General features: G+C 49.7%; 46 protein-coding genes, 1 tRNA gene and 1 pseudogene (1 of these 48 only partly in view). 22 read left to right on the forward strand and 26 right to left on the reverse strand.

Annotated features, from left to right (window positions below; translation table 11 throughout):
- Positions 1 to 30: the 3' end of a hypothetical protein gene (locus tag VN23_RS14705; RefSeq protein ID WP_046351445.1), read on the forward strand. 489 nt of this gene lie to the left of the window's left edge; 30 of the gene's 519 nt are visible here — the last part of the coding sequence; its start codon lies off the left edge, out of view; it ends in the stop codon at positions 28 to 30.
- 434 nt (positions 31 to 464) lie between these two features.
- A complete protein-coding gene (eco, locus tag VN23_RS14710) occupies positions 465 to 932 on the forward strand; it encodes a serine protease inhibitor ecotin (protein ID WP_046351444.1) in 468 nt (155 codons plus the stop codon).
- 84 nt (positions 933 to 1,016) lie between these two features.
- Here eco and VN23_RS14715 read toward each other — a convergent pair whose 3' ends face one another.
- Positions 1,017 to 1,448, reverse strand: a complete 432-nt coding sequence (locus VN23_RS14715) for an SRPBCC family protein (protein WP_046351443.1) — start codon at positions 1,446 to 1,448, stop codon at positions 1,017 to 1,019.
- 93 nt (positions 1,449 to 1,541) lie between these two features.
- Between VN23_RS14715 and VN23_RS14720 the strand changes: the two genes are divergently transcribed.
- On the forward strand, positions 1,542 to 1,871 hold the full coding sequence (locus VN23_RS14720) for a hypothetical protein (RefSeq protein WP_046351442.1): 330 nt from the start codon (positions 1,542 to 1,544) through the stop codon (positions 1,869 to 1,871).
- A gap of 146 nt (positions 1,872 to 2,017) precedes the next feature.
- On the opposite strand, the gene VN23_RS14725 is transcribed toward VN23_RS14720, so the two are convergent.
- Positions 2,018 to 2,593, reverse strand: coding sequence for a hypothetical protein (locus tag VN23_RS14725; protein WP_046351441.1), 576 nt, complete (start codon positions 2,591 to 2,593; stop codon positions 2,018 to 2,020).
- A gap of 213 nt (positions 2,594 to 2,806) precedes the next feature.
- A complete protein-coding gene (cobA, locus tag VN23_RS14730; RefSeq protein WP_231743437.1) occupies positions 2,807 to 3,613 on the reverse strand; it encodes a uroporphyrinogen-III C-methyltransferase in 807 nt (268 codons plus the stop codon).
- Here cobA and VN23_RS14735 point away from each other — a divergent pair.
- Positions 3,609 to 3,860 (forward strand): hypothetical protein, encoded by a 252-nt coding sequence (locus VN23_RS14735; RefSeq protein WP_046351439.1) that lies wholly within the window; start codon positions 3,609 to 3,611, stop codon positions 3,858 to 3,860. The genes cobA and VN23_RS14735 overlap by 5 nt on opposite strands.
- A 136-nt stretch (positions 3,861 to 3,996) precedes the next feature.
- Here VN23_RS14735 and VN23_RS14740 read toward each other — a convergent pair whose 3' ends face one another.
- The 5 genes from VN23_RS14740 to VN23_RS14760 form a co-directional block, all read right to left on the reverse strand.
- Positions 3,997 to 6,687 carry a nitrate reductase gene (locus VN23_RS14740; protein WP_046351438.1) on the reverse strand — a complete coding sequence of 897 codons (2,691 nt, stop codon included), beginning with the start codon at positions 6,685 to 6,687 and terminating at the stop codon, positions 3,997 to 3,999.
- Positions 6,688 to 6,901: 214 nt separating this feature from the next.
- Positions 6,902 to 7,225 (reverse strand): nitrite reductase small subunit NirD, encoded by a 324-nt coding sequence (gene nirD, locus VN23_RS14745; RefSeq protein ID WP_082752796.1) that lies wholly within the window; start codon positions 7,223 to 7,225, stop codon positions 6,902 to 6,904.
- A gap of 356 nt (positions 7,226 to 7,581) precedes the next feature.
- Positions 7,582 to 10,014, reverse strand: a complete 2,433-nt coding sequence (gene nirB / locus VN23_RS14750) for a nitrite reductase large subunit NirB (protein WP_046351437.1) — start codon at positions 10,012 to 10,014, stop codon at positions 7,582 to 7,584.
- 243 nt (positions 10,015 to 10,257) lie between these two features.
- Positions 10,258 to 11,466 (reverse strand): nitrate/nitrite transporter, encoded by a 1,209-nt coding sequence (locus tag VN23_RS14755; protein ID WP_046351436.1) that lies wholly within the window; start codon positions 11,464 to 11,466, stop codon positions 10,258 to 10,260.
- Between the two features lie 380 nt (positions 11,467 to 11,846).
- Positions 11,847 to 12,413 (reverse strand): ANTAR domain-containing response regulator, encoded by a 567-nt coding sequence (locus VN23_RS14760; protein WP_046351491.1) that lies wholly within the window; start codon positions 12,411 to 12,413, stop codon positions 11,847 to 11,849.
- 806 nt (positions 12,414 to 13,219) lie between these two features.
- On the opposite strand from VN23_RS14760, the gene dsbD reads away from it, so the two are divergent.
- Positions 13,220 to 15,181 carry a protein-disulfide reductase DsbD gene (gene dsbD / locus VN23_RS14770; protein ID WP_231743267.1) on the forward strand — a complete coding sequence of 654 codons (1,962 nt, stop codon included), beginning with the start codon at positions 13,220 to 13,222 and terminating at the stop codon, positions 15,179 to 15,181.
- Positions 15,182 to 15,234: 53 nt separating this feature from the next.
- On the opposite strand, the gene VN23_RS14775 is transcribed toward dsbD, so the two are convergent.
- On the reverse strand, positions 15,235 to 16,086 hold the full coding sequence (locus tag VN23_RS14775) for a FecR domain-containing protein (RefSeq protein ID WP_046351433.1): 852 nt from the start codon (positions 16,084 to 16,086) through the stop codon (positions 15,235 to 15,237).
- Between the two features lie 82 nt (positions 16,087 to 16,168).
- Here VN23_RS14775 and leuS point away from each other — a divergent pair, with 82 nt between their 5' ends.
- The 10 genes from leuS (at position 16,169) to VN23_RS14825 (ending at position 30,919) form a co-directional block, all read left to right on the forward strand.
- Entirely contained in the window at positions 16,169 to 18,778 is a 2,610-nt protein-coding gene (gene leuS / locus VN23_RS14780) for a leucine--tRNA ligase (protein ID WP_046351432.1), read from the forward strand.
- A gap of 217 nt (positions 18,779 to 18,995) precedes the next feature.
- Positions 18,996 to 19,484: an LPS-assembly lipoprotein LptE gene (locus VN23_RS14785; RefSeq protein WP_046351431.1), complete on the forward strand. Its 489-nt coding sequence runs from the start codon at positions 18,996 to 18,998 to the stop codon at positions 19,482 to 19,484.
- A gap of 33 nt (positions 19,485 to 19,517) precedes the next feature.
- Positions 19,518 to 20,519, forward strand: coding sequence for a DNA polymerase III subunit delta (holA, locus tag VN23_RS14790; RefSeq protein WP_046351430.1), 1,002 nt, complete (start codon positions 19,518 to 19,520; stop codon positions 20,517 to 20,519).
- 302 nt (positions 20,520 to 20,821) lie between these two features.
- A complete protein-coding gene (gene rng, locus VN23_RS14795) occupies positions 20,822 to 22,276 on the forward strand; it encodes a ribonuclease G (RefSeq protein WP_046351429.1) in 1,455 nt (484 codons plus the stop codon).
- Between the two features lie 593 nt (positions 22,277 to 22,869).
- Positions 22,870 to 23,478, forward strand: coding sequence for a hypothetical protein (locus tag VN23_RS14800; RefSeq protein ID WP_046351490.1), 609 nt, complete (start codon positions 22,870 to 22,872; stop codon positions 23,476 to 23,478).
- A 24-nt stretch (positions 23,479 to 23,502) separates the two neighbouring features.
- Complete coding sequence (locus VN23_RS14805) at positions 23,503 to 25,221, forward strand: type I secretion system permease/ATPase (protein WP_046351428.1); 1,719 nt, start codon at positions 23,503 to 23,505, stop codon at positions 25,219 to 25,221.
- Positions 25,222 to 25,357: 136 nt separating this feature from the next.
- Positions 25,358 to 26,701, forward strand: coding sequence for an HlyD family type I secretion periplasmic adaptor subunit (locus VN23_RS14810; RefSeq protein WP_046351427.1), 1,344 nt, complete (start codon positions 25,358 to 25,360; stop codon positions 26,699 to 26,701).
- A gap of 10 nt (positions 26,702 to 26,711) precedes the next feature.
- Entirely contained in the window at positions 26,712 to 28,040 is a 1,329-nt protein-coding gene (locus tag VN23_RS14815; protein WP_046351426.1) for a TolC family outer membrane protein, read from the forward strand.
- Between the two features lie 231 nt (positions 28,041 to 28,271).
- Positions 28,272 to 29,333 (forward strand): acyltransferase family protein, encoded by a 1,062-nt coding sequence (locus tag VN23_RS14820; RefSeq protein WP_046351425.1) that lies wholly within the window; start codon positions 28,272 to 28,274, stop codon positions 29,331 to 29,333.
- A gap of 56 nt (positions 29,334 to 29,389) precedes the next feature.
- Positions 29,390 to 30,919 (forward strand): class I SAM-dependent methyltransferase, encoded by a 1,530-nt coding sequence (locus tag VN23_RS14825; RefSeq protein ID WP_046351424.1) that lies wholly within the window; start codon positions 29,390 to 29,392, stop codon positions 30,917 to 30,919.
- Between the two features lie 199 nt (positions 30,920 to 31,118).
- Here VN23_RS14825 and VN23_RS14830 read toward each other — a convergent pair whose 3' ends face one another.
- Positions 31,119 to 32,456: a Fic family protein gene (locus VN23_RS14830; RefSeq protein ID WP_046351423.1), complete on the reverse strand. Its 1,338-nt coding sequence runs from the start codon at positions 32,454 to 32,456 to the stop codon at positions 31,119 to 31,121.
- Between the two features lie 362 nt (positions 32,457 to 32,818).
- Between VN23_RS14830 and VN23_RS14835 the strand changes: the two genes are divergently transcribed.
- A complete protein-coding gene (locus VN23_RS14835) occupies positions 32,819 to 33,532 on the forward strand; it encodes a lysozyme (RefSeq protein WP_046351422.1) in 714 nt (237 codons plus the stop codon).
- 167 nt (positions 33,533 to 33,699) lie between these two features.
- On the opposite strand, the gene VN23_RS14840 is transcribed toward VN23_RS14835, so the two are convergent.
- Positions 33,700 to 36,663, reverse strand: a complete 2,964-nt coding sequence (locus VN23_RS14840) for a DUF4214 domain-containing protein (RefSeq protein ID WP_046351421.1) — start codon at positions 36,661 to 36,663, stop codon at positions 33,700 to 33,702.
- A 618-nt stretch (positions 36,664 to 37,281) separates the two neighbouring features.
- On the opposite strand from VN23_RS14840, the gene VN23_RS14845 reads away from it, so the two are divergent.
- Entirely contained in the window at positions 37,282 to 38,412 is a 1,131-nt protein-coding gene (locus tag VN23_RS14845; protein ID WP_046351420.1) for a hypothetical protein, read from the forward strand.
- Positions 38,413 to 38,737: 325 nt separating this feature from the next.
- Here the strand turns inward: VN23_RS14845 and VN23_RS14850 are convergent, their stop codons facing one another.
- Complete coding sequence (locus tag VN23_RS14850) at positions 38,738 to 39,295, reverse strand: DUF5610 domain-containing protein (RefSeq protein WP_046351419.1); 558 nt, start codon at positions 39,293 to 39,295, stop codon at positions 38,738 to 38,740.
- A gap of 205 nt (positions 39,296 to 39,500) precedes the next feature.
- Here VN23_RS14850 and VN23_RS14855 point away from each other — a divergent pair, with 205 nt between their 5' ends.
- Positions 39,501 to 40,106 (forward strand): YitT family protein, encoded by a 606-nt coding sequence (locus VN23_RS14855; RefSeq protein ID WP_197432927.1) that lies wholly within the window; start codon positions 39,501 to 39,503, stop codon positions 40,104 to 40,106.
- A gap of 50 nt (positions 40,107 to 40,156) precedes the next feature.
- On the opposite strand, the gene VN23_RS21855 is transcribed toward VN23_RS14855, so the two are convergent.
- The 4 genes from VN23_RS21855 to mltF form a co-directional block, all read right to left on the reverse strand.
- The gene (locus tag VN23_RS21855; RefSeq protein WP_046351418.1) at positions 40,157 to 40,792 is read right to left on the reverse strand and encodes a PEP-CTERM sorting domain-containing protein; all 636 of its coding nucleotides are present in this window, start codon (positions 40,790 to 40,792) and stop codon (positions 40,157 to 40,159) included.
- A gap of 560 nt (positions 40,793 to 41,352) precedes the next feature.
- Complete coding sequence (nagZ, locus tag VN23_RS14865) at positions 41,353 to 42,900, reverse strand: beta-N-acetylhexosaminidase (protein ID WP_046351417.1); 1,548 nt, start codon at positions 42,898 to 42,900, stop codon at positions 41,353 to 41,355.
- A 224-nt stretch (positions 42,901 to 43,124) separates the two neighbouring features.
- Positions 43,125 to 44,510, reverse strand: a complete 1,386-nt coding sequence (gene gltX / locus VN23_RS14870) for a glutamate--tRNA ligase (protein ID WP_046351488.1) — start codon at positions 44,508 to 44,510, stop codon at positions 43,125 to 43,127.
- 203 nt (positions 44,511 to 44,713) lie between these two features.
- The gene (mltF, locus tag VN23_RS14875; RefSeq protein WP_062654914.1) at positions 44,714 to 46,171 is read right to left on the reverse strand and encodes a membrane-bound lytic murein transglycosylase MltF; all 1,458 of its coding nucleotides are present in this window, start codon (positions 46,169 to 46,171) and stop codon (positions 44,714 to 44,716) included.
- Positions 46,172 to 46,278: 107 nt separating this feature from the next.
- Between mltF and VN23_RS14880 the strand changes: the two genes are divergently transcribed.
- Positions 46,279 to 46,368 (forward strand) — tRNA-Ser (locus tag VN23_RS14880).
- A 91-nt stretch (positions 46,369 to 46,459) separates the two neighbouring features.
- On the opposite strand, the gene pabC is transcribed toward VN23_RS14880, so the two are convergent.
- Positions 46,460 to 47,311, reverse strand: a complete 852-nt coding sequence (pabC, locus tag VN23_RS14885; RefSeq protein ID WP_052746530.1) for an aminodeoxychorismate lyase — start codon at positions 47,309 to 47,311, stop codon at positions 46,460 to 46,462.
- 100 nt (positions 47,312 to 47,411) lie between these two features.
- Complete coding sequence (locus VN23_RS14890; protein WP_046351416.1) at positions 47,412 to 48,725, reverse strand: aminodeoxychorismate synthase component I; 1,314 nt, start codon at positions 48,723 to 48,725, stop codon at positions 47,412 to 47,414.
- A 381-nt stretch (positions 48,726 to 49,106) separates the two neighbouring features.
- Between VN23_RS14890 and VN23_RS22180 the strand changes: the two are divergent.
- A pseudogene (locus VN23_RS22180) lies at positions 49,107 to 49,486 on the forward strand (lipocalin family protein).
- Between the two features lie 61 nt (positions 49,487 to 49,547).
- On the opposite strand, the gene fabF reads toward VN23_RS22180, so the two are convergent.
- From fabF to VN23_RS14940, 8 genes are all read right to left on the reverse strand, one after another.
- Entirely contained in the window at positions 49,548 to 50,789 is a 1,242-nt protein-coding gene (gene fabF, locus VN23_RS14905; RefSeq protein ID WP_046351415.1) for a beta-ketoacyl-ACP synthase II, read from the reverse strand.
- Between the two features lie 96 nt (positions 50,790 to 50,885).
- Entirely contained in the window at positions 50,886 to 51,125 is a 240-nt protein-coding gene (gene acpP / locus VN23_RS14910; RefSeq protein WP_046351414.1) for an acyl carrier protein, read from the reverse strand.
- Between the two features lie 161 nt (positions 51,126 to 51,286).
- Positions 51,287 to 52,030, reverse strand: coding sequence for a 3-oxoacyl-ACP reductase FabG (gene fabG / locus VN23_RS14915; protein ID WP_046351413.1), 744 nt, complete (start codon positions 52,028 to 52,030; stop codon positions 51,287 to 51,289).
- A gap of 110 nt (positions 52,031 to 52,140) precedes the next feature.
- On the reverse strand, positions 52,141 to 53,067 hold the full coding sequence (gene fabD, locus VN23_RS14920) for an ACP S-malonyltransferase (protein WP_046351412.1): 927 nt from the start codon (positions 53,065 to 53,067) through the stop codon (positions 52,141 to 52,143).
- 102 nt (positions 53,068 to 53,169) lie between these two features.
- Entirely contained in the window at positions 53,170 to 54,126 is a 957-nt protein-coding gene (locus VN23_RS14925) for a beta-ketoacyl-ACP synthase III (RefSeq protein WP_046351411.1), read from the reverse strand.
- 163 nt (positions 54,127 to 54,289) lie between these two features.
- Positions 54,290 to 55,318 carry a phosphate acyltransferase PlsX gene (gene plsX / locus VN23_RS14930; protein ID WP_046351410.1) on the reverse strand — a complete coding sequence of 343 codons (1,029 nt, stop codon included), beginning with the start codon at positions 55,316 to 55,318 and terminating at the stop codon, positions 54,290 to 54,292.
- A 182-nt stretch (positions 55,319 to 55,500) separates the two neighbouring features.
- On the reverse strand, positions 55,501 to 55,680 hold the full coding sequence (gene rpmF, locus VN23_RS14935) for a 50S ribosomal protein L32 (RefSeq protein ID WP_046351409.1): 180 nt from the start codon (positions 55,678 to 55,680) through the stop codon (positions 55,501 to 55,503).
- A 36-nt stretch (positions 55,681 to 55,716) separates the two neighbouring features.
- On the reverse strand, positions 55,717 to 56,238 hold the full coding sequence (locus VN23_RS14940) for a YceD family protein (RefSeq protein WP_052746527.1): 522 nt from the start codon (positions 56,236 to 56,238) through the stop codon (positions 55,717 to 55,719).
- 57 nt (positions 56,239 to 56,295) lie between these two features.
- Between VN23_RS14940 and VN23_RS14945 the strand changes: the two genes are divergently transcribed.
- Both VN23_RS14945 and VN23_RS14950 read left to right on the forward strand, forming a co-directional pair.
- Entirely contained in the window at positions 56,296 to 56,880 is a 585-nt protein-coding gene (locus VN23_RS14945) for a Maf family protein (RefSeq protein ID WP_046351408.1), read from the forward strand.
- The gene (locus tag VN23_RS14950; RefSeq protein ID WP_046351407.1) at positions 56,877 to 57,587 is read left to right on the forward strand and encodes an SAM-dependent methyltransferase; all 711 of its coding nucleotides are present in this window, start codon (positions 56,877 to 56,879) and stop codon (positions 57,585 to 57,587) included. The genes VN23_RS14945 and VN23_RS14950 overlap by 4 nt, the downstream gene beginning before the upstream one ends.
- Positions 57,588 to 57,671 lie beyond the last annotated feature (84 nt).

The following is a 57,671-nucleotide window of genomic DNA, read 5'->3' on the forward strand; positions in this document are numbered from 1 at the left end:
GTGGCGATTCAACTCATCAAGAAAAACTAATAAGGATGAATCAGCTTTTCGTAGGGTGTACAACGACGTAGTCATTGCGCACCGAAAGTGGTGCGCAAGAAAAACGATTTGCACACCCTAAGCAAAATCAGACTTGCTCCTGTTTTTTGCCTTAAGTTGATAGGATTGGGGTGCAACCCGCGTATTTTATTGCTCGCGGCTTGCACCCGCCCTAGGAATAATATTTCGCTTAAGTCAATAGAATTAAATTTCATCCGCACTATATATTAATAATAAAATTTAGCCAAAATAATAATCACAAAAAAATTAATTGTTAATTTTTATTAAAATAAAAAACGTGATAAATATCATTAACTTTCTGTAAATAGTTGCTACTCTTTAAAGCTGAACACCAATATTATGCCTTATCAATTAGGCAATATCTTGCAATAAAGATTATCCAATAAACGTTTAAGGAAGATTAAATGAAAATTAAACTTGCCATCCTTACCGCCATCACCTGCGCCAGCACCTTTGCCGCAAGCCCAGATCCAATGAAAGCCTTTCCTGCGCCAGAAGCGGGCTTTGTTCGCAAAGTGATTCAGCTACCTAAAGTAAAAAATCCAGCGCTTTATCGGGTGCAATTATTGCCGGGCAAGATGATGGAAGTGGATTGCAATACCAGAAATCTAGGCGGTCAATTAAAAAAAGAAACGGCTCAGGGCTGGGGATATGATTATTGGGTATTGCCACAAATTCAGCCAGGTATCAGCACCATGATGGCCTGCGATCCTAATGCGCCTAAAAAACAAGCTTTTGTTAGCGTTTATTCAGAAGAGCTGCACCGCTATAACTATCAATTACCAATGGTTGTTTATTTACCTGAAGGCATTGAATTACGCTATCGTATTTGGTCTGCCAAAGATAGAACCCAAACTGCAGTAAATGGTTAATTAAAATATTTAAAAAGGCGATGCTGCTCAATGCTGGCATCGCCTTTTTAAATCTCCAGCATTTTTATCTTTGCGAGTAGCCAATTAAATATTCGCAGCCTGAGCGCCTTCTGCCTGTGCTTTAAGTCTTTGCAGGGTAATGGGTAGGCCCTTATCCACCAGCGGGGCAAGCATTCTGATTAACAGCGGTTTCAGCAGCCCGGCAAACGTCACCCGGTGCACAACTCGGGTACCGCCCTCAACGGCCTCCAGCTCATGATCAAAATCCATGCGAAACAGGAAGGTTTTACTGGTTACCGTAAAGTTACGGTTTAACTGAATAGCAGTCACCTCCATAGGCACGGTATTGCCTTTGGTAGGCGTCAAACTGCCCTTAGAGCCAAGCGTTAAACCCTCTTTTAATGAAGAGGACTTAGTATCCGGATCCCAGCCCTTCCAATTATCAACATCTTGGTAAATACGAAAAATCGTTTCAGGTGCAGCGGCAACCACAACTTGCTTCTCTACGATATTCATAGCTTTTTCCAAGTGACAACAGAGACACACGCCCACAGATTGCAAAGGGCAACCCAATTCATGACAACATACTACACCCAAGTATTGAGGTAAATGCCAGAAATTTGTCAGTTTAATGTATTAATTTATTGGTTATTCTATTGCGAAGAAGTTACGCCAGATTATTTATTCGCTCATCGCATGAGGCTTAAAAATCCCCTTGAAGCCGCGACACGAGGAACAAGCGGGCGGGATTTCGGCGAGGACTATTTGAGCGAAGCGAGTTCCGCAGCCACCGCCGTCCGCAGAGAGGGGTTTCGTGCTGGTCGGGGCGACCTTCTTTGCGTACTAGGATTTCTGGCCGTTCAAGAAAGTGAGTCCCACGCGGGGGATTCCCGCACCAAAATCAACGTGCCGAAGGCACTGAAAATAAATCATTTGTGATTAGCAGCATGGCTCAGCGCGGGTTGATAGGAATAAATCGACCCTAGCCCCTTTAACAAACAAAAAAGCCACGAGCAGAAGTCATGGCTTTTTAATGGCTTAATATTTTAAAAATTAACCGTGGCCTGTCCCCGGTTAATTAATATTCACTCAGCGCGGGTTGGTAAAACTAACTTATATGACGCTTCATGAGGAGCGAGAACATCGGATCGTGTGATAGAGCAAAACACCCGATCAAACTCCGACAAAAGCCAACGTGCAGAGATGCTAGCGTCTTCGTCTGGATCGTTTACCAACAAATCACGTCCCACCATGTCCCAGCCACTTGGACTTCGATTTGATGTTACAGGTACCTTTTTGCCAGACTTTTCCATTTTAGCGGCTGGCATTCTTGCAATTGCAAGCACCTGCTTTAAACCTTGCAAATCTAGAACAAGCCGCTGGCTGAAGCAAAGTTTTGCTTGGTGCATTGTTCTGACCACCTCGTATGCACCCAAAAGCCACAACCACATAAGTGACTCCGCCCTCTCAACAGTTTTGCCATCTATGCACTTCGAGGCAAAGCCCTTGTCTAGGTTCTCGATGATCTCCTCAGCAAATGAGCAGAGGACGTTCACTCGGCCTGAAAGGAAATATGAGAATGCTGTCAAGGGATCGCGCTCAACAGACTGCTCTTCTGTGGGATCGGTAAGGCATTCCTGAAATCGCTCGCAATACTTCATAAAGGACCTCACAAGCTATAGGCATACTAAAATGGTGACCCCCTCTTGAGATATTAAAAAACCACTTCAGCAAAAACGCTGAATACAGCAAGGGGCACCTAACAACTCTATATTACACCCTAAACACTGGAGCTTTCGCACTTGCCAACAAAGCATGTCAGTTTCATCGAACAAGAATGCGATATGTTTTTTGATTCCAACTCATTCAACACATCACGCCGCAACAGCCTCCCCCACCCCCCTCTCCCTCGCCTCCCCAATCGCCTCCCCAATCGCCTCCCCAATCGCCTCCCCAATCGCCTCCCCAATCGCCTCCCCAATCGCCTCTCCCACCAAAATAATCGCCGGGCTCCCCATTTGAGCAGCCTGTGCATCCAATGCCAAATGCCCCAAGCTGCTGATTAAGCGGCGCTCGGCTGGGGTGCTGGCCCATTGGACTACGGCGGCGGGGGTGTTGGGGCTTAGGGTTTTGAGCAGGCCGGTGGTGACTTGGGCGATACGGCTCATTCCCATATAGATCACTAGCGTGGTGCCGGTTTGGGCGAGTGCTTGCCAGTTTGGCTCGCTATGGTCTTGGGCGTGGGCAGTGACAAAGGTGACGCCTTGGCAGTGTTCGCGGTGGGTGAGCGAGATGCCGAGCGATGCGGCGGCGGCAAGGCCGGAGCTGATGCCGTTGATGATTTCAACGGTGACCCCAGCGGCTTGCAGAAAGCTGATTTCCTCCCCTGCGCGGCCAAACAGCAGCACTTCTCCGCCTTTTACCCTGACTACGACCTTGCCTTGTAAGGCATAGCGGCGCATCAGCCTTTGGATAAAATCCTGCGGGGTCGATTTACAGCCACCTCGTTTCCCTACCCGAATCAGCTGAGCTTGCGGAGCAAGGCTGGCGATTTCTGGATTGGCTAAATCATCAAGCAGCACCACATCGGCCAGCATCAGCGCTTTCATGGCTTTGATGGTAAGCAAGTCCAAATCCCCCGGCCCCGCCCCTAATAAAATCACTTTGCCTTGTTTCATGATTGGTTTTCCAGTGGGTTTGATTAGTTTTAGTGCCTTCGGCACGTTGATTTTGCTGCGGGATCCCCGCGGGGACTCACTTTCTTGCTTCGCCAAGAAAGTAAGCAAAGAAGGCGACCCCGACCAGCACGAAGGCCCCTCATCTGCGGACAATCGAGCGGCGGCTGCGGAACTCGCTTCGCTCAAACAGGCATCAAAGAAACCCCGCCCGCTTGTTCCTCGCTTCGGCGTGCTTCAAGGGGAGATTTAAGCCCCGTGCTATGAGCAGCGATATAACCGTTGATATTGGTTGACCTTGAAAAGGCTTTCTTTCAAAACACGACCTAACTAAAAAGCTGTTTTTCTCTGTGGAACTCTGTGGTTCAAGGCTTAACTCACTCCCCACATCACGCCTTAATCGCCTGATTACACATCCTGCTTAGCTCCGGTACGCAGGAGCCGCAGATGCTGCCGCAGCCTAGTTTGGCTTTTAGGCTGGCGATATCGGCCCCCAGCGCTACTTCCGCTCGGATGGCGGATTCGCGTACGTTGATGCAGTTGCAGATCACTGGGTCGCGCGGGGTGTTGCCGAGTTTTTTTGGTGAGGGTGAGAAGGCATTAATGCGCGGGCCTTGCCATGGGTTGCCTGCGATTAACTGCTCCAGCAGCGCTTCGCCGCCTTGGGTGTCGCCCGCCAGTACAAAGCCGGTGAGTTGATCGTCTTGCCAGCCGACGCGTTTAAGCAGGCCACGGCGGGCGTCGTGGTATTCGAGTACGTCGTGATTGGGGTAAAGATCGAGCGCGGTAAAGAGCTTTTCTAAGAGGCCTTCGGGTAGCATTTTGGCGGCAGCGCGTAGCACCAAGACTGGCTCGTCCCGGCCTTGCAGGCTGATGCTGGCGTAGCTGCAGGATTTTAAAAGCGGCTGTACGGCGGCGTGCAGCGCTAATACATCGCCTTTGCGAGCGGCTAATAATGCCCATGGCAGCTCTACTTTTTCGATACGCACGGCGGCGTGTTTTAGCTCGGGCTGAAACGATTTATCGTCGGTGGCGCTGCTGGCGATTTCATTACTGCCACTGCTATTTAAAAACTGCCCGCTCCAGTGCATGGCAGTAAAAACGCAGCCAGAGACCAGATCGGCAGAGAGCGCCAGCGGCAAAACCAGGCTGCCGCGCTTGCTACTCACGCGCAGCAAATCGCCCACTTTTAGATTGCGCCGCTCGGCATCCACCGGGTTCATTTCTAAACTTGGCTCGGGGCTATGCGCAAAGAGCGGCGGCAGGCGGCCAGTGCGGCTCATGCCGTGCCATTGATCGCGCAAACGGCCAGTCAGCAGATGAAAAGGAAATCGTGAATTGGTCGGCTCGGCCACCGGCAAATAATCCACAGCTATAAATTTGGCACGGCCCGTATCGGTAGCAAACACGCCATTTTGATAGCGCCGCGCCTGCCCAGTGCTTGCGCCCTGAGGGTAAGGCCATTGCTGCGGGGATGCTTCCAGCAGCGCGTAGCTTAGGCCGCCAATATCCAGATCGCGGCCTACCGTTAGCGCGCGGTGCTCGTTAAAAATGGCTTCGGGGCTGTCAAAAAAGAACAGGCCGGGGTGCGCTGGTTTTAAGCGCGCGCCCATTCTTTGCGCCACTTGCAGGGCAATCCAGCTATCCGATTTGGCCTCGCCTAGCGGCTGCACCGCCGCCCGAACGCGGGAGATGCGCCGCTCGGAATTAGTCACCGTACCTTCTTTTTCGCCCCAACTGCTGGCTGGCAGCAGCACATCGGCAAAGGCGGTGGTGTCGGTATGGGCAAAGGCATCTTGCACCACTACAAACTCGGCCATTTCTAGTGCCTGACGCACATTGGGTAAATCTGGCAAGGAATGCGCGGGATTGGTGCAGACGATCCACACCGCCTTGATTTGCCCCGCTTTAATCGCATCAAACATCGCCACGGCGGGCAGGCCCGGCTTGCCCGATACCGCGTCCACGCCCCAAAATTGCGCCACTTCGGCACGGTGCTGTGGGTTGGCAATATCGCGGTGCGCGGCCAGCATGGTGGCCATGCCGCCCACTTCTCGCCCACCCATGGCATTGTGTTGGCCAGTCAGAGAAAACGGCCCACTGCCGGGCTTGCCAATTTGCCCCGTCGCTAGATGTAGATTAATCAGCGCTAGGTTTTTATCCGTGCCATGGCTGGATTGATTCAGCCCCATGCAATACAAAGACAGCGCCGCAAGCGAGCGACCAAACCATTCGGCCGCTTGGAGTAAGTCGGCCTCCAGCACGCCGCATAGCTCGGCGACCATTTTGGGCGTGTACTGCCGCACCCGCGCTTTTAGCTCGGCAAAACCGCTGGTATGCGCCTGAATAAAAGCGGCATCCGCCAAGCCTTCCCACAAAATATGGTGCAGCATGCCGTGAAACAGCGCCACATCGGTGCCGGGCTGAATCTGCAAATGCAAATCGGCCATCGCTGCGGTATCGGTGCGGCGCGGGTCGATCACTATCCATTTGATATCAGGATTAGCCGCCTTGGCCGCCTCCAAACGGCGAAACAACACCGGATGGGCATAGGCCATATTGCTGCCAGCAAACAGCAGCGTTTGCGCTAATTCCAAGTCTTCATAGCAAGTTGGCGGGCCGTCCGCGCCCAGGGCCATTTTGTAAGCCGTCACCGCGCTCGACATACAGAGCCGCGAATTGGTATCAATATTGTTGGTGCCAATCAGGCCCTTAGCCAGCTTATTAAACACATAGTAATCTTCGGTCAGCAGTTGGCCAGAGACATAAAACGCCACCGAATCCGGCCCGTGCTCTTCAATAATCTCCGCAAACCGATCCGCCACCGCATCCAGCGCAGTATCCCAATCTACCCGCTGCCGAGCTTCTGATCGATTAGTGCGCAGCTCCGGATACATGGCACGCCCAGTGGCGCTTTGCACGCTTTTGGCCAGAGACAAACCCTTGGTACAAAGGCGGCCCCAATTGGCCGGATGAGCCGGATCGCCGCTCACCCCAACAATCTGCTCGCCCTCACTCTCGATCAACACCCCGCAGCCCACACCGCAGTAGCAACAGGTAGAACGGGTTATGGTGGTCATGGTTTTTCTCGCTTTCTGGCAAACATTCTTAGCAAATTACATAGAGAGCTAAACCTTGAACCACAGAGGAAAACGAGAACACAGAGTCCACAGAGAAAACCCAAACAAGGCATTCGATTTCCTCGGTGAAACTCTGCGTCCTCTGTGTTCTCTGTGGTTCAAGATTTAGCATGGCCACTTCCCGAACAGAAGCGCCGCAAGGAAGCTGCATCGCCTACAAACTCAAAAACACTTCACCTTCGACGACTTTTACGGGGAAGCGCCTAGCGCAGCCTTCGTCGGGGGCGCGGGCTTCGCCAGTGGCGAGATCGATATTCCAGCTGTGCAAAGGACAGGTCACCGATTCGCCGTGCACAATGCCCTGCGATAAAGGCCCGCCCTTGTGCGGGCAATGATCCAGCAGCGCAAATACCACATCAGCAGCAGAACGAAACACCGCCACATTGCCCGCAGGGCGCTGCACCACGCGGCTACCCAGCTTGGGGATATCTGTCACTTGGCAAATACTCACCCAAGGTTGATTGGCTTTCATATTCATTGCTTTGTCCTTTTTATAACGAATGCAAGCATTGCTAAACCTTGAACCACAGAGAACACGGAGTACACAGAGAGCCACAGAGAAAACCGCAGACTAAAAAGATCAGTAAGTACAAAGAGAAAATCTTAAAGAATCACCTTAGAAGATGCTTGTTATGTCATCAAAAGCGTCATCCCCGAGTGTCTTTATCAGGGATCCAGTAGAGCCGCTGGATTCCCGACAAAAGCACTCGGGAATGACGCTTTGGTTTCAAATAAGCGCTTTGGTTTCCTCTGTGAAACTCTGTGCTCTCTGTGTCCTCTGTGGTTCAAGATTTAGCTCATCTCACAAGACTCAATACGCCTCGCTTCTTCCCCCTAAGCCAGCACCTTGATCGGAATAAACTCCTGCCGTGCTTTGCCGTTGATCCGCTCTGCCCATGGGTCGCGCAGCCCCTCCAGGGAGTACAGCAGGCGCTCGAAGAGGGCTTTTCTGTTGGCTTCGTCGTCGAGGATTTTTTGCTTGATGTAATCCAGGCCCACGCGGGCGATGTAATGCACGGTGCGGTCTAGGTAGTAGGCTTCTTCGCGGTAAAGCTGTAAAAATGCGCCGCTGTATTCTTTGACTTCGTCGGCAGTTTTTACCTTGGTGAAGAATTGCGCTACCTCGGTTTTGATGCCGCCGTTGCCGCCCACATACAGCTCCCAGCCGCTGTCTACCGCGATAATGCCCACGTCTTTAATGCCGCTTTCGGCACAGTTTCTTGGGCAACCGGATACGGCAAGCTTCACCTTGTGCGGGCTCCACATATTGGCCAGCATGGTTTCCAGATCTATGCCCATTTGCGTGCTGTTTTGCGTGCCAAAACGGCAGAATTCGCTGCCCACGCAGGTTTTAACGGTGCGGATGGATTTGCCGTAGGCGTGGCCGGATTGCATGCCCAAATCGGCCCAGACATTCACCAAATCTTCTTTTTTGATCCCGAGTAAATCAATGCGCTGGCCGCCGGTGACTTTCACCAGTGGCACGGCGTATTTATCGGCCACGTCGGCAATGCGGCGCAGCTCGGCCGCGTTGGTGACGCCGCCTTTCATTTGTGGAATCACCGAGAAGGTGCCGTCTTTTTGAATATTGGCGTGTACCCGCTCGTTGACAAAACGGCTTTGCGGATCGTCTACGGCTTCTTTAGGCCAAGTCGATAACATGTAGTAATTCACGGCGGGACGGCAGGTGGCGCAGCCGCTTGGGGTGCGCCATTCCATAAATTCGTACACTTCGGCGTGGCTGACTAATTTGTGCTGGCGAATCGCTTGCCTTACCTGGGCATGGGTGTGATCGGTGCAGCCGCAAATGGCCTTGGTCTTAGGCGATTCTTGGAAGTTAGTGCCCAGAGTATTCATCAAAATCTGCTCAACAAGGCCGGTGCAAGAGCCACAGGAGCTAGCCGCCTTGGTGTGCTTTTTGACATCATCCACCGTGAACAGGCCTTTTTCTTTGATGGCGTTGACGATGGTGCCTTTGCATACGCCATTACAGCCGCACACTTCGTCCTTATCTTGCATCGCGCCCGCGCGGCTTTGCCCTTGCACGCCCGAGTCCCCGACGCTGGATTCGCCAAACATCAGGGTATCGCGCAGATCGCTAATAATGCGGCCCTCGCGCAGCAGCTTGAAATACCATGCGCCGTCGGTGGTATCGCCATAGAGGCAGGCACCGACCAGCTTGTCGTCTTTAATCACCAGCTTTTTATAAATACCACCGGCAGGATCAGACAGCACAATCTCATCGCACTCATCGCCGCCCATAAAATCCCCGGCCGAGAATAAATCGATGCCGGTGACTTTTAGCTTGGTCGAAAGCACCGAGCCCTTGTATTGCCCGTAGCCCATCAGCGCCAGATGATTAGCAGCCACCTTGGCCATTTCAAATAAGGGGGCAACTAGGCCGTAAGCCACGCCACGGTGGTTGACGCATTCACCCACGGCGTAAATGCGCGGGTCATAACTTTGCAGGGCATCGCTCACCACAATGCCATTTTTGCAAAACAGACCTGCCGCTTCGGCAAGCTTGGTATTTGGGCGTATCCCTACGGCCATCACCACCAAATCAGTTGCCAGCTCGCTGCCATCTTTAAAGCGCACGCCTACCACTTCTCCAGCTTCGTTACCTAAAATAGCGGCGGTGGATTGGCCCATCAAAAACTTTAAACCTCGGGCGATAAGAGAATCCTGCAATAACTTGCCAGCCGTAATATCCAGCTGCTTATCCAGCAACCAATCACCCAAGTGCACCACAGAGACTTCCATACCGCGCAGCATCAGGCCATTGGCGGCCTCCAGCCCTAGCAAACCACCGCCAATCACCACGGCGTGCTTTTTAACTTTGGCAGCGGCAATCATCGCCTCGGTGTCATAAATATCGCGGTAGCTAATCACGCCATTTAAATCTTTGCCCGGAACAGGCAGGATAAAAGGCGTGGAGCCAGTAGCCAGCAGCAGCCTGTCGTAGCCCTCCTCCACGCCATCTTCGGTAATAACCACCCGCCGCACCCTATCAATTTTGGCAATGGTTTTGCCCAAATGCAGAGTGATATGGTTGTCGCTATACCAGCTCAAAGGATTGAGCACGATCTGATCAAAAGTCTGCTCACCCGCCAGCACTGGGCTGAGCAAAATACGGTTGTAATTAGGATGCGGCTCTGCGCCAAACACGGTGATGTCGTAGCGATCAGGCGCAAGAGCCAACAGCTCCTCCACCGTACGAATACCGGCCATACCGTTTCCGACAACGACAAGCTTGGGTTTAGTCATGGCTGGATCCTTTACATAAATGTTATTTATATATTTTGCTAAACCTTGAACCACAGAGAGCACAAAGGGCACAGAGTTACACAGAGAAAATCAAATATTTTAAGTGCCTCCACCGCAGAGTCCTCTTCACGATAGATGCCTTCCTCTGTGAAACTCTGTGCTGCTCGGTGTCCTCTGTGGTCCAAGATTTAGCTCATTCAATTACCTGTTCAGCACAGATCAAAACAGCGTTTTTAAAACTTCTTAAATCCTTGCCTGAGCCAAATCACCGCCCAGCGCGCTGCGCCAGCGTACTTTCACGCCGGAGAGGCCGTACCATGCGATGAGGGATAGAAAAGAAAATAGCCACAGGCCCAGGCTGTAGTTGCCGGTGGCTTGTTTCACCATGCCAAGGCCCGCTGCCAGTGCAAAGCCGCCTACGCCACCGGCCATGCCGATCAGGCCGGTCATTACGCCCAGCTCTTTGCCAAAGCGTTGTGGCACCAGTTGAAACAGCGCACCGTTGCCCGCCCCAAGGCAGAGCATCGCGCCAACAAACAGGCAAACGGCCACGCTAGATCCGCCTAAGCCAAGGCCGGTGAGGCCAATCAACACAGCCGAGCAAACATAAACAATTAGCAGGGTGCGAGTACCGCCGATTCGGTCGGCGATCACACCGCCGAGCGGGCGCATCGCCGAGCCTGCTAATACACAGGCCGCGGTGTACCAGCCGGCCATTTTGGGTGCAAAGCCAAATTGATCATGAAAGTAGCCGGGCAAGGCGCTGGCAAAGCCAGAGAAACCACCAAAGGTGATGGCGTAAAAGCCCATAAATAACCAAGCATCTTTATTATTTAATACCTTGGCGTAGTCGCTCATGCTTTTAGGATTAACCGACCCAGGTGCATCTTTGGCAAACACGGTATAGAGCACTAAGGCAAAGAGAAGAGGAATCACTGCTAGGCCAAACACGTTTTGCCAGCCAAATATAATCGCCAACACCGGCGCAAACAGCGCGGCAAACACGGTGCCAGAATTGCCCGCCCCGGCAATCCCCATCGCCGTGCCTTGGTGCTGCGGTGGATACCAGCGGGAAGCCAGCGGCAAAGCCACCGCAAATGCAGCGCCTGCAAAGCCTAGAAACACACCCAGTAGCAGCGCTTCTGCCATGCTATGCACACCGAGCTGCCAGGCACTTAACAGCGCAAAAATCACAATCAGCTGCGCAAAAAACCCCGTGCGCTTGGCACCAATGCGATCCACAAACACGCCTAAAACCAAGCGCAGCAAAGCCCCCGCCAAGATGGGCGTGGCCACCATCAGGCCACGCTCGCTGGTCGATAAGCTCAGCGCCGTGGCAATCTGTATCTGCAAGGGGCCAAGCAGATACCAGACCATAAAACTCAGATCAAAATAGAGAAAAGCAGTAAGAAGAGTGGGAGTATGGCCTGAACGCCAAAAGCTACGATCCATGATGTCTACCTCTAGAAAGACTGCAAAAAAAAAAGCGTCCCGCCACAATCGTGGAGGGACGCCGTTGTCCTCGAGGGAGATGGGCCGCCATTGACCTTCCCCACACCCAGCGCATCATTGCACTAAGCTTTGAATCTTTGTGGGCCTACTGGCCCTATATCATTACGTAGCAAACGCTATGCCAGCCGCAACAAACAAACAAAAACACATAAAAATCAAACAGATAGAATAAAAAGCCCTCAGGCCGCACCAAAAAGAAAAGAATGCACCGCACCAGAATGACGCAGCGCAACATAGACTTGCACAGGATTTGCACAAAACAGACTTTGTAGGGGGGGTAAAAAGCTTTATCTTGCCCGCGCAAAAAAAGACACGGCGTATCACCCCAGCAAATCCGCCATCGCCAAGACTTGCCTTGCCACATCCCCCAGCTTCATGCCCTGTTTCATGGCTTGGCGACGCAGGGTTTCGTAGGCTTCGCCTTCGCTTAAGCGGCGTTTATCCATCAATAGGCCTTTGGCTTGATCGATCACTTTTCGATCGGCTAATTGCTGCTCAAGCAGGCTAATTCGCTGCTGCAAAGCTTTGCTTTGCTCAAATTGAGCAAAAGCCATCATCACCGCGCCTGCCCATTTTTCTGCTGCAAAACAATCGATCAGATGGCTTACCCCTGCTTGCAAAGAGGCCTGAATCTGCACTTGATTCAGCCCTTCTACAAGCATCAATACCGGCACAGCGCCACGCATCGCTTGCAGCTGCTCAAGCAGGGTTTGAGAGGGGACGCAGGTATTGATCAGAATCAGATCGGGCTGGGATTTTTTGGCTTCCTGCCATAGGCAGCTAGCGCTATTGAGCTCTGGCAGCAGCGTATAAGCGTCATCTTGCAAGGCTTGCCCCAGCGCTTTCGATGATTTTGGACTTTCGTTGACTAAAAGTATGCGCAGCATAATAAAGCCAATAGCAGAGGGATAGGGCTCATCCAGCAATAAACGTGCCCTGCTTTATTTTAGAAAAACAAGCAACCCAGCGGCTCATCAGCACCTTCTTTGGCAAGAAAAACGCTTTTAGTGCAGAAATGATACAGCGATCTACCTAGCGCCAAAATGATGCACTGCAAGATAAAGCGCGCGTTTAAGGTGCGGTAATAATTCACCTAAAGCTTGCAACGCCTCTATTTTACTGACCAATGACTCAATTAAAGCAAAAACACCGCACTGCACCATTTAATGCACGCCTTTTAATTTGACAGTGAAATAGCTTATTGCTAATGAGAATAAATATTATTCTGTAAATGGCCACTCGCAAACCCACTCGTCCCTGATCGCAAAAACCGCGCAAGCATTACCCTTGCCGGTCAAAGCACTTGCAATGCCCAAGCCGGAATCAGCTAGGCTGATTTGCTCAAAAGTGGCGACGTACAAATCGAATCATGGGTAAAACTGGATGCGAATGGCGCGCCACGTAAGCTGAATCTGCAGCTTAATGCCAATGGCAGCGCCACTTTAACGGGAACAGCGGCCAGTACTACGGTGCAGGCTACACAGTCAGCGAGCGCTGCCTCAACAAACGCGCTCTTGAAATTGACATTCCGGCGTTAAATTACGTGGTTGATAAGCTTTATACTGTGGCAGGATATCGCTAAGAGATTAAATAAGTGATCTTGCTTAAGGTGTGCGCGTGTTTTTCTTGCGCGCCAGCTCTTGGTGCGCAACGACTTCGTCGTTTCACACACTCCGAAAACCATGGCTTGAGAATGAAAACGTATTTAGATTTAATTCGCGTCGCAGCTTGTCCCCACCCAACACGCTTCAACAGAGAAACCATGTTTAAAACCATTAAAAGCACGCTATGCGCCGCACTTCTGGCACTGAGCTTTAGTCAGGCCTGGGCCGAGGATCCGGTTTTTTTAGAGCCTGAACAAGCGCTCAAAATGAGTGCCAAAGCTAAAGACCATCAAACGGTAGAAGTGCGTTTTGCCATTGCAGACGGCTACTATCTATATAAAAACAAACTTAAAATATCGGCCGATTCTGGTGTAGAGCTGGCAGCGCCCAAGTTCCCTCCCTCGCTGAGCCATGATGATCCTAACTTTGGCAAAGTAGAAACGTATCGCCAGCAAGTGCTGCTGCCGATTCAAATCAAAAACGCGGCCGCTACTTCGTTTAAGCTGACGGTGATTTCACAAGGCTGCGCCGATGCAGGGCTATGCTATCCGCCCATTACCCAAGTTGCTGATATCAAACTACCAGCCGCCACAACCAAGCTAGTAACAGATATTAAACTGCCAGCCGCTCCAGCCAAGCTCGTAGAAGCGACACCTGCACCAGTGCAAGCAGTTGCGATCACGCCAGATACTGTGGCCGTCGCTGAAACAAGTATTCAAGCTCCCCTTGTTCAAGCGGCAGCCACCACGGCCCCAGTTGAAGAAGCACCCGATACCGACTCGGTGACTAGCCTGTTAGGCAGCGGCAATTTACCGCTGATCCTACTTAGCTTCTTTGGCTTCGGCCTTCTGCTGGCGCTTACTCCCTGCGTCTTTCCAATGATGCCGATTTTGTCGGGGATTATCGTGGGTCAGGGCAAGGCCATCAGCAAGAAACGTGCACTGATCTTATCTCTCGCCTATGTATTAGGCATGGCAACAAGCTATGCCCTGGCTGGGGTTGCCGCAGGCTTATCCGGCTCGCTCCTCTCTGCCGCCTTGCAAAATGTCTGGGTGTTAGGCAGTTTTGCCATGGTGTTTGTACTGCTGTCTTTATCGATGTTTGGCTTTTACGAGCTGCAATTGCCTGCCAGCTTGCAAAGCAAATTATCCAATAGCGCCAATCAGCAAAAAGGCGGCTCCCTGCTTGGCGTACTGATTATGGGAGCCTTATCGGCGCTGATTGTCGGCCCCTGCGTAGCAGCACCACTGGCGGGCGCTCTGCTTTATATTGCGCAAACACATAATGCCTTGCTCGGTGGCGTGGCCTTATTTGTAATGGCGCTCGGTATGGGCGTGCCGCTGATTATTGTCGGCTGCGCCGCATCTGCCCTGCCCCGCGCTGGCGGCTGGATGGAAAACATCAAAAAAGTATTTGGCGTATTGCTACTAGGCGTGGCCATCTGGCTGGTCTCCCCGGTATTACCCGCTCTCTTTTCCATGCTGGCTTGGGGCACTTTGCTAATTATCTCGGCCGTTTTCTTGCATGCACTCGATCCACTCCCTCCCCACACCGCAGGCTGGCCACGTTTTTGCAAAGGCTTGGGCGTCATTGCCTTATTAGCAGGCTCCGCCATGCTGATCGGTGCTTTAAGTGGCGGCCGTGATCCATTGCAGCCGCTACAAGGCTTTCAAGGGATAGCTGCACAAGCTGCTGCCCCGCACAGCCAGTTTGAGCGCGTCACATCGGTTGCTGATTTGGAAGAGAAGCTGGCAAACAGCAAGCAGCCCGTCATGCTCGATTTTTACGCCGACTGGTGCGTGTCTTGCAAAGAGATGGAAAAGTTTACTTTTACCGACCCAACAGTTGCCGCCAGAATGGGCAAAATGCGCCTCTTACAAGCCGATGTCACTGCGAACACCGACGCAGATAAAGCCCTACTCAAACGCTTTAAACTATTCGGCCCACCAGGCATTATCTTTTTTGATCCGCAAGGAAAAGAGCAGTTTTCTACCGTGGGATTTCAAAATGCAGAAGCATTTAAAGCCACTTTGGATAAAGCTTTAAAGTAAGCAGAATAGAGGGTGGGCACCGCTCTATCGTGCCCACCCTCTATTTCAATCAACTAACGCCCGATTTCTGCCTGCGGAGTTGCCACTTGCTGGTGCACTTTTGCAACAACGGCCTGTGCATCGGCCTTGGAAGCCAAGCCCGCCAGCACCACACGATGACGCTTAGACTGGCTGCGGATTTTTACCGGATAGCCCGCCACCTGCAAGCTATCGTAAAGAGCCAACGCCTGATCGATTTTGGCGTAGCTACCCCACACAATACGCCATGCTCCCTGTTGGCTGATTGCACCTGCATGGCCTTCTATTTCGGTTTCAGCGGCCCACTTTTTAAGTTTCTCCGGCTCTACCTTGCCAACTGGCAAGGGCTCTTTATCATGCGGTGCAATATAGAAGCTCAAAGGCTCGGTCAGCTCCACCTGCGGATGCCCCTCAGCCCCAACCGCAATTTTTCCCTCCAGCAGACAAACTACGTTTTTATCTACATCGGCCTTGCCCCATAAATCCGTGCCGCGTATCCCCGCTGTCACGGTAGATACGGTGACACTCACATCTCTTTGCGCAGATTTATTCAAGGTATTGGTGGTAAAACGAAAAGCCCCGGTTACCATTTTCAGTGCCGCTTTAAATACATTGCCGTCTTTACCATTGGCCTCATTGAGCTGATCAAGCTGTAAATTAGCATTTTCACCCAGCTTCACCCGGCTGCCTTCGGGTAGCTGCACATACACCCTTGCTCCTGCACCGGTGATAATACGGTCACTAGGCAATAGTTGTATTTGCGGTGCCAGTGGTTTTTTCACCCCTCCCCGCTCCAGCCATGCTGGCAATTGCACCGATTCCACCCGGGCCGGGTCGGCATAGGCAAAAGAAGTAAGTAATAAACCTATTAAAAGCACTAAACGCATATCAACTTCCTTATGAAACCCGAAGCGCAAACATTCGGGATATAATCATCGGCTTTGTGAAAGTACAACTGGATTCTTAGGCATGATCGAGCTCTATACACCGTCTACCATCGAAGCTGCAGCCCAGCAGCATTGGGAAAAAAATCAGGTTTTTGCGGCCATCGAAAAGGCCGGTCAGCCTAAATACTATTGTCTATCGATGTTCCCTTACCCAAGTGGCAAGCTGCACATGGGTCATGTGCGTAACTACACCATAGGCGATGTACTCTCACGCTTCCATGCTTTGAATGGTTTTAATGTCATGCAGCCTATGGGCTGGGATGCCTTTGGCCTGCCTGCTGAAAATGCCGCCATGAAAAACAAAGTGGCTCCAGCGATTTGGACTTACTCCAATATTGAATATATGAAAACCCAGCTCAAATCTTTGGGCTTGGCTGTGGATTGGAATCGTGAAATCGCCACTTGCAAGCCAGATTACTATCGCTGGGAACAATGGCTATTTACCCGCCTATTTGAAAAAGGCGTGATTTATAAAAAGAATGGCTCAGTAAACTGGGATCCGGTTGACCAAACCGTATTGGCGAATGAGCAAGTGGTGGATGGGCGCGGCTGGCGCTCTGGCGCAGTGGTTGAAAAGCGCGAAATCCCGATGTATTACTTCAAGATCACCGATTACGCCGAGCAATTGCTGCAAGATTTGGATCAGCTAGATGGCTGGCCCGAGCAAGTTAAAACCATGCAGCGCAATTGGATTGGTAAGTCACGCGGTATGGATGTGACTTTCCCACTGGCTGCCGCGTCAAACGGCATCGATTCGCTCACCGTTTACACCACTCGCCCAGATACCCTGATGGGTGCGACTTATGTGGCCGTTGCTGCCGAGCACCCGCTGGCAACTTCAGCAGCCGTGGGCAATGCTGACTTGCAAGCCTTTATTGCCGAATGCAAAAGCGGCTCCGTGGCTGAAGCCGATATGGCAACCATGGAAAAGAAAGGCATGGATTCCGGCCACAAAGTACGTCATCCACTGACAGGCGATTTACTGCCGGTGTGGGTTGCCAACTATGTGCTGATGAATTACGGCACCGGCGCAGTCATGGCCGTGCCTGCGCACGACGAGCGCGATTTTGCCTTTGCCCATAAATACAATCTGCCGATTAAGGCCGTGATTGAAACTTCAGCAGGCAGAGACGTAGCCGAGCCTTGGCAAGACGCCTACGGCGAGCACGGCGTGTTGTTTAATTCTGGCGAGTTTGATGGCCTGAATTTCGAGCAAGCATATGACGCAATGGCGGCTAAGCTATCTGCTCAAAATGCGGGCGCGCCAAAAACTCAGTACCGCTTACGCGACTGGGGTATTAGCCGCCAACGCTACTGGGGCTGCCCTATCCCTATTATTCATTGCGATGCTTGCGGTGATGTGCCCGTACCAGAGCAAGATTTGCCCGTTGTGCTGCCAGAGAATGTAATTCCAGATGGCGCTGGCTCGCCTTTGGCCCGTATGCCAGAGTTTTACGAAACAACATGTCCGAAGTGCGGCGCAGCAGCCAAGCGTGAAACCGACACGATGGATACCTTTGTCGAATCCTCATGGTATTACGCTCGTTATGCCTCACCAAAATGCGAAACCGGCTTAGTAGACAAAGCCGCGTCTGATCATTGGCTGCCGGTTGATCAGTATATCGGCGGCATTGAACACGCCATTTTGCATCTTTTGTATGCGCGCTTCTTCCACAAGCTGATGCGTGATGAAGGCTTGGTTTCTGGCGACGAGCCATTTAAAAAGCTGCTCACACAAGGCATGGTAGTGTGCGAAACGTTCTACCGCGATATGGATAACGGCGGTAAAGACTGGATTAACTTTGCCGATGTAGAAATCGAGCGCGATGCCAAGGGCAAAATGATTTCGGCGGTTAGCAAGGCCGATGGCTTGCCTGTGATGGTAGCGGGCGTCGAAAAAATGTCCAAATCCAAAAACAATGGCGTTGATCCGCAAGAGCTGATTGATCTATACGGTGCAGATACCGCCCGCCTGTTTATGATGTTTGCCTCGCCACCCGAGCAATCTTTGGAATGGTCGGATGCGGGTGCAGAAGGCGCACATCGCTTCTTGAAACGCTTCTGGAAGCTGTCGTTTGATCATGTCAGCACCGGCGTGGTAGCGAAATATGCCGCAGGCGAAATCAGCAAGGAGCAAAAAGCGCTGCGCTTTGCCCTGCACACTGCCATTGGCAAAGTGAGCGATGACTACAGCCGCCGTCAGCAATTTAATACCGTGATTGCCGCTGTAATGGAGCTGTTAAATACTTACTCCAGCATGCTCAATAAGGGCCAGCTAGCGAACGATGCTGGCAAGGCAATCGCTCAGGAAGTGCTGGAAGCCGCCGCGCTGATGTTGTCTCCGATCGTGCCGCATATTTGCGAATCGATCTGGGCATCACTGGTACCGGATTCCAACTTGCTGAATCAAAGCTGGCCAGTCGTTGACACTACAGCGCTAGTGCAAGACGAAATTGAAATGATGATTCAGGTCAACGGTAAACTGCGTGGCAGCATTCGCGTTGCCAAGGACACGCCAAAAGAGCAAATTGAGGCGCTGGCGCTGGGCCATGAACATGTGCAGAAGTTTATCGAAGGCACACCGAAGAAAATCATCGTTGTTCCGGGTCGCTTAGTCAGTATTGTGGTTTAAGCGGCCACAACGCGACGACCCAACTTAAGCGAAATGTTTTTCGTAGGGCGGGTGCAACCCGCGAGCAATGCTGAAAAATACGCGGGTTGCACCCGCCCTACACAACTCTTTTCTGGAAACCGCAGTGTGTAGGGTGGGCACTTGTGCCCACGCATAACAACCAACTATTCATCACGCGTGGGCACAAAGACGTGCCCACCCTACATAAGGCAACCCTATGCTTAAAGCCTTTATCTCTTTGCTTCTGTTTAGCCTGCTTACAGGCTGCGGCTTTCATTTGCGTGGCACTGGGCCGGGTACGTTCCCATACACCACAGCCCATGTGATCGGCGATAGCGCAGTTGCCCAGCAGCTAAAGCAAAGCTTATCCACACTGCCAAGCGTTACGCTCAATGCGGTTAAGCCCGCTGTTGTGATTAATATCATGAGCGATAGCACTGAGCAAAAAGTGCTCACCGTCAATAACGCAGGTCGTGTCAGCGAATATCGTTTGCTATATAGGGTGAGTTACAGCGTTCAGGCAGGCGAGCGCCAGTTGATTGAAAATGGCAAATTGCAGCTCAACCGTGATTACAGCTACGACGAAAACAATAGCTTGGGTAAAGATGCCGAAGCCGCACTCTTGATCACCGATATGCAGCAAGATGCCGCACAGCAAATTTTGCGCCGCATCAGTGCCTTGGCTAAGTTGAAAGATGCGCCGTAAATCGCAGACTCAACATCAGCGTAAGGATTAAGCATGCGCCCTGATGATCTCCCCCGACGTCTCACTAAAGGCCTTGCCGAGCTTTACACCCTGCATGGCGACGAAACCCTCCTCGTGCTCGAAGCCGCGCAGCAAATCAGAGATGCTGCGAGGGCTGCTGGCTATTCAGAGCGTGAAGTGCTTACCGTAGAGCCCGGCTTTGCTTGGTCTAGCCTGGAAATGCTGGGTAATTCTTTTTCGCTCTTTTCAGATAAAAAACTGATCGAGCTACGCATCACCACCGGCAAGCCGGGCGTTGATGGCGGCAAAGCCATTGAAGCCTATTGCCAGCGTCTGCCGCCCGATACGATTACCTTAGTCACCTGCCCACGGCTCGATAAAACGGGCCAAAACAGCAAGTGGTTTCAAGCACTGTCCGCCAAGGGCGAAGTGCTCGAAGCCAAAAACATCGAACACCGCCAACTGCCCGAATGGATAGCGGCGCGACTCGCCCGCCAGCAACAAAAACTCGCCCCCGAAGCACTGCAATTTTTAGCCGACCGGGTAGAGGGCAATTTACTGGCCGCCTTTCAGGAAATCCAAAAACTAGCCCTGCTACACCCAGCGGGTGAAATCAGCGTAAGTGATCTACAAGCCAGCGTTGCCAATGTAGCGCGCTACGATGTATTTCAACTTGGCGCAGCCTTACTCACGGGGGATGCCACCCGCTTTGCCCGCATGCTGGCAGGCTTACGTGCCGAAGGCGAAGCGCCGCATTTAGTGCTATGGTCGCTAGCCGAAGAAATCCGCACCCTCTATCGCTTAGGTCTTGGCAAGCAACGTGGCACGCCAACGGCTCAATTATTTAAAGAATTACGCATCTGGGGCGAAAAACAAAAACTGGTTGAGCCTGCGCTTGCTAGAGTAAAAGCCGCCCAACTCAAAACCGCCCTCGCCCACGCCGCTCTGATCGATCAAATGAATAAGGGCATAGGCAAAGGCGAAGTGTGGGACGAACTCATGGTGATGTGCTTGCCGCTGTTAAGGAAAAAATAATCTGGTAGAGCGGGTGCCCCCCGCGAGCAATACTAAAAAATACGCGGGTTTCACCCGCTCTACGATGATTTAATACTTGCTGCAGTTTTTATATAGGGTGTGCAAATCGTTTTTCTTGCGCACCGCTCTCTGCGCTCCGACTTCGTCGTTGTACACCCTATAAATCCCCAGCAACCCAATGGCATAAGCTTAAATTGATAAGACTGGAGTGAAACCCGCGAAATACGCGGATCACCCGCCCTACATTGAACCAACGCCACTACGACCGACCCACCCAAATATAAAAAAACAGGGCCTTCCCAATGAAAGAACAAATCCTCGTCAACATCACCCCACAAGAAACCCGCGTGGCCACCGTTGAAGATGGTGTGGTTCAGGATATTCATATAGAGCGATCTGCCCACCGTGGTTTGGTTGGCAATATTTATTTGGGCGTAGTGAAACGCGTCTTACCCGGCATGCAAAGTGCCTTTATTGAAATTGGCCTAGAACGCGCCGCTTTTTTGCATATCGCCGATGTCATCGAGCAGCGCCAGCACCCCAATGAAGTGCAAAGAATCGAGCGCATTGTGCACGAAGGCCAACCGGTGCTGGTGCAAGTGGCCAAAGACCCGATCGGCAGCAAGGGCGCGCGGCTCTCTACCCAGATCAGCATTGCAGGGCGTTTTTTAGTCTTTTTGCCGCAAGAAAAACATATCGGCATCAGCCAGCGCATCGATAACGATGGCGAACGCAACCAGCTGCGTAAACGTCTTGAATTATTACTCGCCGAATCAAAGCATCAAGGCTATATCATCCGCACCTCGGCCGAACACGCCACAGACGAAGAGCTGACAGCAGATATCAATTATCTGGATAAAATCTGGGCCGATATCCAGCAAAAATCGATCACCCTGCCTGCCCGTTCACTATTATTCCAAGATTTATCGCTGCAATTGCGCGTCTTGCGCGATATGGTAAACACCGAAACCGAAGAAGTACTGGTCGATTCCCGCGAAAATTTCGCCAAAATGAGCGAATTTGCCGGCTCCTTTGTCTCCGATGTATTGCCCCGCATCAAGCACTATGTTGGCGAGCGGCCACTCTTTGAATTATTTGCCGTAGAAGCAGAAATCGAGCACGCCATGGTGCGCCGGGTTGATCTCAAATTTGGCGGCTATTTGATCATCGATCAAACCGAAGCCATGACTACGGTTGATGTAAACACCGGCGGCTTTGTAGGCACCCGCTCCTTTGACGACACCATTTTCAAAACCAATCTTGAAGCCACCCAAGTCATTGCCCGCCAGCTACGCCTGCGTAATTTAGGCGGCATTATCATTGTCGATTTTATTGATATGGATAATGAAGAACACAAAACAGCGGTGATGGATGAACTAAAAAAAGCCATCAGCCGCGATCGTACCAAGGTGACCATCAGCCCCTTTACCAGCCTTGGTCTGGTTGAAATCACAAGGAAACGCACCCGCGAATCCCTCGCCCATGTGCTGTGCCAAACCTGCCCCACCTGCCAGGGGCGCGGCGAAATCAAAACGGCACAAACTATTTGCTACGAAATCCTGCGCGAAATCCTGCGTGAAGCCCGCCAATTCAACGCCAAAGAATACCGAATCCTCGCCTCGCAAAGCGTGATCGATATGTTCCTAGACGAAGAATCAGCCAACCTCGCTCAGCTCGCCGACTTTATCCAAAAACCCATCTACCTGCAGGTAGAAAGCGCCTACACCCAGGAAATATTTGATGTGGTGCTGGTGTAAAAACCGATACCCCGCCCTAGGGTCTGTTGACGTTTGATTCACAGCTGCGTTTGGCCCAGTTTTGGGGTTGAACAAGGCAAAAATTGCGACATGGTACGAGTACCATTAGCGATTTTTAACGCCGTGCAGCCCCAAAAATGGGCCAAACCCTCCGCGTGCGAGGGGTTTTCCTCGCTCAGCGATGGGGCTGGGCATTAGCCATGTAGGGCGGGTGAAACCCGTGTCTTTTTCCGCACTGCTCAACGGCTTGCCCCCTAAAGATTCAATAGCCAGATGACCACTAAGCAAGATACATAAGTACTATTTAAGCTAACGATAGATTGAAGAAAGAATAAGGTTACAAAATCATTGCCGAGCCACTGTAGATCAATACAGACATAGTGCTTACGCAACACCACAAAGTATGCAAGCTCCCTGGCAACCCCAAGCACAATAGCTGTACAACACGGCCCTAGAATTAAATTCCTGCTACAAACCTCACAAGCTAAACCAAGCCTGCATATCGCTCTGCCACTCATCCTAACCGACAAACGTAGGCAAAAAACTTCATATAGGCATTTCATATAGGAGAAATCTTTCCTAGAGTGATGATTATGCCTATCACATACTCAATCCCTCTTTTAACGACGGACCCGCAGCAGCAAAGGCTACAGGCGCTGCAGGCAGAGTTTTGTAATGGTTGTAATTTAGTAGCTCCGATTGCACAGCAGCACCGCTGCTGGCACCGCGTAACCTTACATCATTTAGCTTACCGTGTACTGCGTGAACAGCTGCCAGATTTAGGGGCGCAAATGGCTTGTAATGCCATTTATGCAGTTTGCCGTGCTTATCGCACCCTTTATGAGCACCCACTGAGCAAATGGAAGAATCTGCCTGCCGAATCTCCTTTGCCTAAATTACATTTTTTACCCTCCGCGCCGGTGTATTTCGACCGCCATACTTTAAGCATTAAAGACAATATTTTGTCGATGTTTACTTTGGAGGGACGATTGCGCTTTCAATTACAACTCCCCCCTGAAGTAATTGGCAGCTTTAGCTCGCAGCGTTTAAGAGAAATTGTTCTTACCAATAACCATCCCCATTATTTACTTAGTTTTATTTTTTTAAATTTAGATGAAGTAGCGCAGTCCACCCATCAGGATGAATGGCCAGAGTATTTATTGACTTTAGATTCGCCCCAAACGAATGAAGAAAACGTGTAATCACTTTTCAATAAAGGATATTTTATGAAGCAGCATTTACAGCCTCGCTCTGAATTGGCCAGTGTATTACACGGTTTACGCCAGCATTTTTGGGTAGCGGGCATATTTAGTTTCTTTATTAATTTACTGATGCTGGTGCCTTCCATTTATATGCTGCAAGTTTACGACCGGGTACTAGCCAGCAGAAATGAAACCACTTTAGTTATGATTACGGTAATTACACTGGGGCTGTACGGCTTAATGTCTTTACTGGAAATGGTGCGCTCAAGGCTATTGGTACGGATCAGTAGTAAATTAGATTCACAGCTTAATGCGCGGGTATTTACAGCCGCTTTTGAGCGTAATTTAAGAGCGGGCAATAGTGATGCAGGCCTTGCACTGGCCGATTTAAATAATGTTCGCCAGTTTCTAACCGGCCAAGGTTTATTTGCCTTTTTTGATGCACCTTGGGCCCCTATTTATCTGGCCGTATTATTTATGCTTGGATCCTTATTGGGCTGGCTAGCGGTAGTAGGCGCGGTGCTCTTGGCTGGGCTTGCCTATATCACCGAATTAGTCAGTAAAAAACCCATAGCCGAAGCAGGTACCCATTCCAATTTAGCCACTCGATTTGCTAATAATAATTTACGTAATGCCGAGGTCATCGAGGCAATGGGCATGCTCGATGGGCTGATGCAGCGCTGGTATAAGCACCACGGTAAATTCTTGGCCTTGCAAGGCGAAGCCAGTGATAAAGCGGGGAGTATTTCGGCGATTACCAAATTCACCCGCATTAGTTTGCAATCTTTGATTTTAGGCGCGGGGGCCCTGCTGGTGATTGAAGGCTCAACCACACCGGGCGCGATGATTGCCGGTTCTATTTTAATGGGCCGGGCCCTAGCGCCCATTGAACTAGCCATTGGCACATGGAAGCAATTTATTAGCGTGCGCTCAGCTTATTCTCGCCTGCAAGAACTCATGGCCACCTTCCCTGCTCGCCCTATAGGGATGAGCCTGCCCCGCCCTAGCGGCCAGCTTTTAGTCGATAACGTATCGGCCGTAATTCCTGGCACGCAGAATATGGTGATTAAGGGCATCAATTTTGGCATGGCAGCAGGGCAAATTTTAGGCATTGTCGGCCCAAGCGCCAGCGGTAAATCATCGCTGGCACGGCTTTTAGTCGGTATTTGGCCCACCGTCATGGGTAAAGTACGGCTAGATGGTGTCGATGTTTACACTTGGAATAAAGCTGAGCTAGGCCCGCATCTTGGCTATCTACCGCAAGATGTTGAATTGTTTTCCGGCACCATCGCCGAAAATATTGCCCGCTTTGGCGAAATAGACAGCGAAAAAGTCGTCGCCGCAGCGCAAATGGCCGATGTACACGAAATGATTTTGCGCCTACCCAAGGGCTACGACACGGCCATTGGCGAAGGCGGATCAGGATTATCCGGCGGCCAGCGCCAGCGCATCGGCCTAGCCCGTGCCCTGTACGGCAATCCCAGCCTGATTGTACTGGACGAGCCCAACGCCAATCTGGATGAGCTGGGCGAGCGCGCTCTGGTGCAAGGCATATTAAAAGCCAAAGAAGCCGGAGCCACCATCGTGCTCATCACCCATCGCACACACGTACTGGCCGTGGTTGATTTATTACTGGTGATCGCCGATGGCACCTTGCGCTATTACGGCCCGCGAGATCAAGTTTTAGCTGCGCTCAACCCACCGCCAGCCGTCGCACCGGCGATGGCAGAACAGCAATCTTAGAATCATCGTAGGGCGGATGAAACCCACGTATTTTTTAGCATTACTCGCGAGTTTCACCCCTCCTATAAAAACGGCCAAACAACAGTCTGTACGCGGGTGAAACCCGCCAAAAACCCACGCAAATGAGGGCTGCATCATGTTAAAGCTTGCCAAACAAATCTCTCCCGAACCGATATTAGACGTTGATAACTCGCTCACCGACACCCGCTCTGTCACTCGGCTAGGCTTGTTTATTCTTTTGTTTGGTCTGGGGGGCTTTCTGCTTTGGGCCGCTTTTGCCCCGCTGGATGAAGGCGTACCCACCAATGGCGTGGTCAGCGTAGAGAGCAAACGCAAGGCGATCCAGCATCTACAAGGCGGCATGGTGGCTAAAATTCTGGTCAAAGAAGGCGCAGAGGTGGCCGCGAACCAGCCCTTGATCTTGCTCGATCAAACACAAATTAATGCCATTTTATCCACCGTGCAAAATAACTTCTGGCAAACCCAAGCCTTGGCCGATCGGCTGAGTGCCGAACTTAAGCACGCACCGCAAATCACCTTTAATGAAAAACTGCGGCAAGAGAACAATTCCCAAGCCAAAGATATTATGAAAACGCAATCTCAGCTTTTTGTAACCCGCCGTACGGCACTGATCAACGAAGGCAATATTCTGCAACAAACCATTGCCGGGATTAATGAGCAGATTAACGGCCTGCGCGCCTTAGAAGCGGGACGCAAACAGCAAATTAAATTGCTGGAAAAAGACATCGCCGGTCTGCGCGATTTAGTAGCCGATGGCTTTGCCCCGCGCACCCGCCTTTTTGAAATGGAGCGCTTATTTGCTCAGGTGTCCGGTGAATACGGCGAAGGCCTCAGCCGCATAGAACAAGCCAGCCGGCAAAAAGGCGAGCTTAGCCTCAGAATTTTGCAACGCACTCAGGAATTCAACAAAGAAGTAGAAACCCAGTACAGCCAGATTCAAGGTGATTTAAACCGCTGGAATAATGAGCTTAAAACCCGGGAAGAAGAGTTGGCCCGCACCGTTTTACGCTCTCCCACAGCAGGCCGCGTGGTGGGGCTGAATATTCATACCATCGGCGGCATTATCCGCCCCGGCGACACCCTGATGGAAATCGTGCCGGAAAACGACGAGCTAGTCGTTGAAATCCAGCTGCCACCGCATTTAATCGACAAAGTACACCCCGGCCTGCTGGCTGATATCCGCTTCGCGTCCTTAGGCAATAAAGGCACAGCACCGATTCTGGAAGGAGAGCTAACAAGTATTTCTGCCGACCGAATTGTAGACCCGCACGGCAATCCTTATTTCAGTGCCAAAGTAGTGGTCACCAAAAAAGGCCTGGCCGAGCTAAGCCGTGAAAAGCTCGCCATCCAGCCGGGCATGTCTACCGAAGTCGTCATCAAAACAGGTGAGCGCAGCCTTCTGGATTACCTGACCCGTCCGTTATTTAACCGACTTGCCTTTGCCTTTACCGAGAAATAAGGAGATCCCTATGCACAGCAAGATCTGCTTAATCCCCCTGTTATTTTGCGCTGCCAGCCATGCCGCAGATTTAGCCCAGCTTTACCCTAAGGCCATGCAAAACGACAGCCGCTTTGCACTTGCCAAAGCACAAAACTTAGCTGCGCAGGAAATTGTCCCCATTGCCAGAGCAGCCTTACTACCTAATTTATCACTCTCTGCCCAAGGCAGCCGGGAATGGGTCAAAACCGAATTTGATATAGGCGAAGGCGCAAAAGAGCAAACCATTGCTAAAGACTATTTATTTAATGGCCAAGTTTACGCCGCCACCCTTGTGCAACCCTTATTCAAAATGGCTGCATGGGATAATCTATCGCAAGCCGAGTTTCAGCAAAAAGAAGCGAATCACGCGCTTGATCGCAGCCAGCAAGAGCTTATTTTAAGGCTGGCCCAGCAATACCTTGATGTGCAGCTGGCTTTTGACAAACTGCAGCTCTTAAGCGAACAAAAAAAGGCCTATCAGGAGCAAAAAACCCAAGCCAGCAAATGGTATGCAGCAGGCCACGGCACCATTACCGATGTAAACGAAGCACAAAACCGCCTTGATTTTGTTGATGCCGATATTCTTTCTGCCGAAGCCGCACACAGCAGCAAGCTGCATGAACTCAGCGTTACCGTAGGCGAGCCGATGAGCAGACTGGCCCACCGTAAACCCACCGATATGCAGGCCGATTTGCACCTGCGCTACCCATTGGCCGAATGGCTTAATCAGGCCAAACAAAATAATCCCGTGCTTTTTGAGCGTCAGGCTTCGGTGAACGCCGCTCAATTAGAAATCAGCAAAAATATCGATCAACACCTGCCCACCGTCGATCTGCGGCTGCGCAGCAGCTATGAGCACAGCCCCAGCTATACCACGGTAGATAATCTGATCAAATCCAATAGCATCATAGTCTACGCCAGCATTCCGGTTTTCTCCGGTGGGGAAATCAACGCCCGCAGCAAACGCGCCGTCGCCCTGCACACCGCAGCCACCGAAGATCAGCGCAGCATGCAGCAACAAGTTGAGCTGGGCTTACGCCAGCAATATCTGGACTTAAGCTCCAGCTCTGCACAAATCAGAGCCCTGCAAGAAGCCGTGCGCTCTGGCGATGTGCTAATCCAATCCACCCGCAAAGGCATCCAGTCAGGCGTGCGCAGCAATGTGGATTTGCTCAACGCCCAAAGCCGCTTCTTTGAAGCCCAGCAAAAACACACAGCAGCCCAATACACCTACCTAAGCGGCTATATCCGCCTGAAATTTTATGCTGGCACATTGCAAGAAACAGATTTGCAAGCGGTAGATCAGGTATTGCGTTGAAAGATTGAATATTCAAAATATGCAGGTTTCACCCCGCCTGCCAGCTTAAGGTCAAAGCAAAGTATGGTTTTGTGTAGGGTGTGCAAGTCGTTTTTCTTGCGCACCGTTCTCGGAGAAGAGCGACTGTTGTACACCCTACAAATACCGATTTAACTTATGACTTAGCCTAAGTTGATAGGGTGGAGTTTCACCCGTCATACGAAAAACACCATATATAAAACGAGGGAATCGATGTCGCCACACTCCAGCAATATCGCATTTAACCCCAAGCTAGAGCATATTCGCGCTTTGGCGGCGCTATTGGTTTTTTTCTATCACGCATTTCATCATTTCTATGGCAGCTGGCAATCGTTTCCTTCCTGGCCCTTACTCGCCATTTTTACTGAAGGCCATATTGGCGTTGGTTTATTTTTTACGCTTTCCGGCTATTTGTTTATGAAAATAGCCATAAGCGGCAATATTGATTATCGCCGATTTATTTTCAACCGTTTCCTGCGTATTTTTCCATTATTTTTACTGGTTTTTTTCTTAGCCATTTCGTTAGGCCGTGATAAATTTCAGCCTCAGGATTTACTCTATTTATTTATCAGCAATATTGGTAAGCCCGCCACCTCTGATTATTTTGTAACTGGTGCAGCATGGACTATTTCAATTGAATTCACTTTTTATCTTATTTTTCCGTTTCTAGCACTCTTTGTCCGCCAGCAAGGTTTGGTCTATATTGGCAGAATGCTGCTTATTTTTTTAGTTTTAAAGTTATGTGTACTTAGCCTTGCTGCACACCCTGCCCATGTATTGCAATCCACTCTCATTGGCCGGCTTGATCAGTTCTTAATTGGCATGGGCTTTGCCACATTAGCACTCGGCTCTTTTTTTAAAAGGCCCTACGCATTAATAATAACCACGCTGATCATTATCTCGATCAGCGTATTCCGCTCCCAATACGCTATTTTATTTAATGAAAGCAGCCGCAGTTTTATTTTAGTGATCTGGTATACCTTAGAAGCATTGCTATGGGGGCTGTTTATTTATGCCTATACAAATACTCAATGGCGTTTACCCGATTTAATAGAAAAATTTCTTTCTTTTATCGGGCAGCGCTCTTATTCGTTTTACCTATTGCATGCGATGGTTCTTTACTTATTAAGCCATTATCTGGTTAGCGATTTATCTATTCCTATTTTGCTAGGAAAAATCACACTAGCACTACTACTAAGCTGCCTGCTAGCCGATTTAAGCTGGCGTAGTATTGAATTGCCATTTTTAAACTTGCGCCAGCATTATGTGCATTAAACAAACATCGATCAAATCACCCTTTATCTATTGATTAACAAGCAAGGAAAATCAGCATGAGCGATTGGACAGCAGGCTATATAGCAGATATCGGATATACATTTGGCTATTACAGTGAGCTTAACCCCCTACGGGTAAAGCTCGCTTTTCTAAGCGCTGGCTTAGCCTATCCGGAAATGGGTAATGCATGTGAATTAGGCTTTGGCCAGGGAATGAGTGCTAATTTGCATGCCGCCGCCAGTGTAACGCAATGGCATGGCACCGATTTTAATCCGTCTCAGGCGGGCTTTGCCCAAGAGTTGGCCGGCATTTCTGGTGGAGGGGCTAAATTATTTGATGAAGCCTTTGCTGATTTTGCTACCCGTAGTGATTTACCCGAGTTCGATTATATCGGCCTGCATGGTATTTGGAGCTGGATATCAGATGAAAACCGTGGCGTAATTGTTGAATTTATTCGCCGAAAATTAAAAGTAGGCGGTGTTTTATATATTAGCTATAACACCCAGCCCGGCTGGGCCAGCTTTGCTCCAATACGGCATTTAATGACCGAACACGCCGAGATTATTGGTGCAGAAGGCAATGGCATTGTGAGCCGGATTAATGGCGCACTCGATTTTACCGAAAAACTATTCGCCACCCAGCCTATGTATGCGCGGGCAAACCCGCAAATAGCGGAGCGAATACAAAAAATAAAAGAACAAAATCGCCATTATCTGGCACATGAATATTTTAATCGGGATTGGCTGCCTATGCACTTTGCCACCATGGCAGAGTGGCTGGAGCCAGCCAAGCTCAGCTTTGCCTGCTCTGCGCATTATATGGACCATATTGATGCCATTAATTTAAGTAGCGAGCAGCAGCAATTTCTTGCGGCAATTCCCGATGCCATGTTCAGAGAAACGACGCGTGATTTTATGGTGAATCAGCAGTTTCGCCGCGATTACTGGGTGCGTGGGCCACGCAAACTCAGCAAATTAGCGCAAGCAGAACAGGCTCGGCAATTGCGCGTGTTGCTGGTTCAGCACCGTGCCGATGTATCGCTCAAAGTAACAGGCAATCTGGGCGAAGCCACTATGCAAGACCATGTTTATGCGCCCATTTTAAATACCATAGCCGATCATCAGATCATCAGCCTTGGGCAAATCGAGCAAGCCACGGGCCTAGCTTTATCACAAATTTTACAAGCCGCCCTCGTGTTAATTGGCGGAGGCAGTGTGGTGGCAGTACAAGACGATGCCCATATTGCCAAAGCAAAAAAATCCTGCGAAAAACTCAACTATTATTTATGCAATCAGGCACGCGGCAGCCACGATATCAGCCATCTGGCCAGCCCTGTTTCAGGCGGTGGCATTAGCATCGGGCGCTTTCAGCAGTTGTTTTTACTGGCCCGCAGCCAAGGCAAAAAGCACCCAGCAGAATGGGCACAATTTGCCTGGCAAATCTTAGCTATGCAAAACCAAACCTTGGTAAAAGAAGGGCAAGCTTTAGAAACTGAAGAAGACAATCTCGCAGAATTAAATCGCCAGGCACAAACGTTTTCAGAAAAGCAGCTGAACATCTTTAAAGCGCTGGGAATAGCCTGGTAAGGCTTAGTAAATAAGCTGGTGGGTTTTACCCCAGTCCTGTCAGTTTAAGCGAAACGTTCTTCGTAGGGCGGGTGAAACCCGCGAGCAATTCTGAATAAATACGCGGGTTTCACCCGCCCTACGATATTTATAATGAGATTGAGCAAGAGGCATAATCAGAAAAAATTCTTTTGGAATATTTAAATAACAGGAAAAACATTTAAACCAGTCTTTGCAATAAATCTGATGGTGCAATATATAAAGTGGTTCTGCCATCTTTGCTAGGCAGGAGCAGCCGGTACTCTGCCAGCTTGTTTAAATAGCTTCTGGCGGAGTTATCCGCAATGCCATAATCGCTGACAATTTCTTTTACTGAGAAATACCTGCCCGGTGATTTGCTGGCTTTTTTAATAATATCTTTTTGCACAAAATTAAGCGCCTGACCAAATTTTGATTTCTCCAGCAGCGCTACAACCTGATTAAACTCTTGCGTTTTTTCTTCAAGATATTTTTTCAGCTCATCAAAAGCCTGAATAATAATATCTAACTGGTAATCAATAAAATAGGTTAAATCGTTCTGATCCGTTTCTGTATATAAGTAAGACAGGCCATAATCCTTCGGGCTATTTTTAAGTAATTTACTAATGGAAATATACTTAAACAGATCGTACTCATTCTTAAGCATAAACCAATAAAACAAAGCTCTGGCTGTGCGGCCATTACCATCCCTGAACGGATGCTCAAAACCCAGCATAAAATGCAAAATAATGGCCTTTACTACCGGCGCAATAAACTCGCAACCATCCAGGCCGGAATGATTGGCATTGGCAAAATCACACAGCGCTTGCAAGCGCTCCTGAATTAAGTGGTGTTTAGGCGGCTGATGCGCAATACCCCCGTTGCCGTCTTCCACAAAAATATCATCAGCATCCCTAAAATGCCCGGGCAAAACGCTATTGCCTGTTGTGCCTTCTGTAGCAACCCGATGAAAATCTAAAATCAAATCAACCGTTAATGCTTGCTTGCACTCTTTTTCTGCTTGTTTAAGCAGAAAAAAATTATTAAGAATCATCCGTTCATCTTCATTAAGCGGCGCTCTTTCATCCTCCAGCATTTTTTTAGCCACTTCACGCGTGGTGGCCGCGCCTTCCAGCTGGGCACTGCTGATGGCCTCTTCCATAATTAAAGAGGAAACCAGAAATTTGGCCTGAATTTGCATCGTAGCAGCCATTCCAGCCACCACCGCCACGCTGCCACCTGCCGTCTTAATCACCTGATGCAGCTTGGCTTCCATCGAATTTGGGATGCAATAGCTAAAGGATTCGCCTTGCTCGTCGAATAAATCGATCTCCTTCATTTGGATAAAGCGCTGAAACTTGATCGCAAACCAAATATTTTGCGCTTCATCTCTGGGAACCCGCCATTTCAGCTTATCCCAATGCAGATAGCGGCCCTTGCTATCGGTTAAATCATATAAAGGCAGATACTTTTGGAGCGTTGGAAAATCAACCTGCACCAGATCAAATTTTGGCGCTCTCTCTACCCTTGGCTTAGCCATAATCTCAAATCCATCATTTTGCGTTAATAGCCTTCAGCATGACATGCCTGTGGCTAAAGTCAATCTTGCATACATTTTCAGCACCAAAATACGGCTGTAGCGGATCGTATATAAACTCAGCATCAGCTATGCAGCTGATAAATCGGCCCCACCACACTTCCAGGCAAGCAACCCAGTTTTTGTAGGATGTGCAGGCCGTTTTTCTTGCGCTCCGGCTTTGTGTGCCTCAACGCTTTATCTGATGCATATAGAGCGGAGTAATTACACGCTAAACGGCACTGCATCGGCTCGTATTTCAAACAAAACTTACCCGGCAGAAAACCCGAGGCTATTCTCTTTGATAAGCAATCAGGAGCAAAACCATGTCACACCAGATCAATCCGGCAGGTCTTAAGCTAGTCAAACAGTTTGAAGGTCTTTATCTGCAACCCTACGCCTGCCCGGCGGGAGTATGGACAATAGGCTACGGCCACACAGATGGCATCAACGCCAGTACGGCAAACATCAGTGAAGCGGAAGCCGATGCTTTACTTGCCAAAGATATGGCAAAAGTGGCCGCCGCCATTGAAAAGCTGGTCAAAGTAAAACTGCACAGCAATCAGTTTTCGGCACTTTGCAGTTTTACTTTCAATGTGGGCGTGAGCAGCCTGCAGCACAGCACCCTGCTTAAAAAACTAAACGCAGGCCATGATGCTGCCGTACCTGCTGAAATGGCCAGATGGAATAAAGCGCGTGAGCCAGCCAGCGGCCAGCTAAAAGTACTCAAAGGCTTGATCGCCCGACGGGCCGCAGAAGCCAGCTTATGGCTGGAGAGCCACGATAGCTTTATTAATGCCAGCACAATGGCGCAAAGCGTTTCTGCCGATGAGCACGGCTATCAAGTCATTGCGCGCAAGGGTTTAAATTTACGCTCGGGGGCGGGTTTAGAGTTCTCTATCCTTGAGCTGCTGCCCGCGCAAAAGAGAGTATTTGTACTAAGAGAAAAAGAAGGCTGGGCCGCCATCGATCTGGACGGCGACGGGCTACTGGATGGCTGGGCTTTAGCTGATTTTTTACGGGAATATTCTGGGGTTTAATCACACCGCAGATAAAGCAAATCATGATGCCTCTTACTCATCAGGCATAGTGCTATTTATCTATTTAGATTGTTTATAGAAAAACCCCCGCATCCATGACAGATGCGGGGGTTGGGTAAACGCAATGATTAGCAGGTGTTTAAAATCTCAGCCTGCTGCATTGAGCTTTACGCAGCGATAATGGCCAAGTTAGCGTTAGTAAAGAGTACATAATCGGCCGCAGTCATATCAATGGAGCCAACCAGAGAAACAACATCACCTGTTTCTAGGATGGTATTAGTCCCTGCACCTGCATCGGCAACCAAGATCAACATACGGCTATTGGTTGTGTCATACAGGGATACAAAGATTTCATTTCCTGCAGTAAGACCAGTAACGGTTGAAGTACCAATCGCAGCATCAAATGCAGCTTGCAAGGTACCGGTTGTAGTGCCACCGGTGGTTAGTTTGATTAAATCTGCACCAGCAGTAATCGCTGCTGCAGATGCATTCACTGCAACAGATTGAACAACTGTTGAAGATGCGGCCGCTGCTGCTACGGTTGAATTTAGGCCAGTAGCGGCATTAGCGTAGTTGCCAGATGTTGCAGACAGGTTCAATACGTCTGAAGTAGCAGCGGAGGTGCCGATTGTAAAATCCATCACGCGGGACACAGTGCCAATAACCGTCGATACCGCGCCCGTAGCGGTGTCACCACGCAAGACAAAGTTATCTGCGCCTGTGCCACCTGTTAATGAATCTGCTGTCGTTGTATTCGCACCTGTTACCCGGTTAGCTAAGGTGTCATTGCCTGCACCACCCACCAAGGTATCTGCCACGGTAGAACCAACCAAGACATCGTTGCCCGAGCCGCCCGTTGCAGTAATTGAAGCAGTCACCGCACCCGTTGCAAACATGGTTAAGGCACCGGTTAATGCAGAAGCATTAATCACTGAAGCCCCACTAATTGCAGCACCAAAGGTAATGGCATTGCTACCTGTAAGGTTGATTGTGCCCAAAGTACCGCCAGACAAGCCGGCCATAGTCAGACCACCTGTTAATGTAGCAGCATCAAATGCCAGCCCAAGAACGGTAGCTGAGTTGGCAACCGCAACCGTTGCTGTACCGCTGCTCAGGTTTAATGTGCCTACACCTGTTGTAGTAATCAGGCCAGTTACATCCCAGCCATTAGTATTCAAGGTTAGCGCATTAGTGTTTACAGCTGGGGTAGCTGTAAAGCCGATGGTACCGCCCGAGTCAGCACCTAAGCCTACGGTGTTGCCGGTGTTTAATGTAACTGTGGAGCCTGTTGTAACCGCACCATGCACATTAATTGCGTTCACACCCACCAGCTTGGTTGCATCAATCGAAGCGCCCAAACCATCATTCAGACGTAGCGTTTCAAAATTGGTGTAGTTAGCGGCATTGGCTACAGTCGTTACGGTTACAGCAACAGCTGTTGCAGAAGCAATCGACAAGATATCCGTGCCGTCGCCGCCGTTTACACTACCGCCAGTCCCCATAATGCCTGCTGTTACCGTATCGTTACCTGCACCCGTGGTATGAGCAACTGTGGATGCTGCCACGGTAATGGTATCCGCACCGGTAGATGAAGTACCTACAAACTGCTGACCTGCACCCAAAGCGGTTGTAAGAATTACGCCACCAGTGCTGGTGCTGGTGATCACACCTGCAGCGGTCAGTGTTTGTGCATCCGCTGTAAATTTACCTGCGCCAGAAACATTAAGCGTGGTAGAAACAGCGCTGCCTAATGCGTCCATTTGCAAATCTACATCTGCTTTTACCGCTAGCGACACTGCTTTTGCAGTAGTAGCGGTTACGTCGAATGAGCGGCTGCCTGTTGCATTAATGGTTAAGGATGTAGCTTCTGCATCGGTAACAACCGTTGTACCTGCGTCAGTACCCGCAGCACCTTCATCCACACCGTTTAAATTAAGCACTAAAGCCCGTGTTGCAGCTGCTGCCGTGAGTGTCACATTGTTAACTGTTGTTGCCGCATTTAAATTAGTCAGATTAAGCGTAGTTACGCCATCGCCAGTAATCGTAGATGCGCCTGTTGCACCACTTACGGTTACTGTTTTCAGCGTGCTACCCGTTGCAGCCGCAGTACCACTACGATCAGTAACCGCTACCGCGGCACCATTAGTAACACTCACAGAAGCGAGTTTATTAGCGACGGCAGTACCACCAATTGTCACATTGCCTGTACCTGCAACCACAGCTAAATCGCCACCTGTTCCGATCACGGCTACATTACCAGCCCCTGAAGTAGCAACACTGACATTCGCGGTGTCTGCCGCAGTAATTGTCATTGCCCCTACGCCATTGATCGTGGCCTTTGTGAGCCCTGTCCAAGCAGTCATGTCTGCAGTTACACCTGCACTAGACGACAAGGTGACAGTTTCAATATTTTTAACCACTTGGCTAGTCGAAGTAGCAATCGCGGTCGTATCAGAAACGGTTAAAACATCCGTACCCGCACCACCATCCAGACTATCCAGAGCGCCAAAACCGCCTACCGCTGTAGAGCTGAAGCTATCGCTGCCTGCAGTACCCGTAAAGCTATCGATACCGGTAGTCAGCGTAAAGGCTGTGCCTTGAGCAACAATCGAATTCAAATTGGCGGTAATTAAGGCTGTTTGAGAAGTTTGCGTTGCAACGCTAACTACAGCAGTCAGGAATGTACGGGCAATATCTGCTGCCGCTGTACCTGCGTATTTGAGAATACCCGTTGCATCTGATGCAGCTGTGGTATAGGCCGCGGCAACCGCCAGCTTGGCATTTAGTACGGTTAAATCTGCACCTGCTGCACCGTTTAAAACGGAAACCGCCATCGTACCCACGGTCATACGGCCAGCGCTAATTTCATTCAGATAAAATTGCAAGCCAGCGGTTTCTGCCGCACGGCCAAACGATGCTTGGTAAACAGCGCTAATTTGTGCGGCCAAGGCTTGTGTGCCATACAGCGTTACCGATTCTGCGGAGGTAGCGAATGCATTGGCAATCGCCGAAGCGCCACCTTCTTTATCAAATTTTTCCGCCCAGTATTGCTGCCCAGCGTAGTCGGCTGGACGTTGATAGTAAGCGACATAGAGTTTTTGCACGAATGCTAATGCTGCTGCAGTTGCCATTTTTACGTACTCCAAAAAGTTTATGTAAGCTATCGTCCAGCTTCACGCCAGGGCTTTTCCATAATGGATTGCGCCTCGGACAAATGCATTGTTCTCCCGCCCTATTTTTAAGAATGTGATTGCAATCACAAAAGCGCATTTACCCTTGCATAAGGAGGCGAACGGTGGTCTTTTATTTTTAATATTTTATAAGTCATTGTTTTTATTAAACAACCTACATAAACCAACAATAGGCACTTCGTTTTTATCTTGTTTTTTTCTAAAGCACTGCATTCGCCTGTCCCTTTCAAGCCACCTGCTCACTACTACAGCACTTGACTAGAGAATAGGAATATGAAATTTAAACCCCGTCATCAAGCTAAACCCCTGCTATTTTTGGCATTAAGCTTGGCATTCAATGAACAAAAACATGGAAAAGGAGGTAATTCCCCCCTGTGTGCTTAATATTTAATTAAGCTAATAGAAAACATAGAGACAGCAACTTGTTATTCGTATTACACTCTCTACAGCTCAGTACACTCACCACCGCATCATGCAGCTCATCTTTTCTTCTTTTTGCCTCTTATATAGTTTATTATTCATTCAACTATAAACTTATAGTAGATAAAATAATTCACTATGAAACACTATCCCCGCACCGATCTCGCTAAGCGTTATTGCGATACGCTCAGTGGGCTGAGCTTAATCAGCAGCACAAAAAACCTATTCCTTGCTGCCCCGCGCCGAGTGGGAAAAACACAATTTATTAATAATGATTTAATCCCTGAGGCACAAAGCCGTGGCTGGCTAGTTATTTATGTGGATTTATGGAGCGATCAGAATAAATCGCCCAGCGCATTGATTTGCGAAGCTTTGCATCAAAAAAGTAAAGAAATGGAAGGCCGATTACTAAGCACAGCCAGATCGGCAGGGATTGCGGGTGGGCAAATTGGTGCAGGGGAGTTCAAGCTTGATTTCACCATTCCCGCTGAAGATGTACCCACATCAGTTAGCGAGTCCTATCAGCAGCTGAAGGAGCGGGCAAAAAACCACACAGTGATGCTGGTAGTCGATGAGGCGCAACAGGCTTTAAGCAGTGATGATGGTAAAAAAGCGACCTTTGCGCTGAAATCAATTCGCGATACCTCCAATCAGCAAATTGACCAGGCAGGACATGATTTTGTACTGGTTTTTACCGGCTCGCAGCGGGATAAACTATCCAATCTTTGCAGCCCGAAAACGAGCGCATTTTATGGCAGCTCGGTAGAGGAGTTTCCACTACTGGACAGCAATTTTATTGAGTTTTTTATTTATGCAGTTAACGATGCTATCGGCAGCAACGCAGCTAAAAAACTAAAGCGCGAGAGCACTTTGGGGGCTTTTCAAATCTTAGGCTGCAAGCCTGATTTGCTGATTGATGCGCTAGGTAAATATATGCTGGAGCCTATCGAGCGCTCCATCCAAGATGTGGCACTGGATATGGTGAGATCAGCCGCTTTTGAGATTGAAACCACGGTGAATGCTTTAACCCCCATTCAACGTGCGATCTTTAAAACGATCACACTCAACTCGCAGAATAACTTTGCGCCTTTTTCCAGCAATGCAATAAGCCAATACGCCGCAGAGCTGCCTGAAAATACCAACCTCACGGTTTCAACTGTGCAAGCGGCCATCAGTGCGTTGCGAGATCAGAGCTTGCTCTGGCAACCCTCTTCCGGCAAATACCTCCCCGAAGATAGCTCGTATCTGGCGTATTTTAGACGCCGCTAAGCCAGCCCCAAATCATTGAGCAGCCATCTTATCGAGCGAGGTAATGCCACTCGTCGTGCAGCGGCAGGCAGTGTATTGCCCGCCAGTTCAAAAAACCTTAAAAGTCATCATCGTTTGGCTTTATAAAAAAAGGCGGCTTGCGCCGCCTTTCAAATGGATTGCCTTCACAACGTGTCAAACTTAAGACTGCCCTATTGCTAAAACAGCATATTTGGCTATATTTCGATGGTTTTTCGTTAAATAACCAGCGATTCGCCTCAACAATCATCAAAAACGATTGCAAGCCAGAGATTTACTCTAAGGGTGCTTAAGTACCGACAGACAGCTATACCTTGACCTTTTTGCTAGCCAAAAAGTCATCCAGACCTTTTTGCACCAGCTCATAGGTTTTCTCCACATTGCTGGCGATAGTGCCATCCAATACTTGCAAGCTTTTCAGAATCTCTTTTGCCTCTTTAAAGCCTTGCTCTACCCCGCCACGAATCACCTTGGTAAATTCTTCAGCTATTTTTTCCGGATCTTGTCCCGGTCTTTGCTTGGCAAATGCTTCATAAAACCCAGTGGACAGCGCCACAATTCGCCCGGCAGTGCCCTCTGGTGAATTATCTTGCCCCATCGCGTTTTTAATCGCGTCGTCGCCAAATTCAGGCTGCAATACTTCGTTGATTTTATCGATGGCACTTCTAAATAAAAGCTGCATCGGCTTATCGCCACTACTGATCGATACTTGCAAAGAAGCTTGCAAGATTTGCTGATTAGTTTGCGCACGAATATTTGCTGCGCTGATTTCAGGCTTTTTATCTGTTTCCTTACTCTCTTTGATGTCTTTACTTGCTGAAGCAGCGCTACTCACTGGGTTCGATTGAGAAACAGAGTTAATCACGATAAAGCTCCCTATCAATGTCTTGCATAAAGGTATACCCCAGTTTATCGGCCTCAAAGTGACTTAACTTCAGTCACATCTTGCCCGCCCTGATCGGCGGCTTGATTTTGCGCAATAAATGTAAACTTTGCGACTTCCTTCCGTTTACCTGCATAGCATTCGTGGCTATGCTCCGCCCCTGCTTTTTATTTTAAATCGGTATTGTATGTCCCAGCCTCAACACGCCCACACTCTGTTAGAAGACTTGCAAGGATTGCTCACGGGTGTCTTATTAATGGCGCTGGCGATTCAGTTTTTTAAACAGGCGGGGCTGCTTACTGGTGGCGCAACCGGTTTAGCTTTTCTGCTGCACTATATTGCGCACTGGTCGTATGGCACGGTGCTGTTTCTGATCAATCTGCCTATTTATATTTTTTCTTACCGCATGCTGGGTAAAGAATTCACGCTCAAAACTTTTGCCTGCGTAGGCACGCTGGCCTTGCTATGCGGTTGGCTGCCCGATTTAATTAATCTAGGCAATATTGATCCCATTTTTGCCGGGCTGATGGGCGGATTATTGGCGGGTGTTGGAATTTTGATGCTGATCCGGCATAAAGCCAGCTTAGGTGGTGTCACCGTACTGGCTCTGTATTTGCAAAAACGCTTTGGCTGGCGCACAGGTTATGTGCAATTGGTGGTGGATCTGTTTATTTTATGCGTGGGCTTTGGCGTAGTTGACCACAAGCAATTATTAATTTCTGTTTTAGGCGCATTTGCTTTAAATCTGGCAATTGCAATTAATCACAGGCCAGATCGATACATCGGCATGTGATTAGCTAATAAAAAAAGGCCATTATTCAATGGCCTTTTTTAAATATTTTACTAAGACGCATCAACTTGCCTGCGGCGTTTTACCAATAAGGCAATTAATCCTAAGCCCATTAATGCATATGTTTCTGGCTCTGGTACAGGTGCGGCCATCATGCCTCGACCTTGAACCCCCATTAAATCAAAACCAGGAGACCAGCCCGCTACATCTGTACCGCGAATCATCACTTGGCTTACCGCGCTTAAGCCGGTACCGGCCAAGCTTAAAAAAGACGACACTGGATTATAAGTACTCCCCGTAGGCGCACCTTCGGTTACCGAGCCAATTTTAGTCCAGGCATCAGCAACATTCAGCTTTCCCCAAACGCTCACATTAGACAAAGCGCCTGCATCTACATAATAAATATCTAGCCCTTCAGTCGCGTTTTTTCCATTAAAGCCATATACCGCAGAGTAATCAGTAGGCACTGAAACCCATTGAGCAGCGGTAGGCGCACCAAGAATAATATTAGGATTTACCACCTCAGCAGGAGGAGCAGTGAGCGTGCCATTATTGCCAAATGCAACTGCATTATTTCCTACGGCATCTTTAAAGCTAATAAATTGGTCAACATATGCATTTACCGCATGTGCTGAACTAAACAAGCTAAGCAATATAACAATTGCAGCCGCATTTTTCTTGATGTTCATATCTGTTCCTTAAATATTTAAAATATAAGATTTAAAAACACGACTACATTTAAAAAAAATAATTATTAGTCAAAATCTAATAATTAATAAAAGACAAAATAAGATTAATTAAAATCAAATCAATCTATTTATCTGATGTGTATTTTTACCGGAAACAACATTTCAGATCAATCAACAAAAATTCAATAATTACGTGTCTGGTATTTAAGCAAAATAAAAACAAGCAAGAAAAATCATGATGTATTTAAAAACACATGCTTCTATTGCGTTATTTACAGCAAAAAAAAGCCATACTTTCGCCTGAAAAGCACAAAATCCGCTATAAAAAAACATAGAGAAAGGAAATGTTTGGAATTTGAAAGATTGATTGGTATTAGCTAAAAATATAACGCTGTGCCCTAGCTCACAAAGAAAGCGTTCAATAATCTATTCACAACGGCTCCGACTTATGCAACCAAGCCCTAAAGCCACGCGAAGAAGGCCTGCCCTTCACTGAAAACACACAACAAACATTAAATAGCCGGCTTCCCACAGGCTGAAAAACCGGCTTGTCTATTTAATTAGATATTAACAGCCAACTTCTGGGCCAATGCATATAAAGCGGCAGGGCGATTAGAGCAGCAACTTAGTCGGCCAGCCGCTTTAGGTGCAAGGTCTAAATCATAAGGCAAGCGGCCCGCAATCAGCCACAGCTTGTCTTGCGGCAAAGCCTCGATCAGCGCCTGCTGCTCTTTAAATAATTGAGCGTTATAAGACACAAAAATAATTTGCCCGGCATGAGCGGCCTGGCTAAGCACCGTATCAACCTCGGCAGCATCTGGCTGCAAAGCAATCCACTGCTCATCCACTCTGTAGCCTAGCTCGCTTAATGGCTGAGCCAGCGAGTTACGCGCCTCTGGCGTTTTACCAAGCGCCACTTCATCGATTTCAGTGTGTGTGCGCACTTCGGCACTAATTAAAAAGACCGGCTTATTTTTATCTAATGGCTGAGCATGGCCAGTAATCGCAGCTTGATGTACACGTGCAGATAATTGCAATGCTTCGGAGGCCAGTAAAGATGGCGCAAGATTTGCCCATGCCGACATCTGATAGCGCTGCTTTAAAGCCAAGATACGCAGCACAGATTCATCAATACGTGCGACTGAAATATCGCCTGCTTTCACAGCCTGCAAAACTTCTGCCAAAGCGGCAGCTTGTTTGGCAGGAGTGTGCGAAATCAGCACAATATCGGCCCCGGCTTGAATCGAGAATACCGCGCCTGCTACGGTGCCCACTCCTTTGCCAATCGCATCCATTTCTAAGCAGTCAGTAATCACTACGCCTTGATAAGCCAACTCATTTCTTAATAAGCCAGTGAGGGTGGCGTGTGAAATAGTTGCAGGCTTTGCCAGATCTGGCTCAATGGCGGGGAAAGCAACGTGCGCCGTCATCAGCGCATCCAGCCCAGCGCCAAAAGCTGCTCTAAACGGGGCCAGCTCAACGGCATCTAATCGTGCCCTATCATGTGCCACCACCGGCATGCTGTGATGAGAATCAACCGCCGTATCACCATGCCCCGGAAAATGCTTACCCGTTGCTGCCATGCCAGCAGATTGCATGCCCCGCAAAGCAGCCAAACCAAACTGGCTGACCTCGCTCACGGTTTCACCATAAGCACGCACGCCAATCACCGGGTTTTGCGGATTATTATTAATATCCAGCACTGGCGCGAAATTGATATTAATCCCCAGCGATTTCAACTCGGCATTACCCACCTTGGTGAGTGCTTCGCAATCTGTTTCACTGCCAGCGCTTTTAAATGCCATCGCTGACGGCAAAGGCGTAACGCCATGCTCGATCCGCATCACCATGCCGCCTTCCTGATCTGTACCAATCAGGAGCGGCACATTGCTTTGCTCTGCGTTGATTTCTTGTAAGCGTAAATTCAGAGCAGCAAGCTGGGAAGGTGTTTCAACATTACGGCGAAATAAAATAATACCACCAATCTGATGCGCCCTAAGCATCTCTTCAATATGCGAGTTGGGCACAAGACCATCAAATCCCACCATAAACAACTGGGCTACTTTCTGGCTAAGGGTAAGCGTTTGTAAGAGTTCAGTGGCGTGCATGAGCGATACTCCAGGGAGGGATAGGACGCCGCCATTATAATGCCGCTGGTTTCACACGCCCTACGCGCTTTGTAATGTTGACAAGATGAGCAAAGTAATTTGCTATGGCAGCCTAGACGTCGGGTTACGCTTCGCTAACCACAGCCTACAAAGACGAAATATCTGCCTAACGCCCAGAAAAAAAGCCGAACGATGAATCGTTCGGCTTTTTTAAACTACCGCGCCTAAGCCAGTCGTTTCAGCACTTCAGCCTTACCCAGCAAAGCCAACACCGCATCCACCGAAGGCGTATGCGTGGTGCCGCAGACTTTGGCGCGCAGTGGCATGCCAACTTGGCCCATTTTCACGCCTTGCGATTTGCAAAACTCTTTAATAAAGACGGAGATACTTGCGGTGTCCCACACTTCTAATGCAGCCGCTTCGCTCGCAAAGGCGCTCAGGCGAGCTAGATCGTCGCTCGTCAGATGTTTAGCCCCCACTTCATCCGATGGAGTGAGTGGCTGATAGAAGTATGTCGCCTCAGTCGCCAGCTCTACGATGGTCTGTACACGCTCTTTTAACAATGCAACCACATCGACCAGTGCAGGCCCTTGGCTTAGGTCTACGCCCTTTTCATCCAGGAACCGTTTAGCAAGATCAGCAAGGCGTGCGGCATCAGCGGTCTTGATATGCTGCGCATTCAGCCACAACAGTTTTTCTTTATCAAAGCGGCTTGGGCTGGCTGACACGTCTTTTAGATCAAACCATTCTACAAACTGCGCCATAGAGAAGCATTCATCGTCACCATGGCCCCAGCCTAAACGGGCTAGATAGTTGAGCAGTGCTTCCGGCAAATAACCGGCGCTATCGTAATCGACCACACTCACGGCATCACGGCGCTTGGATAGTTTCTGCCCCTGATCGTTATGAATCATCGGCAGATGGGCAAATTGCGGTACCGCAGCCCCTAGCGCGTTAAAGATATGAATCTGACGCGGTGTGTTATTAACATGATCATCACCGCGAATCACTTGGGTAATGCCCATATCCCAGTCATCGACCACCACGCAGAAGTTATAGGTTGGTGTGCCATCAGGACGAGCGATGATAAGATCATCCAGCTCGACATTGCCAATTTCAATACGGCCTTTGACCAGATCATCCCAGGCAATAACACCATCGAGTGGCGTTCTAAAGCGCAATACTGGCTGCACGCCGGCAGGAGGCTCAGGCAGAACCTTGCCTTCCTCGGGTCTCCAACGACGATCGTACTTAGCTTTCAGGCCCAAAGCTTCTTGCGTCGCACGCATGACATCAAGCTCTTCTTTGGACATATAGCAAGGATAAGCGTGACCACTGGCTAATAGCTGTTTTACCACTTCACGGTAACGATCCATGCGCTGCATCTGGTAAAACGGGCCTTCATCGTAATCAATACCTACCCAATGCATGCCATCCATAATCGCTTTAACTGATTCTGGCGTTGAGCGTTCTAAATCGGTGTCTTCAATACGCAGTACAAATGCACCGCCATTTTTGCGTGCATGCGCCCAAGAAAACAGCGCGGTGCGCACACCACCAATATGTAACAGGCCCGTAGGACTAGGGGCAAAACGAGTACGTACAGTCATAGAAAAGCTACCGAGAATAGAGCGTGGAAGGCGATATTGTAGCGGATTAGAAGCCTCGGCGGGTTGCACCTGCCCTACAGGCTTCGCTCTCAAAAAAAAGCGGCGCTTTGCAGAGGGGGTGAAACCCGCGTGTTTTTGCGAAAACCTGCAAAAAAACACATCAAGAATCAAAATAGGCTTGCACACCCCCTACAAAAGTAAACCTAAAGCGCCGCAGTACGCACTTGCTTTGCTGCCAGCACACGGTTATTGATGTTCAGCGGCAAGTTATTTGGGTTTTGCACCACAATATTCTCGCTTAACACCGGCATCGTGCTTTGCACAGGGCTCTCGAAGCGCACCAAAATATCGTAGTAAGTACGCAGGCGCTCAACAAAAATCACTGGCTCGCCACCACGGGCGTAGCCGTATTTAGCCGATTTAAAATATTGCGGATTACGCAAAAGTGGCAAGGTGGTTTTTACGTCCACCCAGCTATCTGGGTTTTTGCCCAGCTTCACCGCCAATGCGCGGGCATCGAGCAGATGGCCCAAACCGACGTTGTAGGCGGCTAAGGCCAGCCAAGTACGATCCGGCTCGGTGATATTCTCAGCCAAGCTGTCTTTCATGGTCTGGATATAACGCGCGCCGCCCTGAATGCTCTGATAGGGGTCGAGGCGATTCACGCCCAAGCGCTCTGCCGTATCGTTGGTGAGCATCATCATGCCACGCACACCCGACATCGAAACCGCTTCCGGGTCCCACATCGATTCCTGATAAGACAGTGCGGCAACCAAGCGCCAATCCAAACCCGTTTTGGCTTCTGCCTCTTTAAACCACTTTTTATAGCGTGGCAAAGTGGCTTTTCGCTTATCAAGGAATGCCATGGCATCCATTTGGCCAAGGCGATTCACGTGGCCGTAATATCGGTCGAGTAAGCTGCGCATCTCACCGCTTTGGGCCATTTTGCTGAAAAAGCCTTGAAACAGTGTAAACAACTCGCTATCCGCGTCAGGGGCTGCCCATGCAAGCTGCTGTGCCGAGCCCATTTCGCGAGAAATAGCGACTTTAGGAAAATAATTCTGAGCAACATCCGCAGCGTGCGAATCAACCATGGCGTAGCTAAGCTGGCCATTGGCAACGCGCTCGATCAAATCTTCACTATCGCCATCTTCAACCACTTGCCAGCTCAGATTCGGTTTATTGACCTTGAGCTTATTCAGCGCCATCGCATATTGCGGCAGAGTGCTGATGCTAGCCTCACCTGCACTCAGCTCAGCTAAGACACTGGAAGCGGTTTTGTTGCTAGGGTAAATCAGCACCGGTTCAATGCTTTGGTAGGCGGGGCCGAATGCGAGTCCTTCGCTTTCAAAACCTTTTTGCACTCCCACCGCAAAGTGAGCTTCATTTCCCTTCAACCTCGAGAGTAACTCGGCATAGCTGCTGGTGACGATAAAACGCACTTTCAGCCCATTTGCTACTGCAAAGCGAGTAACGAGGTCGTACTCCAAGCCTGCGTAATTGCCTTCAGCATCGACATAGAGTGTGGTCGGACCGTTCTGTACCAGTACGACGAGTTCTTGTGATTCTGCCCAAGGAAGAACCCGGTTGGAAGATTGTTCCGGCATATCGCCGCAACCCGTTAGAACAACTGTTGCTAGAGCCATGAGCCAATGTTTCATGCGCATCCCGTTTGTTGATACCGGCCGCATTCTGCACTAATTCCTCCTAAAATGACAAACACTGCTTTGCCTTAGGTAAAAATTGCGCTAGAATTCGTCTCCTCTTTGGAGAGGTGGCAGAGTGGTTGAATGTACCTGACTCGAAATCAGGCGTACTCGCGAGAGTATCGGGGGTTCGAATCCCCCTCTCTCCTCCAGATCATCAAAAACGGCAGGCCTTCGGGCTTGCCGTTTTTGTTTTGGAAGCGCGCCAGAGTACGGCTAACTACCTATTCCACCCAGTGAAAATTACCCTTCCGTCATATCCGGTACATCAACAATCGCAAATTTTTCCTTTTGACGCAACTGATTCACCGCCGCCGACAGCAGTGGCTGCGCGGCATTCGGAGAAAAATACTGATCGCATAACTCAACCACTGGCAATAATCCCATCAGACTATTTGTCAGCCAGACGGCATCGGCTTTTTTGATCTCATCCAGCGTCCAAGCTCGTTTTTCTACCTCCCAGCCATGCTGCATTGCAGCATCAAAAACCACCTCACACATCACCCCATTCACCCCGCTTTGCTCGAGTTTTGGCGTGCTTAAAATGCTGTCGCATAAAACCAACACATTACTCATCACGCCTTCGATCACCAAGCCGTCTCTATCCAGCATCAGTCCTTCAAAAATGCTCGGATCGCTCCATTCCCGCCGTGCTAAAACATTTTCTAAACGATTCAAATGCTTAACCCCGGCCAGGGCGGGTTGCCAGCTCGCCTGCGTGCTACAAACACGCACTTTTGCCCCCTCTTGATACAATTTTTCTGGGTAGGCAGGTAATGCAGCCACCTGAACAATTCGATTAGGAGCTAGCTGATCAGGCGCACCATAACCACGAGCGGTTTCACCTCGAGAGATGATTATCTTAAGTGCAGCGTCAACGGGTGTAAGGCGGCGAAAGTCTTCCAGCAAGATCGCCTCGCTTGGGCAAACGATTCCCAAGACAGCGCAGTCTTGCTGTAAGCGTGTGTAATGTCTGGCCCAAAATTCAATTGCCCCGCCTGTGCAACGCATGGTGCGAAACACCCCGTCACCAAATTGAAACGCCCGATCAGCCATACTGATATGGTCTTGGGGCAGGCCATTAAGCAATCTCATCTAAAACTCCATAAAAAAAGGGTGAACAAAACGATTTGCTTTGCCACCCTAACTGATCCATTCACATGTGGGCCACAAAGGTGCCCCCCTATGAAACAGCCTAACCTTGCACGCCCAAGGCGCGCAGCAAACCACGTGCTTTATGCCGAGTCTCTTGCAGCTCACGCTCTGGATCTGAATCAATCACAATGCCAGCGCCTGCTCTAAAATAAAGCTGATCTTGCCTTTGTAAGAAAGTACGAATCAGGATATTAAGGTCCATTGATCCATCCAGATTGATATAACCCAAGCTGCCGGTGTAAGCATAACGAGGCCGATCTTCCAGCTCTCTGATAATTTGCATGCAGCGAACCTTAGGGCAACCTGTAATGGTTCCACCAGGGAAAAGCGCCCTAAGGATATCAGCCGGAGTCTGCCCTGCGCTTAACTGCCCACGCACATTGGATTCAATATGATGAACAAAAGCATAGGTTGCCACAGCCATCAGCTCATCCACTTGCACCGTGCCCGGCCGGCAAATACGGCCCAGATCATTGCGCTCTAAATCAACCAGCATAATATGCTCGGCACGCTCTTTGGGTGTAGCTAAGAGCCGCGCTTTAAGGCCCGCATCTTCGATAGGGTCAAGCGATCGGGGATGCGTACCGGCAATCGGCCGTGTTTCAACCAGATCACCCTTCACTTTAACTAAGCGCTCTGGGGATGAGCTCACCACGGCACCATATTTGCCTAAATCAAGCAGGGTAGAAAACGGTGCGGGATTACGCACACGTAAGCTGGCAAATAGCTCGGCAGGGCTTAAAGTCTCTGCAAGCTGCACATCCCAGCCACGGGATAAATTCACCTGAAAGACATCGCCTTCTCTTATATATATAAGAGCTCGCTCTGCCCCTTGTAAAAAGGCAGCTGGATCATCCTCTGTGATTGATGCAACTTGTGGCAACGCAGGCTTAAATTCAGGAGTGTTAGCGACTCGCTCAGCCAACATTTCTAGCTCTTCCAGCGTTTCTGCTACCAGCCAGGCCTGGCCAGATGGGCGCTCAAGCAACACCGCAGCAGGAATACGTAGCAGTGCGGCAACTGGGAAATCTGCCTCAGGGCGATGTGCGACATGCGGCTCAAAGGTAGAAAGCAGCTCATAGCCCGCATAAGTGAACCAGCCACCTGTAAAAGGCGCATCAATAGGTAGCTCTTCTGGGCGGGGCAACTTGCCATCCAGAGGCAAGCTGCGCAAATCGCTCACAAAGGCATCGCCCTCAGCAGCAGCATAGATACGTACTTCACGCGGCAGAGCAAATAAAATATCCCAACCCGCATGCCCCCCTCCGGTCTCGGCAAGGGCAGGAAATCGGACAGGGTCGCTGGCATGCAGCGCTAATAAATCAGGAGTTTTGGCTAGAGATAAACAGAACATGATCGGTATTTTAACAAGGCAAGTGCAGCCTTATACCTTATCACTTAAACAAGTGATAGGGCTGTATAAAATACAGGGGCCGATGCCCCATCTGCTGGCTAACAAATCCCCTGCACCAACGTGACCCATTAAGAATAATAACGTGGCACTTCAAAGACTCTGTGATGGGGCCGATCTAGCCCCCTATTCGAGACCATCGTATCTACTCGGCAAGCTGCTAAAATATGAAAAACATCGCAAAAAGAGGGGGCAATCATGCGCTTATCCATCTTAATCCTCGGCCTTATCATCAGCAGCTTCACCCATGCAGAACCCATTACCGTAGCCACACTCGATATAGACCGCTATCTGGGCCGCTGGTACGAGATTGCTAGCTTTCCGATGTATTTTCAGCACATGTGCGTGGCCGACACTACGGCAGAATATAGCAAGGCAGATGACAGGATTAATGTAGTAAATCGCTGCCGCAAGCAAGATGGCAGCTTTGCAGAGGCTGATGGCTACGCCAGCGTGGTTCCACATAGTGGCAACGCAAACTAAAGGTCAGCTTCTTCTGGCCCTTCTCCGCCGATTACTGGGTGTTTGGCATAGGGGATGATTATCAATGGGCATTGGTTGGCAATCCCAACCACAAATACCTATGGCTGCTATCTCGCAGCCAGTCTATCAGCAGTCAGGATTTAAACACCGCGCTCGATATTGCCAAAGAGCAGGGTTTTGATATCAGTAAACTCAACTACACTTTGCAGCGGCATGAATAAACCTTAATATGAAATACAAAAAAGGCTACCGAAGTAGCCTTTTTTCTTGCTTGCTATGCACTTAAACTTTACGGAAAACCAGCGTGCCGTTCGTGCCGCCAAAACCGAAGGAATTAGAGATTGCAACGCCAATCTTCATATCCCTGGCGGTATTCGCCACATAATCCAGATCACAACCGCCAGCGATATCTTGCTCGAAGATATTGATGGTGGGCGGCGAAACTTGGTGATGCAGGGCCAATACTGAGTAAATCGCTTCCACACCACCCGCACCGCCCAATAAATGGCCAGTCATAGATTTAGTAGAATTCACCGCCAGCTTCTTGGCATGATCGCCAAAGGCCAGTTTCAGCGCATTGGTTTCATTTGCATCACCCAGTGGAGTCGATGTGCCGTGAGCATTCACGTAATCCACTTCATCAGGATTAATGCCTGCATCCCGCAAGGCATTGGTCACGCCACGCGCCGGGCCTTCTGCCGTTGGCGAAGTAATATGGTAAGCATCTGAGCTCATACCAAAGCCAATCAGCTCGGCATAAATGGTAGCGCCACGCTTTTTAGCATGCTCGTACTCTTCAAGCACCAACACACCCGCGCCTTCGCCCATCACAAAACCATCGCGGCCAGTATCCCAAGGACGGGATGCAGTAGCTGGATCGTCATTACGGGTAGAAAGCGCTTTCATTGCAGCAAAGCCGCCCATGCCAAGGCGGGAAATCGCGCCTTCAGCACCGCCAGCCACCATCACATCTGCATCACCGTATTGAATAATACGAGCCGCATCACCAATGCTATGCGCACCGGTAGTACATGCAGAAACGATGCCGTAACTTGGTCCTTGATAGCCTTTTAAAATAGTTACATGACCTGCAACCAGATTAATCAGGCAACCCGGAATAAAGAACGGGCCAATTTTACGCGGGCCGCTTTCAATCATCGCCGCGCTGGTCTGCTCGATAGACCAAAGGCCACCGATACCAGAACCAATATTCACACCGACGCGCGTCTTATCCAGATCAGCAACATCATCGAGGCCTGCATCTTTAATGGCCTGCAAAGCGGCTGCGATACCGTAATGGATAAACACATCCATACGACGTGCGTCTTTTGCCGAGATGTACTCGGTAATATCGAAACCTTTGACTTCACCAGCAATGGTGCAGGCCAGGTCGCTGGCGTCGAAACGGGTAATTTGGGTGATGCCAGACTGACCAGCGAGCAAATTTGCCCAACCGGAAGCCACATCATTGCCTACCGGCGAGACATGTCCCAAGCCAGTGACAACTACTCTGCGTTTAGACACGGGGCAGTCTCCGTGAGATGGCCATATAGGCCAGATGGAACAAGACCTCTACAATCAACGCTTACACGCTCATCGCAGAGGCCTCGAGAAAACGAATTACTTGCTCAGGTGGCTGCTGACGAAGTCAATAGCTTGCTGAACGGTAGTAATCTTTTCGGCGTCTTCGTCAGGAATTTCACACTCGAATTCTTCTTCCAGTGCCATGACGAGTTCAACGGTATCGAGAGAATCGGCACCGAGGTCGTTTACAAACGATGAGTCAATCTTAACGTCTGTTTCCGGCACGCCAAGTTGCTCGGCAACGATCTTCTTAACACGCTGTTCGATGTTTTCCATGAATTTATGTCCCAAGCCTTGTCTTAATTACTAAAAAAAACGTCGGCATTCTACCAAAAAAACAGTCACAGCAAACGTTTGTCGAGTAACTTCGGTTAAATGCACAACCAAAAAACCACGCTGAGCGGCAAAATAAAGCTGCCTACAGCATGGATACTGCCTTAATTCATATACATTCCGCCGTTTACATGCAGGGTATTACCCGTAATGTAAGCAGCTTTATCTGACGCCAAAAAACTCACCGCATCTGCAATATCTTGTGGATTACCTAAGCATCCTAAGGCAATTTGTTCGACCAGTTTAGCCTTTTGTTCATCTGCAAGCGACTTTGTCATGTCGGTATCGATAAAACCAGGGGCGACTGCATTCACTGTCACACCACGGGAACCGATCTCGCGTGCCAGCGATTTAGTAAAGCCAAACAGGGCGGCCTTAGCCGCAGAGTAGTTAGTTTGCCCAGGATTACCTGTAGCAGCCACCACCGAAGCAATATTAATAATCCGTCCCCAACGCGCTTTCATCATGCCACGCATCACGGCCTTTGATAGCTTATACACCGGACGCAGATTGGTGGCCATCACGGCATCCCATTCTTCGTCCTTCATGCGCATCAGGAGGTTATCACGGGTAATCCCCGCATTATTGACGAGAATAGCCACTGGGCCAAATTGTTGGGTAATAGAGTCAATAATCTCTTCGCAAGCGTTCTCTTCAGTTACTTGCAAACGTAAACCACAACCTGCATTTCCCGCTTCTTTTAAATAGGCTGTAATCGCCTCTGCACCCGCATCAGTGGTGGCCGTGCCAATCACCAGCGCACCCGCACGAGCCAGCTCAAGCGCAATCGCTTGGCCGATTCCTCGTGATGCACCCGTTACCAGTGCCACTTTACCTTCAAAACTCATGCAAAATCTCCATCAATCACTAAAGCAACAAATCATAGAGCGGGTGCAACCCGCCGTTTTACTAAGTGCTTATTAAACACCACGGCGGGTTGCACCCGCCCTACAAATGCTTACAGCATCGCTTGTAATGTTTGCAGTGCCGCAGCGTCGACTAAAGCCACTTGCTGTGCTTCTGTTGCGATTCGCTTATTCAAGCCTGCCAATACTTTTCCCGGCCCGCACTCAGCAATCACGGTAATGCCATCGTTTGCCATTTTGGCAATCGTTTCCACCCAACGTACTGGCTCGTAAAGCTGACGAACCAGCGCGTCTTTAATTTGTGCTGCATCGCTATATGCGGCCACATCGGCATTATGCAAGACTGGAATCACAGGCGTATTGATGACGATTGTATCCAGCTTTTGTTTCAACTTATCACTGGCAGGGCGCATTAAAGCGCAATGTGACGGCACAGACACTGGTAATAACATCGCTCGCTTAGCACCACGCGCCTTGCAAGCCTCGCAAGCGCGCTCTACAGCCGCCTTGCTACCCGCAATCACTACCTGCCCCGGTGAGTTAAAATTAACTGCGGCGACCACATCACCCTGAGCCACTTCCTCACAAGCCGCAATGATTTCGGCATCTGCCAAGCCTAAAATTGCCGCCATCGCACCCGTGCCCACTGGCACGGCTTCTTGCATCGCCTCAGCACGCAAACGAACCAATTGCAGTGCATCACCAAAAGATAAAGCCTCTGCTGCCACCAGTGCGCTATATTCGCCCAAGCTATGCCCTGCCAATACGTCCGGCTGTGTTCCACCCTGAGCTTGCCAAGCGCGCCACACGGCCACGCCTGCAGTCAGCATCAGGGGCTGGGTATTAACGGTGGCATTGAGTAACTCACTCGGGCCATCGGCAACCATTTGCCATAAATCTTGCCCTAAGATCGCTGAAGCTTCGTCAAACGTTGCTTTCACTACGGCCAAATCTGCCCAGCCATTCATCATGCCGATCGATTGTGAGCCTTGGCCCGGAAACACAAATGCTAATGCCATTGTTTTCTCCTACACGCCGCTAAAGTGCATCACTTTAGCCAAATTCAAACAGTTATTTTAATGCCGGATAGTCAAACGGCGCTCTTGCAGCGCCGTTAAGAATTAAAACTGGACTAACACCGAGCCCCAGGCAAAACCACCGCCAATCCCTTCCATTAACACTTTATGGCCTGCTTTAATCCGGCCATCCCGCACCGCGGTATCTAACGCTAAGGGAATCGATGCGGCAGACGTATTACCATGCTCGGCCACCGTCACCACTACTTTATCCATACTTAAACCAAGATGCTTTGCGGTAGATTCAATAATACGGATATTCGCCTGATGCGGCACCAGCCAGTCGATTTCTGATTGCTCAATGCCTGCGGCTTCAAGCGTCTCTACTGCAATATCTGCCAAGGCTCGCACTGCAAATTTAAAGACCGCATTGCCTTCCATATACAGCCAAGGGCTGCCCGTTAAAGCACCATATTTAACTTTAGCGTCTGCTTTTAAAATATGACGATAACGACCATCCGCGCGCAAATGCGTGGCTAAAATACCCGTTTCTGCGGATGGCTTCAACACAACCGCGCCCGCACCATCGCCAAACAAAATACATGTACCGCGATCATCCCAATTAACGAGGTGTGACAGCGTTTCAGCCCCCACCACTACTGCGCACTTGGAAGCGCCGGTTTTTACAAATTTTTCTGCAGTGCTCAGTGCGTAAATAAATCCGGCACACACCGCCTGCACATCAAACGCCGGAAAACCATGTACGCCTAATTTATCTTGCAAGATACATGCAGTAGACGGGAAAACCTGATCGCCTGTTGTGGTCGCCACAATCAGCAAATCAATTTCTTCTTTGCTGACACCGGCAGCAGCAATCGCGGCCTCAATGGCTTTCAAAGCCATATCAGACGTCATCTCGCCTTCAGCGGCAATATGACGTTCACGAATACCGGTGCGCGAAAAAATCCACTCATCGCTTGTTTCAACGCGCTCGGCGATTTCCTGATTCGAAACCACACGAGACGGTAAATAAGAACCTGTGCCAACAATGCGAGCGTACATACATAACCCCTTATTCGATGACAATCTCTTGGAGTATTGCAAACCAACTGCGAGGCCTGATTACTGCGTTAAAAAATGGCTCAAAATTCTCATTTACTACTTGTAAATTGCGGTTTTTCACCATTTTTCGCATTGTCCTCAGGCCTCTCGCTACGTTTTGCAATTACTCCTCTTGAGCTGCCAATTCTGCGAGCTGATCTTGAACCTGTTCAGTGATGCGCTGAATCACGCCCGAGCGTGCCTCATCCATCGCTTGCCTCAGTGCCCAATAAAAAGCCACTTTGTCTGCGCTACCATGGCTTTTCACCACGATGCCTTTTAAGCCAAGCAAGGATGCGCCGTTATAACGGCGCGGATCAACTCTGGCTTTAAAACGCGCCAGTACCGGCCACGCCAAGAGCGCAATAATGCGCGTCCACCAGCTGCGGGTAAATTCTTGTTTTAAAAATTCAGCCAACATCTTCGCCAAACCTTCCGAAGCTTTCAAAGCGACATTGCCAGTAAAACCATCGCAGGTCACCACATCGACCGAGCCACGATAGATATCATTACCTTCAACGTTGCCATAAAAATTAAGGCGGGAAGCTTTCAGTAACTCGGAAGCTTCTTTAACGATTTCATTACCTTTTTGATCTTCTGAACCAATATTGAGCAAGCCAACTGTCGGGTTCTCAATATGACGAGTCGCCGCCACAAGCGACGAGCCCATAATGGCAAATTGCAGAAGATTATGCGGAGTACATACCGCATTAGCGCCCAAATCCAGTACGCAAGTCTCGTTGCGACTAGAAGGCATCATCTTGGCAATGGCAGGCCGGTCAATCCCCGGAATGGTTTTAAGCACAAAGCGGGCAGTGGCCATCAGCGCGCCGGTATTGCCTGCTGAAACGCAGGCATTGGCTTCGCCAGATTTAACCAAATTAATCGCCATGCGCATCGAAGAATCTTTTTTATTCTTCATCGCCGACTGAGGCGATTCATCCATGGTGACCACTTCACTAGCGGCATGAACACGCAAGCGAGGGCCTACCGTGGCATGGCAAGCTTTTAATTCAACCGCAAGAACGTCAGGCAGGCCAACCAGCACAACATTCACATCGGGAAATTCTTTTAGGAAGCGAAGCACTGCAGGCACAGTAACGTGCGAGCCATGATCGCCACCCATTGCATCAACGGCAACGGTGATATCCATCGGGGGCTAAAAGTCCTATAAGGAGCAGGAGAGCTATTTTTCGCAGCTAATCTCTGACCAGCAGGAAAAAAACGCTTCAATCACGGCTCCAATGAGGCACAGACTGGGGAATCCAGAACGGCGAACGGCGCAAGGGTTGCCCACTTGCGCCGCATATTACAACCCTGAGGCTGTAAAAGGGATTACTCGCCCTTAGCTTTGATAACGCGACGACCGCGGTAAAAGCCATTTGGGGAGATGTGGTGACGCAAATGTGCTTCACCAGTCGTAGCTTCAACTGCCAGCGCCGGAGCGGTCAGGAAGTCGTGTGCACGACGCATGCCACGCTTGGACGGGGACTTTTTATTCTGTTGAACAGCCATGATTGTAGCTCCTTGAAAACCAGTTTAATTGACAGTTTATTCCGCTTCCCTGGTTTTCAACTGAGCCAGGACAGCAAACGGATTCGGTTTTGAATCTTTTAAAACAATGCGATCTGCACCACAGTCTTCGTGTCGGGACGCGAAGGGCAAGGCAAGCAGAATTTCATCTTCTATCAACGCAATAACGTCAAGCTCGGGATCGATAACGATACCTTCGAGATCTTCGTCAGCGTTTTCCGCATCATCAAGATGGGCCTCGTCTGGAAACTGTACGAGAGTGCTACCCACATTAACAAAAAAGGGCATGGGCTTTAAGCAACGTTGGCAAACGAGTTGAACTTCGCCTTCCACATCAACAAATAACCACGGCCGCTCTAACTTATCAATGCCACTAGACAACTTCCAGACCATGCTGCCCTCAGTACTAGCAAGCAAATCATGTAAGCGGCCTAACTTGGACAGCGGGATCGTACCTTCAATCTTTTCGCCTTCAAGCGCGAATTGACCGCTGTGAATAACAGTCATAAGGAACCAGAACGAATACAAGAAACCGCGCATGATACAATCTCTTAACTAGCCCTGTCAAAGTCATTTACGTAAGAGTCTAACAAATCCATGCACTTACCTCGTTTAGTCCTCGCTTCTACCTCGCCCTATCGCAAAGAATTGCTGGAGCGGCTCGGTATCTCTTTTGAGACTGCTGCGCCAGATTTAGATGAAAGCGCCCTGCCCGGCGAAACAGCAGGCGACACCAGCTTGCGTCTCGCGATTGCTAAAGCCCGCGTCCTTGCTGATCAATACCCGGACAGCCTGATTATTGGCTCAGATCAAGTCGCCCTTTTAAATGGCGAACAGCTAGGAAAACCCGGCAACCATGAGCGTGCCGTTCATCAGTTAAGTAAAATGCGCGGCCATACACTGGCATTTCATACCGCACTTTGCCTTTACAACACAGCGACAGGCCATGAGCAGCATTATGTAGATATTACCCGCGTCACGATGCGTGATTACTCCGATGCCGAGATTGAATCCTACTTGCAGCGCGAAAAACCCTACAACTGCGCTGGCAGCGCCAAAACTGAAGGCCTTGGCATTATGATGATTGCCGCCATCGAGGGCAAAGATCCTGCCGCCATTATTGGCCTGCCGCTGATTGAATTAATTACCATGTTAAAAAACGAAGGATTTCCACTGCTATGAGCGGCACCCTGTATTTGATTCCTGTCCCGCTGGGTACAGACACACTGGCCAGCGTGATTCCGGCGGACGTACTTGCCACCGCGCAGCGCTTAACGCACTTTATTGTTGAAGCGCCTAAAACTGCACGCGCCTTCTTAAAAGAATTTGGCACACCACACGAGCTGCGCAGCCTATGGATGGAAGAGCTGAACGAGCACACTAAGGAAGACGCGCTCAGTGCCCTGCTAAAACCGCTGCTGGATGGTCATGATGTAGGCTTGATGAGCGAAGCAGGCTGCCCTGGCGTAGCCGACCCCGGTGCAAACTTGATCCGTTTAGCACACCGCAAAGGCATTAAAGTAGCGCCGCTGGTCGGCCCTTCATCGATCTTGCTCGCCCTGATGGGGGCAGGCGCAAATGGCCAGAAGTTTCGCTTTAACGGCTATATTCCTTCGCAAGACCCTGCTCGCCTGGAAGCAATTCGCCAGTTGGAAAACGACTCATACCGCAATAAACAAGCCGAGCTGATGATCGAAACGCCTTACCGCAACGGCGCTTTATTTGATGCGCTTTTACTCGGTTTAAAAGGCAGCACCCAACTCACAGTGGCCTGCGATTTAACAACGCCAAACGAGTTTATCGTGAGTAAAACAGCCGCAGACTGGAAAAGCGGGCCTAAACCCGATCTACACAAACGCCCAACCGTGTTTGTGATTTACGCGGCTTAAAAACCCAAGATCTGTAGACACAGAGAACGAGGAGATTAAAAGCAGGACACAGAGAAAACATAATCCTTCGTTTTTCTCTGTATT

Source organism: Janthinobacterium sp. B9-8 (assembly GCF_000969645.2).
In the GTDB taxonomy this organism is placed as follows: Bacteria; Pseudomonadota; Gammaproteobacteria; order Burkholderiales; family Chitinibacteraceae; genus Iodobacter.

What these genes read in the sequence shown, in the direction of transcription:
- eco (WP_046351444.1), top strand. Translation starts at nt 465, where the DNA reads ATGAAAATTAAACTTGCCATCCTTACCGCCATCACCTGCGCCAGCACC.
- VN23_RS14715 (WP_046351443.1), bottom strand. Translation starts at nt 1,448, where the DNA reads ATGAATATCGTAGAGAAGCAAGTTGTGGTTGCCGCTGCACCTGAAACG.
- VN23_RS14720 (WP_046351442.1), top strand. Translation starts at nt 1,542, where the DNA reads ATGCCAGAAATTTGTCAGTTTAATGTATTAATTTATTGGTTATTCTAT.
- VN23_RS14725 (WP_046351441.1), bottom strand. Translation starts at nt 2,593, where the DNA reads ATGAAGTATTGCGAGCGATTTCAGGAATGCCTTACCGATCCCACAGAA.
- VN23_RS14735 (WP_046351439.1), top strand. Translation starts at nt 3,609, where the DNA reads ATGATTGGTTTTCCAGTGGGTTTGATTAGTTTTAGTGCCTTCGGCACG.
- VN23_RS14740 (WP_046351438.1), bottom strand. Translation starts at nt 6,687, where the DNA reads ATGACCACCATAACCCGTTCTACCTGTTGCTACTGCGGTGTGGGCTGC.
- nirD (WP_082752796.1), bottom strand. Translation starts at nt 7,225, where the DNA reads ATGAATATGAAAGCCAATCAACCTTGGGTGAGTATTTGCCAAGTGACA.
- nirB (WP_046351437.1), bottom strand. Translation starts at nt 10,014, where the DNA reads ATGACTAAACCCAAGCTTGTCGTTGTCGGAAACGGTATGGCCGGTATT.
- VN23_RS14755 (WP_046351436.1), bottom strand. Translation starts at nt 11,466, where the DNA reads ATGGATCGTAGCTTTTGGCGTTCAGGCCATACTCCCACTCTTCTTACT.
- VN23_RS14760 (WP_046351491.1), bottom strand. Translation starts at nt 12,413, where the DNA reads ATGCTGCGCATACTTTTAGTCAACGAAAGTCCAAAATCATCGAAAGCG.
- dsbD (WP_231743267.1), top strand. Translation starts at nt 13,220, where the DNA reads ATGAAAACGTATTTAGATTTAATTCGCGTCGCAGCTTGTCCCCACCCA.
- VN23_RS14775 (WP_046351433.1), bottom strand. Translation starts at nt 16,086, where the DNA reads ATGCGTTTAGTGCTTTTAATAGGTTTATTACTTACTTCTTTTGCCTAT.
- leuS (WP_046351432.1), top strand. Translation starts at nt 16,169, where the DNA reads ATGATCGAGCTCTATACACCGTCTACCATCGAAGCTGCAGCCCAGCAG.
- VN23_RS14785 (WP_046351431.1), top strand. Translation starts at nt 18,996, where the DNA reads ATGCTTAAAGCCTTTATCTCTTTGCTTCTGTTTAGCCTGCTTACAGGC.
- holA (WP_046351430.1), top strand. Translation starts at nt 19,518, where the DNA reads ATGCGCCCTGATGATCTCCCCCGACGTCTCACTAAAGGCCTTGCCGAG.
- rng (WP_046351429.1), top strand. Translation starts at nt 20,822, where the DNA reads ATGAAAGAACAAATCCTCGTCAACATCACCCCACAAGAAACCCGCGTG.
- VN23_RS14800 (WP_046351490.1), top strand. Translation starts at nt 22,870, where the DNA reads ATGCCTATCACATACTCAATCCCTCTTTTAACGACGGACCCGCAGCAG.
- VN23_RS14805 (WP_046351428.1), top strand. Translation starts at nt 23,503, where the DNA reads ATGAAGCAGCATTTACAGCCTCGCTCTGAATTGGCCAGTGTATTACAC.
- VN23_RS14810 (WP_046351427.1), top strand. Translation starts at nt 25,358, where the DNA reads ATGTTAAAGCTTGCCAAACAAATCTCTCCCGAACCGATATTAGACGTT.
- VN23_RS14815 (WP_046351426.1), top strand. Translation starts at nt 26,712, where the DNA reads ATGCACAGCAAGATCTGCTTAATCCCCCTGTTATTTTGCGCTGCCAGC.
- VN23_RS14820 (WP_046351425.1), top strand. Translation starts at nt 28,272, where the DNA reads ATGTCGCCACACTCCAGCAATATCGCATTTAACCCCAAGCTAGAGCAT.
- VN23_RS14825 (WP_046351424.1), top strand. Translation starts at nt 29,390, where the DNA reads ATGAGCGATTGGACAGCAGGCTATATAGCAGATATCGGATATACATTT.
- VN23_RS14830 (WP_046351423.1), bottom strand. Translation starts at nt 32,456, where the DNA reads ATGGCTAAGCCAAGGGTAGAGAGAGCGCCAAAATTTGATCTGGTGCAG.
- VN23_RS14835 (WP_046351422.1), top strand. Translation starts at nt 32,819, where the DNA reads ATGTCACACCAGATCAATCCGGCAGGTCTTAAGCTAGTCAAACAGTTT.
- VN23_RS14840 (WP_046351421.1), bottom strand. Translation starts at nt 36,663, where the DNA reads ATGGCAACTGCAGCAGCATTAGCATTCGTGCAAAAACTCTATGTCGCT.
- VN23_RS14845 (WP_046351420.1), top strand. Translation starts at nt 37,282, where the DNA reads ATGAAACACTATCCCCGCACCGATCTCGCTAAGCGTTATTGCGATACG.
- VN23_RS14855 (WP_197432927.1), top strand. Translation starts at nt 39,501, where the DNA reads ATGTCCCAGCCTCAACACGCCCACACTCTGTTAGAAGACTTGCAAGGA.
- VN23_RS21855 (WP_046351418.1), bottom strand. Translation starts at nt 40,792, where the DNA reads ATGAACATCAAGAAAAATGCGGCTGCAATTGTTATATTGCTTAGCTTG.
- nagZ (WP_046351417.1), bottom strand. Translation starts at nt 42,900, where the DNA reads ATGCACGCCACTGAACTCTTACAAACGCTTACCCTTAGCCAGAAAGTA.
- gltX (WP_046351488.1), bottom strand. Translation starts at nt 44,510, where the DNA reads ATGACTGTACGTACTCGTTTTGCCCCTAGTCCTACGGGCCTGTTACAT.
- mltF (WP_062654914.1), bottom strand. Translation starts at nt 46,171, where the DNA reads ATGAAACATTGGCTCATGGCTCTAGCAACAGTTGTTCTAACGGGTTGC.
- pabC (WP_052746530.1), bottom strand. Translation starts at nt 47,311, where the DNA reads ATGAGATTGCTTAATGGCCTGCCCCAAGACCATATCAGTATGGCTGAT.
- VN23_RS14890 (WP_046351416.1), bottom strand. Translation starts at nt 48,725, where the DNA reads ATGTTCTGTTTATCTCTAGCCAAAACTCCTGATTTATTAGCGCTGCAT.
- acpP (WP_046351414.1), bottom strand. Translation starts at nt 51,125, where the DNA reads ATGGAAAACATCGAACAGCGTGTTAAGAAGATCGTTGCCGAGCAACTT.
- fabG (WP_046351413.1), bottom strand. Translation starts at nt 52,030, where the DNA reads ATGAGTTTTGAAGGTAAAGTGGCACTGGTAACGGGTGCATCACGAGGA.
- fabD (WP_046351412.1), bottom strand. Translation starts at nt 53,067, where the DNA reads ATGGCATTAGCATTTGTGTTTCCGGGCCAAGGCTCACAATCGATCGGC.
- VN23_RS14925 (WP_046351411.1), bottom strand. Translation starts at nt 54,126, where the DNA reads ATGTACGCTCGCATTGTTGGCACAGGTTCTTATTTACCGTCTCGTGTG.
- plsX (WP_046351410.1), bottom strand. Translation starts at nt 55,318, where the DNA reads ATGGATATCACCGTTGCCGTTGATGCAATGGGTGGCGATCATGGCTCG.
- rpmF (WP_046351409.1), bottom strand. Translation starts at nt 55,680, where the DNA reads ATGGCTGTTCAACAGAATAAAAAGTCCCCGTCCAAGCGTGGCATGCGT.
- VN23_RS14940 (WP_052746527.1), bottom strand. Translation starts at nt 56,238, where the DNA reads ATGCGCGGTTTCTTGTATTCGTTCTGGTTCCTTATGACTGTTATTCAC.
- VN23_RS14945 (WP_046351408.1), top strand. Translation starts at nt 56,296, where the DNA reads ATGCACTTACCTCGTTTAGTCCTCGCTTCTACCTCGCCCTATCGCAAA.
- VN23_RS14950 (WP_046351407.1), top strand. Translation starts at nt 56,877, where the DNA reads ATGAGCGGCACCCTGTATTTGATTCCTGTCCCGCTGGGTACAGACACA.